At 58.8% G+C, this 57,671-nt stretch carries 42 protein-coding genes, 1 other RNA gene and 1 pseudogene (1 of these 44 running past the window's edge); 23 read left to right on the top strand and 21 right to left on the bottom strand.

Features of this window, described 5'->3' with window-relative positions:
• The 4 genes from AC781_RS10410 to AC781_RS10395 form a co-directional block, all read left to right on the top strand.
• Positions 1-894, top strand: partial view of a sialate O-acetylesterase gene (locus AC781_RS10410; protein WP_067777503.1) — the 3' portion only. It extends 624 nt beyond the left edge of the window; the window shows 894 of its 1,518 coding nt (coding positions 625-1,518); its start codon lies off the left edge, out of view; the stop codon is at positions 892-894.
• A 135-nt stretch (positions 895-1,029) separates the two neighbouring features.
• Positions 1,030-1,623 (top strand): lipocalin family protein, encoded by a 594-nt coding sequence (locus AC781_RS10405; protein ID WP_067777531.1) that lies wholly within the window; start codon positions 1,030-1,032, stop codon positions 1,621-1,623.
• Positions 1,620-1,889 carry a GNAT family N-acetyltransferase gene (locus tag AC781_RS10400; RefSeq protein WP_067777502.1) on the top strand — a complete coding sequence of 90 codons (270 nt, stop codon included), beginning with the start codon at positions 1,620-1,622 and terminating at the stop codon, positions 1,887-1,889. The genes AC781_RS10405 and AC781_RS10400 overlap by 4 nt, the downstream gene beginning before the upstream one ends.
• Before the next feature lie 94 nt (positions 1,890-1,983).
• Positions 1,984-2,577 (top strand): manganese efflux pump MntP, encoded by a 594-nt coding sequence (locus AC781_RS10395; protein WP_067777501.1) that lies wholly within the window; start codon positions 1,984-1,986, stop codon positions 2,575-2,577.
• A gap of 70 nt (positions 2,578-2,647) precedes the next feature.
• Here the strand turns inward: AC781_RS10395 and AC781_RS10390 are convergent, their stop codons facing one another.
• On the bottom strand, positions 2,648-3,157 hold the full coding sequence (locus tag AC781_RS10390; protein ID WP_141675881.1) for a PA14 domain-containing protein: 510 nt from the start codon (positions 3,155-3,157) through the stop codon (positions 2,648-2,650).
• Between the two features lie 251 nt (positions 3,158-3,408).
• Here AC781_RS10390 and nadA point away from each other — a divergent pair, with 251 nt between their 5' ends.
• From nadA to mutL, 4 genes are read left to right on the top strand one after another with little or no spacing between them, the layout of a single operon-like run.
• The gene (gene nadA, locus AC781_RS10385) at positions 3,409-4,341 is read left to right on the top strand and encodes a quinolinate synthase NadA (RefSeq protein ID WP_067777499.1); all 933 of its coding nucleotides are present in this window, start codon (positions 3,409-3,411) and stop codon (positions 4,339-4,341) included.
• A gap of 2 nt (positions 4,342-4,343) precedes the next feature.
• The gene (locus AC781_RS10380) at positions 4,344-5,354 is read left to right on the top strand and encodes an SAM-dependent methyltransferase (protein ID WP_067777498.1); all 1,011 of its coding nucleotides are present in this window, start codon (positions 4,344-4,346) and stop codon (positions 5,352-5,354) included.
• Positions 5,351-5,554, top strand: a complete 204-nt coding sequence (gene thiS / locus AC781_RS14120) for a sulfur carrier protein ThiS (protein WP_067777497.1) — start codon at positions 5,351-5,353, stop codon at positions 5,552-5,554. The genes AC781_RS10380 and thiS overlap by 4 nt, the downstream gene beginning before the upstream one ends.
• Positions 5,555-5,593: 39 nt before the next feature.
• Positions 5,594-7,438, top strand: a complete 1,845-nt coding sequence (mutL, locus tag AC781_RS10370) for a DNA mismatch repair endonuclease MutL (RefSeq protein ID WP_172801832.1) — start codon at positions 5,594-5,596, stop codon at positions 7,436-7,438.
• Positions 7,439-7,497: 59 nt separating this feature from the next.
• Here the strand turns inward: mutL and AC781_RS10365 are convergent, their stop codons facing one another.
• From AC781_RS10365 to AC781_RS10320, 10 genes are all read right to left on the bottom strand, one after another.
• Entirely contained in the window at positions 7,498-9,108 is a 1,611-nt protein-coding gene (locus AC781_RS10365; RefSeq protein WP_071133515.1) for an SGNH/GDSL hydrolase family protein, read from the bottom strand.
• 92 nt (positions 9,109-9,200) lie between these two features.
• Positions 9,201-10,013 carry a PEP-CTERM sorting domain-containing protein gene (locus AC781_RS10360; RefSeq protein ID WP_141675880.1) on the bottom strand — a complete coding sequence of 271 codons (813 nt, stop codon included), beginning with the start codon at positions 10,011-10,013 and terminating at the stop codon, positions 9,201-9,203.
• A 259-nt stretch (positions 10,014-10,272) separates the two neighbouring features.
• Complete coding sequence (locus tag AC781_RS10355) at positions 10,273-10,782, bottom strand: CinA family protein (protein WP_083076950.1); 510 nt, start codon at positions 10,780-10,782, stop codon at positions 10,273-10,275.
• A gap of 5 nt (positions 10,783-10,787) precedes the next feature.
• Positions 10,788-11,282, bottom strand: coding sequence for a 2-C-methyl-D-erythritol 2,4-cyclodiphosphate synthase (ispF, locus tag AC781_RS10350; protein WP_067777493.1), 495 nt, complete (start codon positions 11,280-11,282; stop codon positions 10,788-10,790).
• 20 nt (positions 11,283-11,302) lie between these two features.
• Positions 11,303-12,070, bottom strand: a complete 768-nt coding sequence (locus tag AC781_RS10345) for an inositol monophosphatase family protein (protein ID WP_245741043.1) — start codon at positions 12,068-12,070, stop codon at positions 11,303-11,305.
• Positions 12,067-13,821: a transglycosylase domain-containing protein gene (locus AC781_RS10340; RefSeq protein ID WP_067777492.1), complete on the bottom strand. Its 1,755-nt coding sequence runs from the start codon at positions 13,819-13,821 to the stop codon at positions 12,067-12,069. The genes AC781_RS10345 and AC781_RS10340 overlap by 4 nt, the downstream gene beginning before the upstream one ends.
• Before the next feature lie 29 nt (positions 13,822-13,850).
• Positions 13,851-16,328, bottom strand: coding sequence for a tetratricopeptide repeat protein (locus AC781_RS10335; RefSeq protein WP_067777491.1), 2,478 nt, complete (start codon positions 16,326-16,328; stop codon positions 13,851-13,853).
• A gap of 59 nt (positions 16,329-16,387) precedes the next feature.
• Positions 16,388-17,029 carry an ExbD/TolR family protein gene (locus AC781_RS10330; RefSeq protein ID WP_176712521.1) on the bottom strand — a complete coding sequence of 214 codons (642 nt, stop codon included), beginning with the start codon at positions 17,027-17,029 and terminating at the stop codon, positions 16,388-16,390.
• A 63-nt stretch (positions 17,030-17,092) separates the two neighbouring features.
• Positions 17,093-17,518, bottom strand: a complete 426-nt coding sequence (locus AC781_RS10325) for an ExbD/TolR family protein (protein WP_067777489.1) — start codon at positions 17,516-17,518, stop codon at positions 17,093-17,095.
• 21 nt (positions 17,519-17,539) lie between these two features.
• A complete protein-coding gene (locus AC781_RS10320) occupies positions 17,540-18,298 on the bottom strand; it encodes a MotA/TolQ/ExbB proton channel family protein (protein ID WP_067777488.1) in 759 nt (252 codons plus the stop codon).
• 68 nt (positions 18,299-18,366) lie between these two features.
• Between AC781_RS10320 and AC781_RS10315 the strand changes: the two genes are divergently transcribed.
• Together AC781_RS10315 and AC781_RS10310 are read left to right on the top strand one after the other, a co-directional pair.
• Complete coding sequence (locus tag AC781_RS10315; protein ID WP_245741042.1) at positions 18,367-20,019, top strand: excinuclease ABC subunit UvrC; 1,653 nt, start codon at positions 18,367-18,369, stop codon at positions 20,017-20,019.
• A 431-nt stretch (positions 20,020-20,450) separates the two neighbouring features.
• Positions 20,451-20,813 (top strand): hypothetical protein, encoded by a 363-nt coding sequence (locus tag AC781_RS10310; RefSeq protein ID WP_067777486.1) that lies wholly within the window; start codon positions 20,451-20,453, stop codon positions 20,811-20,813.
• 18 nt (positions 20,814-20,831) lie between these two features.
• Here the strand turns inward: AC781_RS10310 and uvrA are convergent, their stop codons facing one another.
• The gene (gene uvrA, locus AC781_RS10305) at positions 20,832-26,324 is read right to left on the bottom strand and encodes an excinuclease ABC subunit UvrA (protein ID WP_067777528.1); all 5,493 of its coding nucleotides are present in this window, start codon (positions 26,322-26,324) and stop codon (positions 20,832-20,834) included.
• Positions 26,325-26,516: 192 nt separating this feature from the next.
• On the opposite strand from uvrA, the gene AC781_RS10300 reads away from it, so the two are divergent.
• The 12 genes from AC781_RS10300 (at position 26,517) to AC781_RS10245 (ending at position 42,726) form a co-directional block, all read left to right on the top strand.
• Complete coding sequence (locus AC781_RS10300) at positions 26,517-27,092, top strand: hypothetical protein (protein WP_067777485.1); 576 nt, start codon at positions 26,517-26,519, stop codon at positions 27,090-27,092.
• 11 nt (positions 27,093-27,103) lie between these two features.
• Positions 27,104-28,129, top strand: a complete 1,026-nt coding sequence (locus tag AC781_RS10295; protein WP_067777484.1) for a murein hydrolase activator EnvC family protein — start codon at positions 27,104-27,106, stop codon at positions 28,127-28,129.
• Between the two features lie 22 nt (positions 28,130-28,151).
• On the top strand, positions 28,152-30,908 hold the full coding sequence (locus AC781_RS10290) for a tetratricopeptide repeat protein (protein ID WP_067777483.1): 2,757 nt from the start codon (positions 28,152-28,154) through the stop codon (positions 30,906-30,908).
• 83 nt (positions 30,909-30,991) lie between these two features.
• The gene (gene argJ / locus AC781_RS10285) at positions 30,992-32,233 is read left to right on the top strand and encodes a bifunctional glutamate N-acetyltransferase/amino-acid acetyltransferase ArgJ (protein ID WP_245741040.1); all 1,242 of its coding nucleotides are present in this window, start codon (positions 30,992-30,994) and stop codon (positions 32,231-32,233) included.
• Positions 32,234-32,416: 183 nt separating this feature from the next.
• A complete protein-coding gene (locus AC781_RS10280; RefSeq protein ID WP_172801831.1) occupies positions 32,417-33,292 on the top strand; it encodes a metal ABC transporter substrate-binding protein in 876 nt (291 codons plus the stop codon).
• A gap of 45 nt (positions 33,293-33,337) precedes the next feature.
• Positions 33,338-33,781, top strand: coding sequence for a hypothetical protein (locus tag AC781_RS10275; protein ID WP_141675879.1), 444 nt, complete (start codon positions 33,338-33,340; stop codon positions 33,779-33,781).
• On the top strand, positions 33,775-34,545 hold the full coding sequence (locus AC781_RS10270) for a metal ABC transporter ATP-binding protein (protein WP_067777479.1): 771 nt from the start codon (positions 33,775-33,777) through the stop codon (positions 34,543-34,545). Before AC781_RS10275 ends, AC781_RS10270 begins: the two co-directional genes overlap by 7 nt.
• Positions 34,542-35,384, top strand: a complete 843-nt coding sequence (locus tag AC781_RS10265; RefSeq protein WP_067777478.1) for a metal ABC transporter permease — start codon at positions 34,542-34,544, stop codon at positions 35,382-35,384. The genes AC781_RS10270 and AC781_RS10265 overlap by 4 nt, the downstream gene beginning before the upstream one ends.
• Before the next feature lie 6 nt (positions 35,385-35,390).
• Positions 35,391-37,007 carry a beta-N-acetylhexosaminidase gene (locus AC781_RS10260; protein WP_067777476.1) on the top strand — a complete coding sequence of 539 codons (1,617 nt, stop codon included), beginning with the start codon at positions 35,391-35,393 and terminating at the stop codon, positions 37,005-37,007.
• Positions 36,976-38,811, top strand: a complete 1,836-nt coding sequence (locus AC781_RS10255) for a sialidase family protein (RefSeq protein ID WP_141675878.1) — start codon at positions 36,976-36,978, stop codon at positions 38,809-38,811. Before AC781_RS10260 ends, AC781_RS10255 begins: the two co-directional genes overlap by 32 nt.
• 32 nt (positions 38,812-38,843) lie before the next feature.
• Complete coding sequence (locus AC781_RS10250; RefSeq protein ID WP_067777474.1) at positions 38,844-39,920, top strand: M28 family peptidase; 1,077 nt, start codon at positions 38,844-38,846, stop codon at positions 39,918-39,920.
• Positions 39,921-40,137: 217 nt separating this feature from the next.
• Complete coding sequence (locus AC781_RS10245) at positions 40,138-42,726, top strand: alpha-N-acetylglucosaminidase (RefSeq protein WP_067777471.1); 2,589 nt, start codon at positions 40,138-40,140, stop codon at positions 42,724-42,726.
• Between the two features lie 187 nt (positions 42,727-42,913).
• Here AC781_RS10245 and AC781_RS10240 read toward each other — a convergent pair whose 3' ends face one another.
• The 8 genes from AC781_RS10240 to rnpB form a co-directional block, all read right to left on the bottom strand.
• Positions 42,914-45,220: a cytochrome c biogenesis protein CcdA gene (locus AC781_RS10240; RefSeq protein ID WP_067777469.1), complete on the bottom strand. Its 2,307-nt coding sequence runs from the start codon at positions 45,218-45,220 to the stop codon at positions 42,914-42,916.
• Between the two features lie 148 nt (positions 45,221-45,368).
• Positions 45,369-46,424 carry an ankyrin repeat domain-containing protein gene (locus tag AC781_RS10235; protein ID WP_067777467.1) on the bottom strand — a complete coding sequence of 352 codons (1,056 nt, stop codon included), beginning with the start codon at positions 46,422-46,424 and terminating at the stop codon, positions 45,369-45,371.
• Between the two features lie 22 nt (positions 46,425-46,446).
• Entirely contained in the window at positions 46,447-47,952 is a 1,506-nt protein-coding gene (locus AC781_RS10230) for an MFS transporter (RefSeq protein WP_067777464.1), read from the bottom strand.
• Between the two features lie 106 nt (positions 47,953-48,058).
• Positions 48,059-49,726, bottom strand: coding sequence for a dihydroxy-acid dehydratase (gene ilvD / locus AC781_RS10225; RefSeq protein WP_067777462.1), 1,668 nt, complete (start codon positions 49,724-49,726; stop codon positions 48,059-48,061).
• 154 nt (positions 49,727-49,880) lie between these two features.
• The gene (locus AC781_RS10220; protein WP_067777460.1) at positions 49,881-52,004 is read right to left on the bottom strand and encodes a beta strand repeat-containing protein; all 2,124 of its coding nucleotides are present in this window, start codon (positions 52,002-52,004) and stop codon (positions 49,881-49,883) included.
• Positions 52,005-52,273: 269 nt separating this feature from the next.
• Positions 52,274-54,664 (bottom strand): transglycosylase domain-containing protein, encoded by a 2,391-nt coding sequence (locus AC781_RS10215; RefSeq protein WP_141675877.1) that lies wholly within the window; start codon positions 54,662-54,664, stop codon positions 52,274-52,276.
• The gene (locus tag AC781_RS10210; protein WP_197677904.1) at positions 54,643-55,140 is read right to left on the bottom strand and encodes a septal ring lytic transglycosylase RlpA family protein; all 498 of its coding nucleotides are present in this window, start codon (positions 55,138-55,140) and stop codon (positions 54,643-54,645) included. Before AC781_RS10210 ends, AC781_RS10215 begins: the two co-directional genes overlap by 22 nt.
• A gap of 92 nt (positions 55,141-55,232) precedes the next feature.
• Positions 55,233-55,629, bottom strand: an RNA gene (gene rnpB / locus AC781_RS10205) — RNase P RNA component class A.
• Between the two features lie 216 nt (positions 55,630-55,845).
• Between rnpB and AC781_RS10200 the strand changes: the two genes are divergently transcribed.
• A complete protein-coding gene (locus AC781_RS10200; protein ID WP_067777455.1) occupies positions 55,846-57,162 on the top strand; it encodes a sialate O-acetylesterase in 1,317 nt (438 codons plus the stop codon).
• A gap of 204 nt (positions 57,163-57,366) precedes the next feature.
• Here the strand turns inward: AC781_RS10200 and AC781_RS14115 are convergent.
• Positions 57,367-57,671: pseudogene (locus AC781_RS14115) on the bottom strand (ADP-ribosylglycohydrolase family protein); the annotation flags it as partial.

The raw sequence follows: 57,671 nt of genomic DNA, 5'->3' as shown, positions 1-57,671 counted from the left end.
GGCGGTTCGGAAATGGCTGCATGGATTCCAGATTCCATCCTGAAAAAGAAACCTTTCTATTCCTCCTGCCGGGGCAACAAATGGCTGGAAAGCCCGCTCATTTCACCTTGGGCTCGCGGCCGTGCCAAACAGAACATCGCCCAGACCCTCTCTTCCGGAGAACCCATGCACCCCTACAAGCCCGGCTTCCTGTACAGCTCCGGCATCGAATGGATCGCACCGCTCCCCGTCAACGGCATCATATGGTACCAAGGTGAAACCGATGCCGAAGCACAGGACATGAAGCAGAACGCCACCCTTCTCCGCGACCTGATCACCTCGTGGAGGCAAGCCTTCGGCAATGCGGAATTGCCGTTCGTCATGGTACAGCTTCCCCGCATCAACGACAAGAGTGCCGTCCGTGCCTATTGGCCCGAATTCCGAGCCGTTCAGGATGGAATCGCCGCCACCATGCCAAACGTCGCCAGCGTCACCACAATCGACCTCGGTTCCACCAACAGCAACGTGCATCCGCCGAGTAAAACGGAAGTGGGTACGCGCCTTGCCCATACGGCGGCAGCCCGTTTCTACGGCAAGGATCTGCCGTACTCCGGCCCCGCCATGGAACAGAAAGCCGCCGCCGGAGCATCTCTGACCATCCGGATGAAACATGCGGATGGCATGAAAACTACGGACGGGCAGGCGCCACGAGGATTCGAAATAGCCGGGAAAGACAAAAAATTCCATCCGGCTACGGCTGTGATCGAAGGGAATACCGTCAAACTGACAGCCCCGCAGGTTCAGAACCCCGTCCATGCCCGATATGCATGGGCCACCTTCCTTGAACCGAATCTGGTCAACAAGGACAATCTGCCAGCGGTGCCGTTCTCCACAGCTCTCGGCCAGCCCAAATAACGGCCTTCTCCGTTTCTCCGCACTTCATCCATGGTTCCCTCAGCCGGAACCATGGATTTTTTATTTGATATCCACTCGAAAAACAAATTCCAGGCAACAAATCGGCAGACTTTGGTGTCTCAATTCCGTAAAGCCATGAAACCCTTGACGATCACAGCTCTGCTTCCCCTGTGCGCCCTGCTCTCCATCCCGCTTCTGTCAGGATGCCGGAGCAGCAGAACCGATATAGACACCCGATCGGTCCGCAAGCTCGACATCAACAAATACATGGGCCGATGGTATGAAATCGCCCGTTTCGACCATCGCTTCGAACGCGGCCTCGTCGGAGTAACCGCAGAATACAGCCTGCTGCCGAACGGTAAAATACAGGTACTCAACAGCGGTTACGAACACTCATTCGACGGCACCCACAAAACCATCGCGGGCAAAGCGAGCCAGCCCGACCCGCTCGAACCCGGCAGGCTCAAGGTATCCTTCTTCCCTCTCGTCTCGTCCGATTATTACATTCTGGAATTGGATGAAGTACATTATTCCTTCGCCCTCATCGGCAGCAGCTCCGACCGATACCTCTGGATCCTGAGCCGCACGGCCGAGCTTCCCGAAGATACGAAGGAATACCTGCTCGACCGCGCCAAAGCGCGGGGATACGATACATCGCGCCTGTACTGGACTCCCCAGCACAAAATTCGTCCATCCGCCGAAACCCATTCACCTTCAGGCAACCCATGAATATCACCCACCATCACGCACAACACTGCTTCGACACGGTCATCGAAGGACACACGGCCTGTGTGGAATACCGGATCAGCCCCGGTACATTCGACATCATTCACACGCGCGTGCCTGCCCCTTTGGAAGGCAGAGGCATTGCCGCCGCACTGGTGCAGACTGCCTACGATTATGCCCGGAGCCGCCAACTGGCTCTCCGCGGCTCGTGCTCCTATGCGGCCGCATGGCTCAAGCGGCACCCCGACTATCTGAAACCGGCATCCTGAATACGAACCGCTTCACCATAAAACGGAGAATTCCATTGGAGACATCCATTTTGGACTTCCTATCCTCCGCCGATACCGTTACACTCGGCGTCCCATGGATTTCTCCGAGATATTCCTGATCGCGCTCGCTCTCTCCGTCGATGCTGCCGTCTTCGCCTTCTCCTACGGCCTGGTACTGCGCCACAGCCGCATGAAAAACTCGGTGATTCTGGCGATCGTTACGGGAGCATTTCAGGCGGGCATGCCGATCATCGGCTTCTTCGGCGCGGGAAAAATCCGGCCCTATGTGGAAGCATGGGATCATTGGATCGCCTTCATCGTCTTCCTTCTGCTCGGCCTCTCCATCCTGCGCAACACATGGCTCGGCCAAGGAGAAGATGAAGATCCTTCCCTGCGGGATGCATCCCTTTCCGCCCGTTCGCTTTTCATCGTGGGACTGGCCACCAGCATTGATGCCCTCGCTATCGGCGCCTGCATCGCCTGCATGGTCAACCCGGCCGAAGGCTACCACTACCAGACCATTCTTCCTCCAGCCGGCATCATCGGCCTGACCACCTTCTTCTGCACCGTCATCGCCTTCCATCTTTCCCACTCCGTCCGGCACCTGCCGACCAAATGGCTGGAAACGGCAGCCGGCCTCACCCTCATAGGGCTGGGTATCAACACCCTGTGCCAACACATCGGATAAAGGAAAACGGTATCCGCCATGCGACGGATACCGTTGACCATTCATGCACAGAGTTTACTCTGCGCCTCCGTTATACCTTGGGTACAGCTTCGGAAATCAGAAGAAACACGGCTGCCGGAGAGGGGGAGAACTTACGGTTATCCGTACCGCCCGCACTGTAATCGCCAGGCAGCGGCTGTTCTTCGCCGGGACCGGTCATGCTCGTCTTGAGAGCGGAAGCATTCATGGAAACGGGGTTGTAATAGGCATTGGAGTATTCCACCTGCACCTTGTAGAAACCTGCCGCCATATCCGGCAGAGTAAGGATGGGGGAAGCGCTCAGTCTGCCGGCGGATACCATGCAGGCACCCTTGCCGAAAATCCTGAATGTCGCCGCATCATCGGCTTCGACCATAAAGTGATACTTGCCGGGCTCCGCAATCTTGATATAGCCGTTGTATTCGGTATCATAACCGTCGACACCCATGCGAATGGGAATAAACGGCTGGTCGGGATGCGTCTCGATCACGAAACCGGGATCGTTCTGGAATTCGAGGGGATAATAATTTTCTCCAAGATGATAATTGATTTCAGTACTCATTGTTTTCTTGTTTTGTTCGATTTGTAACAATGCACAACGTTGTGCATGCCACGAGAGTAGCAAAACATAAAATATTTTCAACATATTCAATATGAATGGATATTAATGCCTGAACGGGCATCTTTTTCCTACCGTCGATGAATGCCTCACACCCTGAATGCTCAGGAGCGGGCTCCATGTTCATTTTCACGGCCGGGCGAAGCCGTGAGTCGTCCTTGACCCTGAAAGGCCGCTCTGCTACTCTTTGGCGCATGGGAACACTCGACCTCCGGGAGGAAATTCTCCGGTTGAAAAAGGAACGGAACGCCGTCATACTGGCACATAGCTACCAGCGCCCGGAAATCCAGGATCTGGCCGACTTCGTCGGCGATTCCCTCGCACTGGCCCGCAAGGCGCAGGAAACGGATTGCGACGTCATTGCCTTCTGCGGCGTCCATTTCATGGCCGAAACCGCCTGCATCCTAAACCCGACGAAAACCGTCATCCTGCCCGATGCGGATGCCGCCTGCTCCCTCGAAGCCTCGTGCCCCGCCGGCGAACTCGAAAGCTTCCTGAAGGAACATGCGGACAGGAACTACTACGTCGTCGCCTACGTCAACTGCTCCATTGGCGTCAAAGCCCTCGCGGATGTCATCGTCACCTCCGGCAATGCCAAAACCATCATCGAAAAAGCCCCGAAAGACAGGCCCATCCTCTTCGTCCCCGATCAGAACCTCGGCGCATGGACGAGCCGCCAGACCGGCCGTGAAATGACCTTGTGGAACGGAGCCTGCCACGTCCACCTCGAATTCACCCGCCAGCAGATACTCGACCTCAAAGCCGCCCATCCCGGCGCTCTCGTCGTCTGCCATCCCGAATGCACGGAACCCGTCCGCCTGCTCGCAGACCACATCTGCTCCACCGAAAAAATGATCCCATTCTGCAGGGAAAGCGATGCCGCCCGCTTCATCATCGTCACCGAAACGGGCATCCTCCACCGCCTTCGCAAACTCGTCCCTGACAAGGAATTCATCCCTGCTTCCACGCCGCAATGCTCCTGCGGGGAATGCGTGTACATGAAAATGAACACACTCGAAAAATTGCGCGACGCCCTCGCCAGCCTCAGTCCCCGCATCGAAATCCCCGAGGAACTCCGCCTCCGCGCCCACGCCCCCCTCCAGCGCATGCTCGACCTCTCCCTCTGACCGTGAAAATCGTCCGACACATCGCCGCCAACGGCGGATGGCTGCCCATCGACCGTTACATGGAACTCGCTCTCTACGACCCGCAGGAAGGGTACTACAGCGAATCCATCCAGAACATCGGCGCCCGCGGCGACTTCTCCACCTCGGCCACCCTCTCCCCCCTGCTCGCGCGCACCCTCGTCGCCCACTGGCGCAAAACCTGCAAACGCCTCGGCAAAAACATCCCCCTCATTGAAATCGGCGGCGGCAACGGCGACCTCGCCAATGCCATCTCCCGCGAACTCGGCTTCTGGGAACGCATCCGCACGCGCTACTACATCGTCGACCGCTCGCCGACCCTGCGCGCGCTCCAAAGCCTCGCCGTCGGCAACTTCGCCCGCATCCACCCCACCATCGAAAAAGCCTTGTCCAAAGCCGGAGGCACTGCCTTCATCTTCTGCAACGAACTCGCCGATGCCTTCCCGGCGCGCCGCTTCGTCTTCCAACAAGGAGAATGGATGGAACTGGGCCTCTCCGTACAAGACGGCGCCATCGTCGAAACGCCCAAGCCCTGCGCCAGCCTGCCGGAATCCACCACTCTCGACCTGTGGCGCATCGAAGGCCAGCGCGTCGAAGTCAACGAAGCCTACCATATCTGGCTCAAGCAATGGATCCACAACCTGCAGGCATGGAAAGCAGGCACCTTTGTCACCATCGACTACGGCGACTGCGTCGAAGAACTCTACTACCGCAAACCGCAGGGCACCCTGCGCGGCTACCGCGCCCACCAGCTCCTCACGGGCGACGAACTCTTCCGCCACTCCGGCAAATGCGACATCACCTGCGACGTCAACTTCACCGACCTCCGCCGCATCGCAGACTCCTGCCTCGACGACGGCATCACCGCCATGTCGCAGCGCGACTACCTGCTGCCGCAGGCGGACAAGCAAAACCCTGCCGATTGCTACCTCGTCAGCGAGCCGGGACCCGGCGACCACTTCCACGTCATCATCCAGGAAAGAGACCCCGAATGAACACCATCACCGTCAACGGCATCGAACACAACCTTGCAGACGAAACCACATTGAGCGACCTCCTCGTCCGCCTCGGACTGGCAGGCCGCCCCGTCGTCGCGGAACTCAACGGCTCCGCCGTCCTCCCCCGCACCTTCGGCGAAACCATCATCCGCCCCGGCGACAAGCTCGAACTCATCGCCATCTGCGCCGGAGGCTGAAAGCCCATTCTTTCCTTCCCGATGAGCCGCATCCACATCATGTCCGACACTCTCGCCAGCCAGGTGGCGGCGGGAGAAGTGGTGGATCGCCCGGCATCCGTCATCAAGGAACTCGTTGAAAACAGCCTCGATGCAGGGGCAAAAACCGTTCGCGTCGAAATACGCCGGGGAGGCATCTCCCTGATGAAAGTCACGGACGACGGCTGCGGCATGAGCCGTGAAGACGCCTCCCTCGCCCTCCTCCGGCATGCCACCAGCAAACTCGCCTGCACCGAAGACCTCTTCCACATCACCCAGCTCGGCTTCCGGGGCGAAGCCCTCCCCAGCATCGCCTCCATCTCCCGGCTTCGCCTCGCCACCCGTCGGCACGAGGAAGTGGAAGGCACGGAAATCCTCTGCGAAGGCGGCGACCAAACCCCGCCGCGAGATGCGGGCACCGCGCCGGGCACCACCATCGAAATCTCCGACCTCTTCTACAACACACCTGCCCGCCGCAAATTCCTGAAAAGCGAAGAAACGGAAGCAGGCCACATCGAACACCAGTTCAAACTCCACGCTCTCGCCTTCCCCGGCGTACGCTTCATGTTCACCCGCGACGGGCAAACCGTATACGACGCCGTCGCCACTACGGACATGCGCCAGCGCATCGCCGACTTCGCAGGCCGCACGCAAGCCGACCGCCTCATCGCCATCCTCCCCGCCGAAGGCCCCGGCATCAGCATCACCGGCTACCTCCTCCCCCTCAGCGAAGCGCGGCGCAACCGCAGGCAGCAGTACATCTTCCTGAACCGCCGCCCCATCGACGACAAACTCGTCACCCGCGCCATCCGCGACGGCTTCGGCGGCTTCCCCACGGGACTTCACCCTGCCCTCTACCTCTACATCGAAATGGATCCGGCTCTGGTAGACGTCAACGTCCATCCCGCCAAGCGCGAAGTACGCTTCCGCCGCCCCGGCGACCTCGTCGCCGCCATCATCGAAGCTGTCGGCAACACCCTCTCCGCGCATGCCCGCGCGGAAACGGCGCCTTCCCCCCTTCCGAACCAGCCAGCACTCCCGCAGCCCCCAGCCTCTACCTCACAACATCCGGCAACCGCACAGCCCACAAAAGAACCGCCTTCTCCCGCAAGCCCCCGGCCAACCATTCCCCTTCCGTCCAAAACAACGGCTCCGGCCATCCGCCCCATTCTGCCCGCCACTCCGGCGGCTCCCGTACTGCCTCCCACCCAACGGGAACTGAACATCCCTGTCCGCCATCCTGCGCCTGCTCCTCCTCCCGCGGCCACACCTCAGTTGCCGAAACACACGCCTCATTTCAGACTCCTCGGCATCCTCAAGGAACAATACGCCCTCTTTGAAAATGCGGAAGGGCTCGTCCTCCTCTCGCCCCGCGCCGCAAGGGAACGCATCCTGTTCGAGCAATTCATCGCCGCTCACAAGAAACCCGTCGCTTCGCAGCTTCTGCTTTCCCCCGTCCTGCTGGACATGGACACCCGCGACCTCGCCGCCGTCACCCAGCTGCTACCCCACTTCGAACAGGCCGGATTCCGCATCGCCTCCTTCGGCCATAAAACCCTGCGCATCGAAGCCATACCCGCACCGCTCCAGCTCGACCGCATCGAAGATTTCGTGGCCGACCTTATCCATAGCCTCACACGGGGAGACACGCGCATCCAGCGCCACCGCAACCCCTACGAACCCTTCGCCATTCAAATGGCCCGCCAATACGCACGCCGCGAAGACATCTCACCCCTTCTCGCTGATCCTTCCCGGCTGCTCTCCTATCTTCTGGCCTGCGAAATCCCCTATTGCACCCCTTCGGGCAAACCGACGCTCATCCCCTACGCCATGAGCGAAATCACGCGCAAATTCCAGGCAAACTGACAAAACAAAACAGCCATTCCCCAATCAGGGAATGGCCGTAGAATCCGTCAACAAACCCATCACGCCACGCGGCGGCGGCGCAGACAGAACACGAAGCAACCCGCCAGCCCGAGAACGGCGGTAGCCGGTTCCGGAATGGGCGCATAGGCGTGCAGCGTATCGAACGACACGAATGCCATTTCCCCGTAACAGGCCTGCCCGCTGGTAAATGCCCCGAGCAAAAGGCGATTGGTCTTACCGGAAACACCACCGGTGGTCTTGGCTTCACCGATGAGTTGATCGCCCAGCCAGACATAATATCCGGCCGCCGCACCCGACGAACCGTCGAGATAGGAAATGGTCAGATTGCTGAAATCGGTCGTCATATCGGCAACATAGAGAACCGTTGACCCTGTATAGCCCCATTCGATGCGGTCTTCATAAACTTTCAGGAAACCGTCATTGGCAACCCCGTTGCCCAACCACACCGTAAAATAGTTGTTCAGATCGCCCTTGGCCGCCATCTTCAAACTCAACGAAACGGTAAACTGCGTTCCGGCCTGCCACATCGATGAAATGCTCGATGCGGCCGCAGCGTTGGCCTTGGCAAACACAAGTCCCGTACCCGATGCGGACACACTGTATGCCGCCGGATTATTGGCAGTAAACACGGCCGAGGAAATGCTGCCGTCCGGCTTCGTCGTCGTAATCACCGGAGTCTTGGTCGTCAGATTCACCTGCGAGGCAAGTTGGCCCGCCTCCTTGCGCTCAAGCCCGGCCGTCCTCTGGGTCAAGCCCATGGCCTTGGCCAGATTTCCGGCAATGATCAGATTGCCCTGTTCGTTGGGATGAACCTTGTCGGCAAGGCACATGCCCGTATGAAGGTAACCGGTCGATGTCGTAATCCCTTTGTTGATATCTGCATACGACACGTTCGAATTGCCCGAGGCATCCTGCAATTCACCAAGGCGGGACTGCACATAACTGTTGTATTCCGGCGTCACCACATTTCCCGTCTCCGTACCGGCCTTGGAAGCGATACTGGGCATCGACAAAATCACGAAATTGGCATTCGGATTGGCCTGTCTACCGGCCTCAACGATATTTTTCAGGGAATTGAAGGTCGTTTCATAGCCGTTCTTCAGCAGACCGTCGGAATACATATCATTCGTCCCCAGCATGATGAAGAACGTATCGGGAGTATCGTTCCCCGTCATCGTCTTGCCCGTATAATTGGTCACGGCGCCGCTGCCGTTGAGGTATTGTCCCTGGGACAAGGTACCGCCCGGCACCTTGTCATACGTGCGGGAATCGGAAATGCCCAGCCAGTTATTGATATAGCCGCCGGCAGGCAGCGTATTCGGCCCCATGCCGTTCTTGTGGCCGTTGTTCATGTAATCGCCGCTCGTCTGGTAGGTGCGCCAGCTGGAGCCTGCGGAATGAACGTTATTGAATGTTTGCCCTTTGTACGTCAATGAGCCGCTAAAGTTGTAATTGCCAGAATTCACACCGACGAAACGGTGATCCGTTCCGTTGTCGGCCAGAATCTTCCAGAAATCGAACCGGTAACTACCGTTCTGTACGCCGTGCGTGATGGAATCGCCGATGAAAGCGACATTGCCGAGATCGGCCGCATGCGACACAGCCGCACAACAGGCCAGCAGAGAGAGAGCAAATAACGAATATTTCATAATTCTTTTGGTAAGATATCACATTTTCAGGAGAAAAATCAACGCGAAAGAGGGTATTTACGCCCATATTGAAATATGGACGGAAATCTCCCTCATGCTTGCCGCCTCCGGCGGCGAAGCATCAGCCCGGACAGGCCGAACAGGGCCAATGCCGCCGTCGATGCTTCGGGCACCGGTTTGTCAGCCAGCTTCTGTTTTTCCGCCAGGGTCAGATTCTGATCATACCCTTTCAGGAAATCGAGCGTGAAATTCCCCCGCACGATGGTACCGATATTTCCGCCTGATGTATTGTTGGAAGCCCATGTACCGTTGCCGGATGCATCGCGGTTGCCAAGCATAATCTGCGACACATAGGTATTGCCGAAACGGAAACTGCCGCTGAAGGTCATCCCGGTATTCTGCACTTCTCCACCGTCGACCGAATAAAAGAACCCCTTGGTCGCACCAACGGCCGTCTTGTAATCAAAGAAGAAAGTCAATGAGGATGTCGATGAAAAATCGTTGATGGCAAAAGATTTCCACCCTTCGCTGAATCCCCCGGCATACAAAGTCAAGGTCGTACCCGTGTAATTGTAAGCGAAACCGAACAGATTGGTATACGAGTTTGATCCGCCGACATTGAAAAAGGCCATACCCTGCTTGTCGGTGGCATTGGCGCTCTGCGCAATATTGCTGATACCGAGGGCAATCGAAGAATCGCGGCCCATCGTTGCTCCGGATGTATTCGAGCCGATGGAGACATAAGTACCGGTTGCGCCTGCCATAGGCGCCGTAATTGTCTGGGTAGCTGAAGAAATCGACGAGGAATCAACCTTGCCCTGATCGATGACGAGTGTTGCCGCTCCGGCAGAAGTCGCCAAAAAGGCCGTACAACAGGCTATATGGAAAAACAAGTGAGGTTTCATATCAATAAAAGTGAACCTCTTAATGCTATCGGATTAACAATCCGCTGTCAATTGGAAAAGCCAAGCATCCTTTTTATCAGGATATTAAGACCACGAGACGATTCCCATCCACATGCAAATGTGTTTGCATATTTTCATTTTTTGCATCATAATTATATGAAATACAATTAATTATTACATTCAATCAATGAATGCGGATTGTTAATCTGCTGTATGCAAAAAACAAAATACAGGACCAGTACTTTTCTACCGGATCGGTCTATACATCAAGAAAAGGCGACATCAACGCATACGAGGCCACCATGGCACGGAACTCCTGCCGGGGCAGCGGATGCAACAATCTTTCAGCATGCACGGAACCGTCGCGGCGCACCCATGCAATCCATACCGTGCCAACTGGTTTTCCCGGAGAACCTCCATCGGGGCCGGCAATGCCGCTCACCGCAACGGCAAAATCGGCATCGGCCCTCAACCTCGCACCGGAAGCCATGGCACAAACAGTCTGTTCGCTGACGGCTCCGAATTCATTCAAAATATCCCACGGCACGCCCAGAAGGTCGTGCTTGGCTTCATTGGCGTACGTCACCCAGCCATACCCGAACACGGATGATGAACCGGGAATGCGCGTGAGGCTTTCCGCAATCAATCCTCCTGTACAACTCTCCGCCGTGGCGATCGTCCTGCCCTGCCCGGCCAGTCGCCGCACAAGAAATCCGGCGGCTTCTTCGGGAGAAGGCAGATGATCCAGAGAACGGGAGGAGCAGGCCATGGAATTTATTCGGGCATCAGGACGGACGCAACCGCCATGGCTGCGATACCTTCGCGGCGGCCCAGAGCACCCAGTTTTTCATTCGTCGTCGCTTTGATGCCCACGCGCCTGCCGGACACATGGAGCACGGCGGACAAGGCATCCTTCATGGCGGGCACATGCGGCATGATCTTCGGAGCTTCGGCGATCAGAGAAGCATCCACATTGATCACTCGACCACCCTGTTCCTCAACCAGCTCAACGGCCCTGGCCACAATCAGCAGAGAAGAAATACCCGCACACCCGGCATCGCCGGGAGGAAACCAGTAGCCGATATCCGGCAATCCCGCCGCACCGAGTACGGCATCCGCAATGGCGTGGCACAGCACATCCGCATCCGAATGCCCGTCAAGCCCGTTCGTCTCCGAAATGCGGACGCCCCCCAGATACAGCGGGCGAGGTTCCACCGAGAAGCGGTGAATATCATAGCCGAAGCCGCACAATGTCACGCAATCGCTCATGCCGTCACATGTATCGAAAATTAATCGCCGAGAGATTCGACAATGGGTATGGCGTTGTTCCACGCGATGATGGAACCCTGCTCTCCGCCTTCGGTGAAAGGCTCGAAATCCACACGGCCTCCGGCACACTCGACGATGAGCTTGCCTGCCGCCAGATCCCAGATGGAAACCATGCTTTCCACATAGGCGTCGAAACGTGCGGAAGCGATGTAGGCAAGAGCCAGCGCGGCGGTGCCGATAATGCGAACCTTCCGTACCTGGCCCGAAACGTGGGCGAAGCGGCGCAGGCCTTTTTCCTTGGAACCGTCCGTCTTGCCGTGGCCGATGAACACAATGGCTTCCGACATCTGCGTGCGGCGGGAAACATGCTGGACTTTGCCGTTCAGATAGGCGGGGCCTCCCTTCTCCGCATACCAGCATTCGTCGAGATTCGGATCGTAGATCACACCGACGATCAGCTCGCCCCTGCAGCGCAGGGCGATGGAAACGCAGTAGAGCGGGATGCCGTAATAGTAGTTGACCGTACCGTCGATGGGATCGACGATCCATTCGTAATCGGAAGAGGGATCGCCTTCCTTGCCTTCTTCACCGAGAATGGCATGGTCCGGGAATGCCGCCAGCAGCCGCTCGGTAATCAGGGCCTGGGACATTTTGTCCAGCTCCAGCTTGATGTCGTGCTGAGAGGCTTCATCCACATGCTTATCGTCATGGAAATGCTGCTTCAGGAATGCGCCTGCGGCCTTGGCCGTATCGATGGCAACGGTGAGTGCTTGCTGTGGAATCATCATTTTTTCTTGGTGTTAAGCGTATTTTTGGCTTCCGTATAGATCTGTTCCGCCAGATTGGCAGCCGTCTCGGAAAGAAGCTTTTTGAAACCCTTGCGGTCGTACATTTCGGGAGTTGCCTCATCGAAGCCCAGCCACAGGAAAACGGTCACGCTGCGCCCGGCCATGGAAACCCACTGGCCGTCCTGTCCGGGAAGGGTAATGTTCATATTCATCGTGCGGTTCGTCTCATCCGTCCGGAAAGGCCGGCACGATGCCACATTGCGAGCCGCTTCGCGCGGCACCACTTCCTTGGCGTCGAGCTGCTGCGTATTGACGTACAGAGGCGTATCGCCAAAGCTCGAAACCTGTTGAATCAATTGCAGAGGAAAATACTTGCCTCGGTTCTGGATGCAATACAGGCTGCGGGCAAGATCGATCAGCGGCAAGGAGAATTCCCCCAGATACAGCTCGTCGCTCTCGGGCAGATTGCCCGGCAGGTGAAGCCGTGCGCACGCATCCAGCACGGACTTGTGGCCAAGGGCGCGCCCCGTCTGCAACGGAGCATCGGCAATGATGTTGATTTGTTTCTCACTTGCGCGGCAGTTGACGACGGGCGCGAAAGCCATGCCCGGTTTCACCTCCTTGAGCCAGCGCGTCTGCCCGTCCTGCGGCGAACGGCCGCCGATCACGGCCAACACGTTGCCCGTCCGCGTCTCCACGCACATGGCGGCAACCTGCACGCAGCGGTCAAGATGTCCCTTGCTCCTCCTGGGCAGACCCTCCCAGATTTTATTCTTTTCGAGCGACTGAAGCGTTTCTTCGCATTTGCGCTCCATGAATTGCTGCAGGGGAAGGTTCAGGCTGGTATGCACGCGAATGCCGGAACTCTCCGTACCCACTTCGCCGCAGAGGCTTTCAAGCTCGTCAATCACCCACATGACGATATACGAGCAGTAAGAACCCTTGTCGAGGCGGTGAACGACGATCGGTTCCTTTTTCGTCTTCTCGTAGAGGGCTTCGGAAATCTTGCCCGTCTCATACATGCGCTTCAGGGTAGCATCGCGTTCGCGGGTCGCCGCCTTGAGATTGCGGATGGGATTGAAGTAGGAAGGCCCTCGGACAAGCCCGGCCAGCGTGGCGCATTCCGACAGGTTGAGCGAACCGACGTTTTTCCCGAAATACGTGCGCGCCGCCTGAGCGACGCCGTAGCAGTCCTGCCCGAAATAGATGCGGTTCAAATAGGCTGCCAGAATGGTTTTCTTGTCGTACGCCTCTTCGATGCGCTTGGTAATGGCGATCTCAAGCAGCTTGCGGTCGATGGTCTTGGCACGCAGGTCGAACACGTTGCGTGCCAACTGCATGGTGATGGTCGAAGCTCCCTGCTCGTAGGAGAAGGAAGAAATGTTCTTGAGAATGGAACGCAGAACGGAGGTATAGACGATACCCCCATGCTCCATGAACCGTTCGTCTTCGCGGGCGATAAAGGCATCCACCAGATATTGGGGCGCATCGGCAAGAGCGATATTGACCCTTTCGTTATCGTCCAGAGCGGAAATGCAGCGGCCTTCCGCATCGTAGATGGCGCTGTTCATCGGAGCGTCCAGCACGTGCGCCAGATCGTACTGGCTCGCGCGCCACGAGAAAACGATCACTACCGCAAAAAACAGGACGAGCAGGATGCCCAGCGGAATCAGGGCATACTTGATCCAATGCGGTACGCTGCTGAAGACATCGTACCACCGCTTGCGCCGATTGGATGAACTGGGCAACATGGCTTAATACGCGACCGTACCTCCTCCGGTCATTTCATGAAAGCTTCCGTTTTGGCATCCGGACGCCAGCCGGGGAACTCTTCTTCGAGAATGGTGGTAAACCTCTTTGCCTCTTCGGGACGGTTGTCCTTCATCAGGGCGCGGACAGCCTTATACAATGCCTTCGGCTTCAATTCCTTGTCCGATACGAACAATTCTGCCGTGGTGCCGTAGAACTTGGCAGCATCGCCATACTTCTTTTCGGCAAAGGAAGCATCCCCGAGAGCCAGCCGGAGCGAAGCCTTCAGGGGGCCTTCCACACCCATGGCAATGGCTTCTTCCGCCACCTTGCGGGCTTCGGCCGTCTTGCCGAGGCCGAGAAGGATCGCAGAACGGTCCAGCATGGCATCCGCACGGGAATAAGGTTTCGTCTCCATGCCGAGATACTGGTCCACAGCCTTCAACGCGTCATGATACTTGCCCAGAGCAAGTCGGGCTTTCGCCAGCGTCTTCCATACGACGGGCTCGGCCTTCTGAACGTCCGCCGGTTTGGCCGTGGCATCTGGCCGCTGAACGGCGATGGTCAAATACTTGTCCGCCGCTTCATAGTCTCCGGTCTGGTAGCACTTCCAGCCGAGCCAACGGTGAATGGCCAGAGGAAGCGTCTGGAAGGTGGAACTGTTCTCCTGCTCCAGCGCCTCCATGGCATCAAGCAACTTGTCGGAATCCTGAAGCTTGTAATAGCACAGGGCGAGGTACATGCCCACCTGGGAACCGTATTTCTCGCCGTTGATGGTGCGGGCTTCCTGGAAATGAGGCACGGCTTCAGCCGCCCTGTCCTTTTCGTACAGGGCCTGAGCCACGGCAAAATGGGCTTCGCTGGTCGCGGCGGGCTTGATCTGGGGGAAATTCTCCAGCAGCCCCTGATAATAGCGGATCATCTTGTCGGGATCCTTGCGGGCGCAAATCTGGGCAGCGCGCTGCCATGCCGTCGCGGCGGCCATCGTCTTGCCGTAGCTGTTGATGACTTTCTCGAAATCGGCCAGAGCCAGGTCTTCCTTGCCCGACTTGTAATACAGCTCGCCACGGTACAGGTAAGCCTGCGCCGCGCGTTTGTCCTTGCCGTACTTGTTGATGAAATCGCTCAGTTCGACAGCGGCCTTTTCGGCATCCGCCGGGTCCTTCGACTGGCTCATGGCCCACGCCTTTTTCAAGGCGACATCGGGCCGCGCATTTTCGGGAAGGTTATCCACATTGACCAGCCCATACTGGCGGACGGCCTCGGGGGCATTCACCGGAAGCAGACGGTCGGCATACATGAATCGCACCACATCGTTCGTCGGATTCCCGGCAAAAGCAGCCGAGGCGGCGTACTGCTGCAAATAATGCTCGGCCAGAGGCAGGAAGTCGAAGCTGTTGGACTCCTGCGCGCAGACGAGCCTTCTGTAGGCGGCATCAAGCGCGCTTTCCGTCTGGGGGGCAGCCTGTTCGACCATGCCGAAATACTCCATCGCGGGCGCATACTGCTTCTGATGCATGAATGCCTGCCCGATGATGAGGCACCGGCGGGCTTCCAGCCTGGGATCGCCGAGCGGCTGCATGCCGGCCTGCGCCCGGCGGACGATTTCGGCATAATTCTTGTCGCGGTACAGGGCGACGAGCCCTTCCATCGAGCCTTCGGAAACGTAGCCGGACATGCCGGGTATCGACGCCAGACGGGCATACAATTGCTGGGAATCGGCCGTTTTGCCGAGCTGGGAGGCAAGGCGGGCTGCCTGCAGCGTCGCCGCGCCGCGCCGCTTGTCGTCCAGCCCGGATTGGCCGCACAGGCGCACATAGCAGTCGTAGGCCTCCTGCAAACGGTTGGTCGCCACATAGATCGGCCCCAGAGAAGACAAGGCGGCCGTCACGAGCTGGGAAGACACTCCCGGCGTCGCCAGCAAGTTCCTGAACATGGTTTCGGCGCGGTTCTGGTCGCCCATCTCCGTGTAGGTGCGGCCGAGGCGGAACAGAATGTCTGCCTTCAGTTCGGGTTTCGTCGTGTTCTGCAAGGCAATAGTGTAGTACCGTTCGGCCTTGCTCCAGTTCTTTTCGTCCGCACTTTGCGAGGCGAGCTTGTAGGCGGCGGCCGATGCGAATTCATCGTTCCGGCCCTGATACCTGGTCGCGATTTCAGCCAGCGCCAGATTGGCCTGCGGTACGTCGCCGATCTCCATCAGACAGGCGGCCTGATAATACAAGGCCTTGGAACGCTGCGAAGATTGCGGATACCGGGCGGCGAAATCGGCAAACAGCGAAGCGGCCCTTCTCAGCAGGTCGCCGCGCTCAACGGGGCGGTCGCGCAACTCCGCCGTCTGGCTCTGGGCATACATCTGCTCGGCTATCGCCATGCTGTCGGCCTCCCGGTTGGCGACAAGAGGAGTCTGTTCATCCTCCACGGCCTCGGCGACGGGCGACGCATACTGCGCCCATGCCGGAAGCCCGGCGGCGGTGGCGGCAACGCTGGAAATCAGGAAACGGTACTTCATGGCGTGATGCAAGGGCTGAAAGGTATATGAATCATTCCGTATGGACAGAAGGAGGCGATTTACGAAGGTTCGTCGAACTTGGGTAATTGGACTGACTTGATTCCGGCTTTGATCAGATCCTCCATCAAGGTCATCATATGGGCATGGCGGACATCCGGCGCTGATGTGATACGGAAAGACGCATGGCTGTTCTCCTCATGGAGAGCCTTCAACTTGCCGACCAGTTCTTCCCGGCTGGCGGGGCGTTCGCCGTCCACCAGCACGGAGCCGTCGCGCAGCAATTCCAGCGTCACGAGTACCGGCGCAGGAACGGCCTTTCTCGTCGAGAACGATACATTCCAGAACCCGGCCTTCGTGCAGGCATCCAGCACGTCCACCATCTTCTGGTATTCCGTCTTTGCCTCGCCTCGGATACGGATTGTCTGATCTTGGTCCTGCATGGCTCTTTCGCGCAAGTGGGCGTAGAGCCGGTCCTTGTCCTTGAAGCGCTCGCCGTCGATCGTCACCGAGCCGTCTTCATGCACATTGAGGGTGATTTCGGAAGCTTCGGCACGGCCGCTGCAGGAATCTCTGTACACCTGAGCGGGCACACTCTTCGCCGTCACCGTGCGGGGAGCCTTGCCCTTGATGGTCACAACAACCGTATCGGGTTCCGTCTTTGAATCGGCTGCATGCAAACCCTGGCAGGAAAGCAGTGCCATGCAGCAGGAGAAAAGGAAAGAAGCTTGTTGTTTCATGATATCCGGGTTGGGGTCAATGTTGTGTTATGGAGCCGGAACAGCTCTTTTCGTCGAGAACGATACGTTCCAGAACCCGGCCTTCGTGCAGGCATCCAGCACGTCCACCATCTTCTGGTATTCCGTCTTCGCATCGCCTCGGATACGGATGGTCTGGTCCTTGTCCAGCAGTGCGCTGTTATACAGCTTGGCGTAGAGCTGATCCTTGTCCTTGAAATGCTCGCGGTTAATGGTCACCGTGCCGTCCTCGCGCACATTGATGATGATCTCGTTCGGATTATGGCGCGCCGTTTCCGTCGCCTGCTCCGCCGAAGGCACCTTCACCTTCAGATCCGGTTCATACAGACTGAAGGTCTGCGTCACCACGAAGAAAATCAGCAGCAGGAACACGATGTCCAGCATGGGGGCCAGCTGGAAACCGATGGGTTCGGGAACTCGTGCTCGAAATTTCATGAACGGAAAGGAGGCTGGGGATTAAATATCGTCGTCATCCAGAGATTCCACATGAGGCGATGCGAGGGTCGCCACGCCGAGGCGCTGTTCGCGGTCCATCTGCATGGAAATGACGGAAAGCAGGTGAGTCATCGCCACTTCCATATCCGTGATGCGCTTCTGGATGCGGCTGCGGAAGAACACATAAGCCAGCATGCAGGGAATGCCCAGCACAAGGCCGCCCGCCGTCGTAATCAACGCTTCGGACATGCCTCCGGCCAGCAGCTGCTGCAGCCCCTGCTCTGCGGACTGGAGCCCGGCCCCGACTTCGCGGTTGGAAAGCTCGATAAAGGTCTTCATCATGCCGATCACGGTACCGAGCAGGCCGAGCATCGGAGAAATCGCACCGATGTCGGAAAGCCACGAGATAACGCGCGTCAGGATGTTCACCTGGCGGGAACCTTCGGCATTCGCCACTTCGCGCACTTCATCGATGCTGGCGCGCGGATTGCGCTGCAGGAACATGACGACGAGCTGAAGCGTGCGTGAAATACTGGAATCGTTATACTTGCAAAGGGCGAGCGTACCGGCGTAATCCTTCTTGCGAAGGTAAAGCTCCGCCTCGCTGACGAAACGGTGCGGCAGCACGGCTCCGCTGCGCGTATTCCAGAGGCAGAAGAAGAAAATGATCGTGGCAATGAAAGACAATGCCAGCAACGGATACATGATAAACCCACCCTTGTCAAAGAGTTGGTGCAGATCCCAGGTAATGGTGTCGGCTAGTACGGGGACGGATGTCATGGCGTGTTCGGTTAGTATAGCGTAAGTTCCGCAGGAATCAAGAGCGATACCTGTCTGTATGGTACGATTTGCCGGCGACCGTTCTTACAGGGAAATCCGCCATCCGCGCCGTATGCCCCGAAGAGGGCTTTGCCCGCCGGAATTCCCTGTGGTATAATCAACCCCGGATGACCAAGGCCGAACTCAAGGAACGATGGCGCGCGACGCCCCACCGCCCCGGCGTGTACCTGATGAAGGACGGCGCGGGCGGCATCATCTACGTCGGCAAGGCCAAGGATCTCAAGCGCCGGCTCGCCAATTACTTCTCGCCCTCCCGCAAAACGCTGGAGCATCACAAGACCCGCGCCCTGATCGCCTCCATTGCATCCTTCGACTACTACGAGACGCGCAGCGATCAGGAAGCCCTGCTTCTGGAACAGAAATTCATCAAGGACTACCGCCCCCACTACAATATCCAGTTCCGGGACGACAAACGCTTTTACCTGCTCAAGGCCGCCCGCCACGAGCGCATTCCCCGTTTCACGCTCGTGCGCCAGAAAAAGGACGACAAGGCCCGCTACTTCGGTCCATTCGCCCATGCTACGGCCCTGAAGGAAACGCTGGAATGGATCAACCGCCATTACCGCCTCCGCACCTGCACCGCCCGCCATCCCGGAGAAAAGGAATACCAGCATTGCCATGCCGATGTGATCCGGCAATGCTCCGCCCCCTGCATCAACCGCATTTCTCCGGAAGAATACCAAGCCAATTTCCAGGCCGCCATGGATCTGCTCGAAGGGCGCGGCCGCAAGGACGTACTGGACGGCATCCGGGACGAGATGATGGAGGCCGCCGACAAGCTCGATTTCGAAAAGGCAGCCGTCCTCCGGGATATCCACGAGAACCTTGTCAAAACCTTCGAACCGGCGCGGAGATTCACGAAAGGCTCACCCGACCTGCCCGGCACCGTGCGCCCGGATCACGACCTCGCCGAGCTGGGAGCAGCCCTCGGCATGAGCGAACCGCCCGCCATCATGGAATGCTTCGACATTTCCAACCTTTCCTCGAACCACATCGTCGCGTCGATGGTGCGCTTCACCAACGGACGGCCGGATAACCAGGCCTACCGCCGCTACCGCATCCGCAGTGTAGACGGGCAGAACGACTTCGCCTCCATGATCGAGGTCATCCGCCGCCGGTACTCGCGCATTCTCCGCGAGAGCGCCGCCATCCATGAAAAACCGGAAGGCATGTCCGCCTATGCGTGGCTGAAGCAGCTGAGCGCGGAAGGCAAGGCTCCCATCAAGGTTCCCGATCTCGTGATCGTGGACGGCGGCAAAGGGCAACTCAGCGCCGCCATGGAAGAGCTGGAAAGCGTCGGCCTCTCCGACATGCCCGTCATCGGCCTCGCCAAGCAGCACGAAGAAATCTTCTTTCCCGGAGAAAGCGCCCCCCTGCGGCTCGACCATGAAACGGGCGCGCTCAAACTGATGCAGCGCATTCGCGACGAAGCCCACCGCTTCGCCAACAACTACAACGAGCTTCTCGTCCGCCGACGCGTCAAGGAAAGCCGTCTCGACGCCTTCCCCGGCATGAGTCAGAAGCGGAAGGAACTACTGCTTTCACGCTTCAAATCCGTTTCCAACCTCCGCAGCAGGACGCCGGACGAAGTTGCCTCCCTGCCCGGCATTTCCCGCGCATGGGCGGAAAAATTGCTGGTTTGGCTGGGTGATTCCGCCTGAAACAGGAAATCACCTGTCAGTATGACACGGATTCGCTCGCAACAAATCTATCACCCCGCTCTTTTTATAACAAAATCTAATCACTTAAAATGAAAGAATTGCAAGAAAAATAAACCAAAACAAAGAATCTTTCACAGACATTATATATATAGCCAGATTAAAACTGCACACAGTTGTGCAAAATTGTGAAATTTCAGTTGACGCAACCGCCAAACTCTACTATAACAGCACCCGTTCGGCAGTTTTCCATCAAAAAACAGACACCGAACACTCTCTATATTGTAACTTGAATGAAAGCGATTCTGATCTTCTGCGGTCTAGTCCTTCTGGTAGCACCCATGATGGCCCCCGGGTTTTTACGGCTGAGGCCGGTCACAGCCTTTCTGGCCCGGACACTGGGTATCGGCATATTGGTTCTTTACAGCTATGTCATGCTGTATCCGACAGTACTTTTCCGGTACATCGACGATAAAACGGACTATTGCTGTCTCATCCACAGCCTTCAGGAAGATTCCTTTCTTGAAGGCCGCATTGACGATCTGACTGTCGGCAAAACATGGGAACAGCTCACCTATCTCGGCGCACCTCAAAACACCGACCATCAGGACAAAATCTGGGTCTGGGTTGAAGGGGGCAAGCCTGCGCCTCTGGCCGATCTGGTCGCCAGCGGAAAACGCGGCGTGCATATCCAATTCGACCAGCAGGGCGTCAGCTTCAATCTCGATACCTGCCATATGCAAATGAGCAAGAAGGTATCCCATCTTGTCGACACCGATACGCCCGATTCCAAGTAATCGGGCGCACCTCCCTTTTCATCCCTCCAGTTCCTGCCTGAGGAACGGAGCAGTTACGCTCTTCCTGCTGCGGGCCACCGCTTTCACGGAACCTTCCGCCACGATGGTTCCGCCTTCGCTGCCGGCTCCGGGGCCTACGTCGATCACGTAATCGGCCTCGGCGACCAGCTCGAGATTGTGCTCGATCACGACCACCGTATTACCCAGTTCGACGAGGCGTTGCAGCACATCGATCAACAGCCGGACATCCTTCGGATGCAGGCCGATCGTCGGCTCCTCGATGAGGTACAGATCCTGCGGCAGCTCACGCCCCTTCTTCACGGCCTGAATGGCTGCCCGGCGACCCTTGATCAGCTCGGAAACGAGTTTGATGCGCTGCGCCTCCCCGCCCGACAGGGTGTTCGACGCCTGCCCGAGTGTCAGGTAGCTCAACCCCGTCTCGCACAGCAGGCGGAGAGGTTCGGCCAGCCGGGGCTGGGAATCGAAAAATTCGGCGGCTTCCTCCATGCTCATATCAAGCACTTCGGCGATATTCTTTCCCTTGTACCGCACTTGCAGCGTACGTGAATTGTAGCGGCTGCCGCGGCACGTCTCGCACGGGATGGAACAGGGCGGCAGAAAATCCATCTCCTGCTTTTCCATGCCCGTACCCTTGCAGGCCTCGCAATTGCCGGACGACGTGTTGAACGAGAACCGCCCCGCATCGAATCCGAGCCGCTTGGCATCGGCGGACATGGCAAAGAGCTTGCGGATCTCGTCGAACAGGCCGACGTAAGTGGCCGGAGTCGAACGCGGCGTCTTCCCAATCGGGCTTTGATCCACCTGATACACGGCACGCACCGTATTCAGATTTTTCGTACTTTTCCACGTTGCCCGCTCTTCCTTCGTCGCCTTCTGTCCCGCTGCATCGCGTGCGGCCACGGCGAGCGTCCCCGTCACCAGAGAAGTCTTGCCTGCGCCGGACACCCCCGTCAGCACCGTCAGGCGGCCACGGGGAACGCGCAGATCCACCGATTTGAGGTTGTGCAGCGTACATCCCTTCACTTCGAGGAAGGGAACATCCTTCACCCCGCGCCATGCGCCCCGGTAGGGATGCCTGGGCTTATCGCGAAGGGCCAGACCCGTCACGGAATCTTCCATCGCCTCCAGCTCGCGGAACGTACCCTGAGCCACGACTTCGCCGCCATGCACTCCCGCGCCGGGGCCAAGGTCGATCAAATGGTCGGCACGCTTCATCGTCTCCTCATCATGCTCGACCACGAGCAGAGTATTTCCTCTCTGCTTCAATTCGTCGAGCGTGGAAAGCAGGCGGTCGTTATCGCGCGGATGCAGACCGATCGTCGGCTCGTCCAGCACATACAGCACCCCGCGCAACTCCGACCCGAGCTGGGCAGCCAGACGGATGCGCTGCGTCTCCCCGCCGGAAAGCGTCGTCGCACTGCGGTCGAGCGACAGATACCCGAGGCCTACCCGCTGCAGGAAATCGAGGCGTTGCGAAATCTCCGCCACCACATTGCGGGCAATCTCTCCGTCGCGCCCATCGAATGACCATGAGCGGACGAGATCCAGAGCCTCCACCGCGCTCAACTTGCCCACATCCGCAATTCCCTGGCCTTGCAGCATCACACCGAGAGCCCACGGACTCAGACGCAGGCCGCGGCAATCGGGGCAGGTGCGCACGGATGTGTCCTTGCCTGCCGCGCGTTCGACATCGCGGTCGAAGCGCAATTCGGCTTCCAGCTCCGAATTCGCCTTATCGCTGTCGAAACGCGCTTCGGAAATGCGCCCGTGCCCCCGGCAGGTCGGGCACCAGCCGCGCGGTGAATTGAACGAGAAGGTCGAAGGCTCCGGTTCCGGGAAACTCTCGCCGCAGCAGGGGCATGCCAGCTTCGTTCCCAGCAGCTCCTCCCTTTTGCCTGCCAGCAGGCGAACGAAACCGTCTCCCAGCTCCAGCGCATGCGCCACGGCGCGGCGCACATCGTCACCCTCGCCGAGCAACGCGGTCACAATATCCACATCATGATTGGAATAGCGGTCGAGCGGCACGAACTCGGAAGGCTTCACCAGCCTGCCGTCCGCCCGGAGATAAGGATACTTCTTGCCCTCCGCCCAGCGGGCCAGATCGGCGTAATGGCCCTTGCGGTTGCGTACCACGGGGGCGGCCAGCATCAGGCTTCCGTTCTGCGCCAGCCTCTGTTCCACCATCGCCAGCAGCTCCTCTTCGCCGCGCTTGCCTACCGGAACCTTGCAAGACGGGCAATGGGGCGTGCCGAGCTTGGCATACAGAAGGCGCATGAACTGCCAAACCTCCGTCACCGTACCCACGGTGGACTTCGTACCGCCGCGCGAACGGTTCTGCTCGATGGCAACGGTAGGCGGCAGCCCCGTCAGGCGGTCGATATCCGGCACTTCGAGCTGTTCGGTGAACTGGCGGGCATAGGGAGACATCACATCGAGGAAACGCCTCTGCCCCTCGGCGAAAACGATATCGAAAGCCAGCGTGGACTTACCGGAGCCAGACAGCCCGGTAATCACCGTCATCTCTCCGCGCGGAATATCCACATCGATATTCTTGAGCTGGTGGTGGCGCGCGCCGCGCAGGGCGATCACCCCCTCCGGCACATCCTCCTCATGATCAACCGCTTCCGGCTCCGCCGCCAGCAGATCGCCGGACTCCATCCCCAGCATGGGCCGCAGATATGCGCCCGTAAAACCTGCACCCGCTTCCGCCACCTGCTCCGGCGTACCCTGCGCCACGATGCGGCCTCCTCCCGCCCCGCCTTCGGGGCCGAGATCGATCACATGGTCGGCGCACTTGATCAGCTCCAGGTTATGCTCGATGACCAGCAGGGAATGCCCGCTCTCCACCATCCTGTAAAAAACCTGAAGCAGCACTTCCAGATCGGAGAAATGAAGCCCCGTTCCCGGTTCGTCCAGAACAAGCAGCTTGCCCTTCTTCGACTCCTGCCCGAACGTATCCACCAGAATCTTGGCCAGCTTCAGCCGCTGGTTTTCGCCGCCCGACAGCGTATTGAGCGGCTGCCCGAGGCCGAGATGGCCCAGCCCCACGCTCAGAAGAATATCCAGCTTCCGGCACACCCGCACCGCACGGGCATTCTTCACCCTGCCGAACACCTCCCGCGCACTCCGGATATCCAGAGCCAGCACCTCGGACATATTCATGCCGTTCCACTTCAGCCCGAGAGCCTCCTCCCTGTACCGCGTGCCGCCGCACAAAGCGCAGGGCACGAAAATATCGGAAAGGAACTGCATCTCCACCTTCTCCTGACCGAGGCCGGAACAGCGCGGGCAGCGGCCATCCCCGCTGTTGAAAGAAAAATAGCCCGCAGTCAGCCCGCGCGCCTTGGCGGCAGGCTCCAGAGCGAACAGCGCGCGAATCTCCTCGAACATGCCCACATAAACCGCAGGCGTGGAACGGGGAGTACGCACGATTGGGCTCTGGTCCACCAGCACCACCTCCTCCACATGCTCGAAACCCTTGACGGAAGCCACCTTCCCCGCAGCCTCCTCGGAAGCCGTGCCGAAATGGACGCAGGCATGGGCATACAGAATCTCGCGTGCCAGCGTACTCTTGCCCGAACCGCTCACGCCCGTGAGGCAGGTATAGACTCCGAGCGGAATATCCACATCCAGCCCGTGCAGATTGTGGCACTCCGCCCCCCGAATGGAAAGCTGCTTCTTCGCCTTGCGCCGCTTCTTCGGCACGGCGATGGAACGGCTTCCGGAAAGGAAATGCCCTGTGGCAGACTCCTCCAGCGACAGAATACCCTCGGGCTGCCCCGCATACACCACCCTGCCCCCGCCTGAGCCGGACGCGGGCCCCATATCCACCAGATAATCGGCGGCACGCATCACCGCCTCCTCATGCTCGACCACAACCAGCGTATTCCCGCGCTTCCGCAGCCGCTGCATGGCGGAAATCAGGCGGCTCGTATCGCGCGGATGCAGCCCCACCGTCGGCTCGTCCAGCACGAACAGCGTATCCGTCAACGCAGCGCCGAGGCAGGTCGTCAGACTCACGCGCTCGATCTCGCCGCCCGACAGCGTACGAGTCAAACGATCCGCCGTGATATAGCCGAGGCCAACCTCGTTCAGATACGCCACGCGGCTCCGCAGCTCGCGCGCCACCTGCAGCAAAGCCTTGTCCGTATCCGCAGCGGGCATGATATGCACATCGATCCAGCCCAGCAGCTCATCCATCGGCATTGCCAGCACCTCCGGCACCGTCTTTCCGCCCACGGTAAACCGCAGAGCCTCCGGCCTCAGCCTGCCGCCTCCGCAAGCCGTACACTCGCTGTAAATCCGGTAATGGCTCAGGAACACGCGAATGGGCATCTTGTGCGTATAACGCTCCATCTCGATGAAAAACCCCTTGATACCGTACCACAAATCACCTGCCGTCGCCTTCTCGATATCGTGTTCTTCGCCTTCGACCACCCACTCCTTCTCCGCCTCCGTCAGCTCGCTCCACGGCACATCCACACGCACCTTCTTCGTGCGGCGCCCGATCCTCACGAGATCTTCGCGGCACTCCTGCATGCGTTCGGACTCGAACACCTTCACCGCTCCCTGCCGGATACTCAGCTCGGGCCGCAGCCCCTTGAGATAATCGTACACGATCATGCGCCCGTACCCCTTGCACTCGGGACACGCGCCCAGCGGCGAATTCCCGGAAAACAGGCCGGGCCTCGGCTCGAGAAGCGGGAACCAGTCCCCCCGGAACGACTCAATCGCCCCCCAGCCGTCCTCCGTCCGGGGGAACACATGAACCACATCTCCGCCGAGGCGCATCGCCGTCTCCACCGCCTCCATCAACCGCTGCAAATCTCCGTTGCCCTGCAGGCGCACGCGATCCTGCACCACCAGCCATCGGCCATCGGCATCGAACTCCGGCAGCCCCGTGGCCGCTTCGTCCTCCTGCATCTCGTCCAGCCTCGACACACCGTCCTTCGTTCGCAGGCGCACATACCCCTGCCCCATCAACGCCTGCCGCATCTCGTCGAACGTCCCAACCACCGGCACGGAAAAACAGACCAAAACATCCGCCTCGCTCCCGTACTCCTCCGCCAGCCGGGTCGCCACGGAAAGAGGAGTCTCCGGGCGCACCAGCCGCCCGTTCTCGTCATGCCCCACGGCAATCCGGGAAAAAATCAGCTTCCAATACTCGTTCATCGCCGTCATCGTACCGACCGTCGAACGGGAATTTTTGACGGAATTGCGCTGTTCCAGCGCAATCGCCGGAAGAATATTCTCCACGGCATCCACATCCGGCCTGTCCATACGATCCATGAACTGCCGCACATACGGCGAAAACGTCTCCATATAACGCCGCTGCCCCTCGGCATACAGCGTATGCATCGCCAGACTCGTCTTGCCGGAGCCGGAAGGCCCCGTCACCACCGTAATCCCGCCGAGCGGCAACTCGACATCGACATTCTGCAAATTATGCACCCGCGCTCCGCGAATGCGAATATGGCGTTCGTTCTCCATCATCGTTTCGAGAATTATTCTTAAATAAAAAGGTGGAAAAGTGAAGTCGAACGCGCGGCAGCATCGATATTTTCGCGGCACGCACATACGCCGCGTCCGGACCGGCATTCAGACTCCCCGCACCTCCGGGACAGCCGCTATTATCCGAAATTTGGCTTCACAAAACGTTATCCCTCGTGTAAAATCCATCCCATGAAAAGCTTGAGCCTGCTGATGAGCGCAGCTGCATTGGGTATCTGCGCCCTCGTATCCTGTGAAAGCCGCCCCTACCCCGTGGGATTCCACCTTGAGGCTGACGGCGGCGAAGGCGGCTCCAACTTCGTCGTCAAACACAAGGGACGGTTCTACGACAGGTCGCCGTTCCTTTCGCTCGTCCATTTCCAGAAATTCGCCTCCTTCCTGAATCCCGACGGTTCCTACTGCGTCGTACTTGAAGCCAAGCCTGAAATGCAAATGCGGCTCAATACCATGACGCAAGCCAGCATCGGCAAGCATATTCTACCCACCGTCGCCGGGCTGAGCTTTGAACCTCTTGTCATCAAGGAACCCAATACGGACGGCAAGCTCGTCATCTGGAACGGGCTGAACGGCTACGACCTCTACATGATCAGCAAGCACGTCGAACCCGCCCAGCCCGAGATCGAGGAAAAACGCTACCTGAAGGAAGACCCGCGCCCGCCGCGCCCCAAACCTCAGGCGCAGCCCGCCAAGCCCTCCTCCCCGCTGACGAGACCGGATATCGAAGAAATCGAATCGCCCCAGGGATAACTCCTTCCGCCATGAACGGACTGCTCCGCCTGCTACTGGGTGCCGCCTGCATCCTCCCAGCCTTTTCCCAGACCGTCTTCCGCCTGCCGACGGAAAACGACGCCCTCTTCCGCAACGATCCGGAAGGATTCTTCATGTATGTGGACCGCAACTTCGAAGGCGTCAAATCCAAACCCTGGCAGGGAGGCTCCTACGGCTTCACCCGCACCATCGTCCGCACGCCTGCCGGAGGCCCCGTCGCCACCCACTTCCATGAAGGCATCGACATCAAACCCGTGAAGAGGGATGCGCAGGGCGAACCGCTGGACATCGTCCGCCCCGTCGCAGCGGGCACCGTCGTCCATGCTTCAAGCAATCCGCGAGACAGCAACTACGGCCGCTACGTCGTCATCGAACACCGCCTTCCCGAAGGCAGCATCTACAGCCTGTACGCCCACCTTGCCGACGTCACCTGCAAGGCGGGCGATGCCGTCGGCACGGGGAACACCATCGGCATACTCGGCCACAGCGGCGTGGGGCTCAACCGCGAACGCTCCCACCTCCACCTAGAGTTCGCCCTGCTCCTCAACAGCAACTTCCAGAACTATTACGACAGCCTCAAACTTGCCACGCCGAACAAACACGGCAGGTACAACGGCATGAACCTCGCAGGCTTCGACCCCGTACCCGTCCTTCAAGCCTGCCGCAACGGCCAGCCGCTCGACCTCAAAAAACTCTTCGCATCCATGGAAGAACAGTACCGCGTCCGCATCCCGTGGACCGGCACGCCCGACCTCCTCAAACGCTACCCCTTCCTGTGGCACAACCCGAACGGCGTCCGCACCCCTGCTTCCATCGACATCTCCTTCACCGGCGGCGGCGTACCCATCCGCGTCGAACCCCGGCCGGAAACCGTCGACAAACCTTCCGTCGTCAAAGCTCTCTCCCACCCATTCTCCCAGCTCTACCGCACCGTCAACCGCGTCCAGGGTTCCAGCAAAGAGCCTGTCCTCACGGCCTCCGGGCAACGCTACATCCGGCTGCTGACGCAACAATAAGCACTATTTTTCTTCCCCCTCCATGCTCCGCTTCACCACGCTCGCCCTTCCGGCCTTCTGTTCGCTGATCCCTTTACTCCCGGCAGCCGAAACTCCGCCAGCCCCTGCCCCGGCTCAGGCTGCCCCGGCTCCGGAGGATGCCGCAGCCACACAGGAAGAACTGAAAAAGAACCGCTCCTACCAGTCGGGCCTCGCATCCTTGCAGAAAAACCTCGCCTCCCAGGCCGTCATCCACTTCGACAAAGCGCTCAAAACAAAAGACCTGAGCGATGCGGCACGCGAACAAATCATCCTGCGCCTTGCGGAAGCATACGTCCGCAACGACAAAGCGGCCGAAGCCATCGCCCTGTATGCCGCTCTGCCTGACGGCAAATCCCCTGCGTACTGGTCGGGGCTCGCCTTCGCCAAGGCCGGACGCTATGTTGAGGCCGAGCCTCTTCTGGCTTCCATCCCGGCGGAAGACCCTCTTTACGGAGCCGCCTTGCAGGCTCTTGCCTACGTCTCGCGGCAGGCCGGAGATCAGGACGTCCTCGCCGACACGTTGCAACGCATGATCGCGCTGGATGACAAAGAACTCAAAACCAAGGCTCAGCTTGCCCTCGCCGAGCAAAAGCTGGACAACGGCGACCTCAAGGATGTCCAGCCCCTGCTCGATGCCGTCCTGAAAGCCGAAGAAACCGACAAACTGGCCGCCAGCCTGCGCCCCGTCGCCACCCTGCTGGACATCCGCAAGGAAACCGCCCTCAAAAACTACGACCGTGCCGAAAAACTCTGCAACGAGCTCATCGACACCAAAGGCAACACCGACTTCATCAAGGACAGCGCCAAACTCGAAAAAGCCTGCATCCGCATCAGCCGGGCGAAAAACCAGCCTGCCCCATCGGCCGCAGCAGACGATGCCGACATCAGCGACAACAACGGAGCCGGGGAACAAACCATCCGCCAGTTCATCGACTCCACCCCCAACTCCACCCTCCTGCCGGAAGCCTTCGCCATCCTCAAGGCCAACGACGCCTTCGCTCTCGATCCCACCATGATGGCCAAACTGCACGAATGGGAAAAAAGCAAGAACGCCAACCTCGGCCCCATAGCCCGCCTCCATCTGGCAGAACAGAACTATCTCCGCAACAACAGGGAGGATGCCCTTGCCCTCGTTCGGAAAGGCATCGAGGCCGCGCCGCGCCACGCAGCCACGCAAAACCTCCTGCTCATGGGAGTCCAGTGGCTGATCTACGACGGCAAGGTGGACGAAGCCAAAAAACTCATGGACAAATCGTCCATGAACACCGCACGCGCCCTCTTCCAGCGCGGATACATCGCCTACCGGGAAGGCCGGTATGCCGAAGCCGAAGCCGCATTCTCCGAAGCGCGGAGCCTCGCCAACGACAGCCAGATGGCTGCCACCACCATGAACACCGCCCTCGCGGCGCTGATGGACGGACACACGACCCAGGCGGACGCCCTCGCCAAAGCCGAAAAAAACGATCCCGAACTCTATGCCCGGCTGCAATACCAGCGCGCCCACTTCCTCTCCCACTACAAACAGGAAGATGCCCGCAAGGCACTCGAAAGCTTCATCAAAACCTACGACACTCAGCCCGCGCCATCCGGCACGAACGGAAGTGCAACACCTGAAGTCAAACCGCCGTCGCCCTCCATACGGCATGATGTCGCCCGCGCACACATGGACCTCGTCCAGCAGCTTCGCTCCTCCAGCCCCCGCCGCGCCCGCACCTACATGGAACGGCTGGACGGCATGGACACCTCGGACTGGGATAAAAACCTCATCCGCCGCCGCGCCCTGCTCCGCATTGCGCTGGAAGAAGCCCAGACCCAGTACCCCGAAGCCATCGCCGCCACCCGCAAAGCCCTGCAGGAAATCAACGATCCCGAAGCGGCGGCGGCGCTGCACCTGAAACTCGGAGACCTCCTCTACCGCAGCGAACGCTACGGCGACGCCCTCCAATCCCTCACCACCTTCATGGAAAGCTACCCGGAATCGCCCCTGCGCGATGCCGCCACCTTCCTCGCCGGCAAAGCCGCCGCCAAGGTCAACACCTCCTCCAGCCTCGCCGCCGCCGCCGACCTCTTCCGCGAATGCGTCGCTCGGCGCGGAAACTACGCACCCGCCGCCGCCATCGAACGCGCCTCCATCTTCAAACGCATGGGCAAAATTCAGGAAGCCCTCAACGAACTCAGCGACGAATTCATCGCCACCCTCAAACCGGGTGACAAAGCCCTCGCCCTCTCCACCAAGGCGGACGCATGGCAAACTCTCGCCGAAAAAGACCCGGCAGCTCTCACCAAGGCACGCGACCTCTGCACGCAACTCCTCGAATTGACCGACCTCCCACTCGCCTGGACCTTCCGGGGACTCGCACAACGCGCCCAGTATGCCGAAAAAGCCGGAGACACCGAATCCGCCCTTGCCGACTACCAGCAAATCATGGCGCACGACCCCTCCGCCCTCGAAAGCGCCCCGCGCCAGCACTGGTACTGGTACTACCTCTCCGGATTCTCCTCCATCCACCTCCTTGAGCAGCAGGGCAACCATATCGCCGCACTCGCCATCGCCAATGCCCTGGCCAACACCAGCGGCCCCCGCGCGCAGGATGCGGCCAACCTCGCCCGCCGCATCCGGCTTGAAAACTTCATCTGGGACGACTCTCGCACCCTCTTGAAAGAACGCCCCGCCACTGAGGAGAAGCAGCCTGCCGCCAACCCGGAAACAAACGGGGAAACTCCCATTGCCGAACCCGTTCCAGACGGACAGCCGTAAAACCCGCATTTTCGCCTTGCACAGCCATACCCCTTGTGGCACATTTCTTCCGCACAACATCCATCATCATGCCGAACAACAACATGAAAACCATCGAGGGCGGAGTCACCGCACCGCAGGGATTCGTCGCCAACGCCCTGAGCTGCGGCATCAAAAAACCGACTGCCACCCGCCTCGACCTCGCCCTTCTCTACTCCACCCTTCCGACCACCTCCGCCGGAACATTCACCACCAACAAAGTACGCGCCGCCTGCGTCCGCGTCAGCCAGTCCCACATCCGCCGCAACGACATCCGCGCCATCATCGCCAACAGCGGCAATGCCAACGCCTGCACCGGTGTTGAGGGCATCAATGTAGCCCGCCGCGAATGCCGCATCGTCGCCAAGGAACTCGGCATCAGGCAGGGTGAAATCGCCGTATGCTCCACGGGCGTCATCGGCCTGCCCATGCCCATGCAGCGCATCGAACCCCGCCTCCCCGAACTCGCAGCCGGACTCGCCCCCGACAAAGGCCACGACGTCGCCTCCGCCATCATCACCTCCGACACGCGCGAAAAGGAAATTGCCGTTGAAATCACCCTTCAGGGCAAACCCGTCCGCCTCGGCGCATGCTGCAAAGGCGCCGGCATGATCTGCCCGAACATGGCCACCATGTTCTGCTTCCTCACCACCGATGCCGCCGTCGCCCGCCCCGATCTCGAAAAACTCACCTGCGACGCCGTTGAAACCTCCTTCAACCGCATCACTATCGACGGCGACATGAGCACCAACGACACCGTCCTCGTCATGGCCAACGGAGCATCCGGTGTCACCGTCCGCCCCGGCACGCCGGACTGGAAAACCTTCAGCGACGCCGTCCACCACGTCATGCTCGAAATGGCCCTCCACATCGTACAGGATGGTGAACGCGTCACCAAATTCGTCACCGTCGAAGTCGAAGGAGCCCGCACCTTCGCCGATGCCCGCAAAGTCGCCGAAGCCGTCGCCAAATCCTCGCTTGTCAAAAGCTCATGGAACGGCAACGACCCGAACTGGGGCCGCATCGTCCATGCCGTCGGCTATTCGCGCGCCAATGTCCGGGAAGAACTCATCGACGTCGACATCGCCGGACTCCCCGCCTGCCGCGGCGGCCTTCAAACGGACACCCCGTCCGACAACCTCCGGGAAGCCGTGCTGGCCCAAGCCTTCACCGTTCGCATCGACCTCAACATGGGCGACGCCGGATACACCGTCTACACCACCGACCTCTCCCCGGAATACGTCGACTTCAACCGCTCCGAATACGCCTACTGGAACCAGGCCAAACGCGACGGCCTCACCAAATAGGCGGACACACCACCCCCCCTCACCGAAACGCCGGAAGTCTCCCCAGACCTCCGGCGTTTTTACGTATGCACTCGCACTGCCGACTCTCATTGATGCGCTATGACCTCTTCCTTGCTTGCACAAACCCGAAAGTTGGCATATCATTTCAACGTGAAATATTTGTCATGTCTTGCGGCTTATTTGGTGAGTGCTTTTGTTCTCGTGGCGGCTGAGGTCAAGGTAGCGGCTTTGCACCCTTTGCTCGGCGATATGGCGAGAAAAATCGGCGGCGAACAGGTCGAAGTAGTCGATCTGCTGAAACCGGCGGGAAATCTTCACGCATTCGAACCGACGACCCGCGAGATGGCGGCGGCTTCCGGCGCCCGGCTGGTACTGGCCTCCGGCAAGCAGCTTGAGCCCTACCTCGGCCGACTGAAGGATTCCCTGCCCGCAACGACTCGCATTCTCGATCTCGGCGCCTCCGTGCCGGATGTGCCCGTGCAGGACGGCGGATCGCATGCCGAGCACGAACACGACGACGATTGCTGCAACCACGGTCCCAACGATCCCCACTGGTGGCACACACCCGGCAATATGAAACGCGCCGCACGCTCCCTAGCGGCCGAGTTGTCGAAGCTTGATCCCGAACACGCCGCCTCCTACAAGGAGAACCTCAAACAATGGAACCGCGAGATGGACGAGCTGAACGCATGGGCGCGCAGTACCGTCACTGCGATTCCCGCCGAAAACCGGGTTCTCGTCACGGGACACGCCGCGATGGGCCATTTCTGCAAGGAGTACGGTTTCCGCATGATTCCCATTCAGGGCATTTCACGCGAAGACGAAGGCAATACGGCGCGCCTTGCCTCCATTCTCGCCCGGTTGAGGGAGCAGAAGATACCGGCCATTTTCACCGAGGTGAACGCCAGCCCGAAGATGCTTGATACCATCGCCCGGCAGCTCGGCGTGCCGACAGCTCCCCTGATTACGGACGGCCTGTCAGCTGACCGTCACGATTTTCCCACCATGTTCCGGTACAACGTGGAAACGATGCAAAAACTCCTTCAAAACAAGAAATAACCGCTTGTTTCTCCATTCTGTCCTCCTGCATTCCCTCGCTCTGCCATGCACTCGTCCCCAAGGTTCCATTTTCTGCTGGCATTGATCGGCATGGTGCTGCTGGGCCTGCCGCTGTGGAACATGCTGCACCCGTCCGCCCCCGCCCAGCCGGCAAACACCCCGGCATCGCATGTCGAGCAGGAAACGGCGCCCGCCGTCCTGACCGTCCGCTTTACGGGAAAACCGGCTACGCTCCGCATTACCGACCGGAGCAGGACGATAGCCGTTCTGCCGCCCGGAGAATCCTCCCCCTGGGAAACGGATGTCGATCTCCCACAGGATCGACACACTGTCGAATGGACAGTGGAAGCAGAATGGCCCGGCCAGGCAGATCCGAACGCCAACGAAGCCGTCACTCTGGAGCTGGAACCGCCCGCCGCCGAAACCCGTGCCGCCACGCGCTGGACGACAGGGAGCAAACTTCACGATACTTTTTCCTTCACATGGTAGCACACGACCATATTTGCTGGGGAGGCGGCCATGAACACGCCGATGCCCACAGGCTCAGCGTCGAAGGCGTGACGGCCCGCTACGGGCAGGTCGTCGCTCTGGACGACATCACGTTCAGCACGGTCTGCGGCCACACGCTCGCCCTCGTCGGCCCGAACGGAGCAGGCAAATCCACCCTGCTCCGCCTGATGGCCGGGTTGATGCCGCTCACTCGAGGAAGCATCACGTGGAACGGGCAGCCGCTGCAATCCTGCCCGCATGAAATCGCCTACCTGCCCCAGCGCTCCGATGTGGACTGGAGCTTCCCCCTCACCGTACGGGATCTGGTGGAGATGGGCCGCTACCCTTCCATCGGCATTTGGGGCAAATTCAGCAGGCACGACCGCGAGATCGTGGACAAGGCCATCGACTCCCTGAATCTGAACGAACTCCGCAACCGGCAGATCGGCGCTCTCTCCGGCGGCCAGCAGCAGCGCGCCTTCCTCGCCCGCGCCATCGCACAGGAAGCCCATCTCCTGCTTCTCGACGAACCTTTCACCGGGCTCGACCTGCCAAGCACCGAGACCCTCGGCGGCCTGCTGCGATCCCTCGCAGCGGAAGGCCGCCTCATCATCGCATCCCATCACGATTTGAACTCCGCTCCGCTCATTTTCGACCAGACTCTCCTGTTGAACAGGCAGGTCATTGCCTTCGAAGACACCCGGCAGGTGCTCACTCCCGCCCATATCTCCCGCGCCTTCCACAAGGAGGATTCCACGCCATGAACGATTTCCTCCAATTCCTGAACGAACCCATCGCCCAGCGCTCCGTCTGGGCCTGCGCCACCATCGGCTTCGCCAACGGATTCGTCAGCGCGCTCGTCGTGCTGAAGCGCTCCTCCCTGCAAATCGGCACCCTCTCCTGCGCCCTGCTGCCGGGCATCGCCTTGGCTATTCTGCTCTTCGGTTTCATGCAAATGAGCATCCTGATCGGCGCCGTCATGGCGGCCATGCTCATCGGCCTCGGTTCCCTGTTCGTCTCCCGCACCTCCCGGCTGGATCACGATACTGCGCTCTCCATCCTCCATACGACGGCCTTCGCCGCAGGCTACATCATTCTCGTGCGACTCGGCCTCCAGCAGAAAATCGACGACTGGCTCTTCGGCAGCATCATGAGCATGTCGGATACGGACCTCATCACGGCCTACGTCATCAGCGCGGTGGCCGTCCTCTCCATCACGGCATTGAAGCGTCCCCTGCTCATCTACCTTTTCGACTCCCAGGTAGCTTCCACCCTCGGCATCCCGTCACGGCTGTTCAGCTATGGCATCTTCGCCCTGATCATCCTCGTCCTTGTTTCTTCGCTGCAAGCTGTCGGCGCCTTCCTCACGCTCGGACTTCTCGTCGCTCCGGCAGCCACCGTGTATCTGCTGACGGACAAGGCTTCATGGCTTTTCTGGGGCGGAGGGCTCATCGGCGGCCTCGGTTCCCTTCTGGCCTTCTGCATCTCCTTCCCCCTCGGCTGGCATCTCGGAGCCACGATCATCCTCGTACTCGGAGCCTGCTTTATCCTTGCCTACATCTTTTCGCCGAAATACGGCCTTCTGAAACGCCTGATCCACTGAACAACCATGTCTCTCCCTGCTTTCATTCTCTCCCTGCTCCTGTTCTTCGCCTGCAGCCTTGCCGAAGCTGTCGTCCCCCAGCCGGCCAAAATGGAGGTCTCCTCCGCGCCCCCGCTCCATTTTCCGCTGTCCATGCAAGCCTCCGGCGATGAAGAGGGCATGAGGGAACTCCGGACCGCATCCGCCATGGGCTTCTGCCCGCCTCTGGACAAGGGAGCCCCCTGCATCTCCCTGCTGTACTATAACCCGTGGGTGTACAAAGGCACATCGGGCGACCTGCCGGAAGGAGGCTACAGGCTCCTCGTCTTTGCAGACAACAACGGCATGCCACGCATCCAGCTGCGTGCCAGCTCGCCGAGCGGTTTCTTCTACGGCATCCAGACGCTGACCGCCCTGCTTGAAGAATACAAGACGGACAAGGGCTACCTCATTCCCCCTCTGTTTATCGACGATGCGCCGAAATACGCATGGCGAGGACTCCATCTCGACGTCTCCCGCCATTTCTTCCCGAAGGAGGATGTCGAGGAACTGATCGATGCGATGGCTCTCGCCAAACTCAACAACCTGCATCTCCACTTGACGGACGGCCCCGGCTGGCGGCTGGAAATCAAGAAATATCCCCGCCTGACGGACATCTCCGCATGGCGCAGGGATGCCCGCAAGGAAGAATGGAACTGGCGCAACACCTTGCTGGGGCCAGACCAACAGGAAGGAGAAGTCTATGGAGGTTTTTATACGCAGGATGATCTCCGGCAACTCATTGCGTATGCAGCCCTGCGCCATATTCGCATCGTTCCGGAAATTGACCTTCCGGGGCATTCCTACGCGGCCCTGTTCGCATACCCGGCCCTCGGCTGCTCGGATTTCGACCCGCAGGACAACGGACTTCGCGGCCACGACAATCTCTGCATGGGCAATGCCGAATCCCTCACCTTCGTCAAAGACATCCTGACCGAACTGATGGATATTTTCCCTCCCGGCACGCCGATCCATATCGGCGGTGACGAGGTCATGCCCGGGTGCGGGCAGAACTGCGGCCTCTGCCGGGCGCGCATGAGCGCCCTCGGCATCTCGACCACGCCGGAGTTGCAGGCAGGGTTCATGAAAGACATCGTCCTGTTCCTGAAAGACAACGGGCGGGAATCCATCGCATGGGACGAAGCCTTCGAGGCCGGCCTCAAAGGCCCCATCATGATGCTCTGGAGAGAGGAACAAAAAGGCGTGCAGGCATCGCAGGGCGGAACGCCCGTCATCCTCACCCCGTCATCCCACTTCTATTTCGACTACTATCAAGGCGATCCGGCCAAAGAACCGAAGGCCATCGGAGGCCACATCACGCTTGAACGCGTCTTCGATTATACGCCGTTGCCGGACATCGCGAACATACTCGGCATACAGGGCAACCTCTGGACGGAATACATCCAGAATAAACGCCAACTCGAATACATGGCATGGCCCCGCGGCTTCGCTCTCGCGGAAAAGGCATGGGGAAGCCCTTCGACCTCGTTCTCCGATTTCCGGCAACGCCTCGCCCCTTACTTGAAACTTTTCGATAAACGCAACATCAATTACAGAACCCTTGACCCAAACCATGACGACCATGCACAACCAGTTCAACCGTAACGTACCGTTCAGCCTTCTTCTGGCAAGCCTCGCCGCTGTTGCCTCCCTTCCTGCTGCATGGGCGGCAGCGCCGGAACCCGCTGTCGTCGCGACGCCCCCCTCGGACGGCAGCCGCGGCCTCATCCGCATCGGCCCGAAAGAAATCCGCCATTACTCGGGCGACCGTGGCAACGGCCCTCTGAACATGCTCGTCAGCCGCGACAACGGCCAAACATGGCAGAAAACGAAAACGCCGCAAGCCTATCCTCCCAATTTCGGCGGCATTCCCATTGAATCCCCGGCCATCACATGGCTTCCGAAACAGAAAATGTTCATCCGGGTCCAGCCGATCAACGGCTTTGTCTTCATGTCCAAAAAAATTGATGGCCCTTGGTCCGCCGTCACCAAAGACGGAAAACTCGAACCCAAATGGGAGGACAAGGAAAAGCAGAAAAACTTCGTCAAGCTCGGCGGCATCATGCGCAATCCTCTTGCCGTAGACAAAGGGCGCCGCATCATCATCCCTGCACACGACAAGAGCAAAGGCACATGGTTTCACATCTCGGACGACGGAGGCCTGACATGGCGCACGTCCAAAGGACGCATCACCGTCGGCAAATACACGCCTTCCTCACGCGACAAGGGTGCACGCTGGCATAACGGAGGCGTAGAAGCCACTGTCGTTGAACTCAAGGATGGCAGGCTCTGGGCTCTCGTCCGCACAGCCCATGACCAGCACTGGCAATCATACTCCAAAGACAAGGGAGAAACATGGTCCGATCCCGAACCTTCCCGCTTCTTCGGCACCCTCACCATGATTACTGTCGGCAGGCTCGAAAACGGCAAACTGTACGCCACATGGACAAACACCGCAGCCCTGCCCGAAGTCAACCACGGACGCAACGACGCTTGGGAAGATGTCTTCACCAACCGCGACTCCCATCACATCGCCCTGTCGGACGACGACGGCAAAACATGGTACGGATTCCGTGAAATCTACCTGAATTCCCACCGTAACGATGCCAACTACGGCGACATGCCGGGCACGGACCGCGGCAGCCATCAGAGCGAAGTCGTCGATCTCGGCAAAGGAAAAATCCTCGTCAGCCTCGGCCAGCACCCCGAACACCGCCGCATGGTCATCGTCGATGAAAACTGGATCTCGGAAAACACCCGAAACAGCAACATCACCAAAACGGGACTGGACGAATGGACAGCCCACACGTACCTCCCCGTCATCAAAAAACACTGCGCCTACAACCGCAAACCCTCCGCCACCGTCGAACGCCATCCCGACAAGGGCGGAGCCAAGGTCATCTCCCTCCGCTTCATGGATGACGACACCCTCGTCAATCAGCAGACCGGAGCAGACTACCGCGCGGGCGGAGCCACATGGAACATCCCCAACCTCGGTTTCGCAGGCCGGGCCGCTACCCGCATCCGTTTCCCGAAAGACAGCGGAGGAGTCCACCTTTCCCTGTGCGACCGCCTGTTCAACGCATGCGACACCACGACGCCGGAACAGGCGCTCTTCACCGTCAAACTGGCCCCGGGCGATAAAATCGGCAATATCACCCTGAAACCCGACACATGGTACACGGTCGAATTCAACTGGAACATCGACAACGAAACAAAAAGTGCGAAAAAACAGGGTACCTGCACACTCAGTATCGATGGAGCAAAAGCCGAAACGTTGAAGCAACTGAACCCTTCGCCCAACGGAATCAGCTACATCCACTACATCTCGGCGGCCCCCGCACCGGATAGCGGCGTACTCATCGAAGGAGTCGGCTGCAAACCTGCCGGAGCAGACTCCAAACAATAGCCATCCCCGCCGCCCCCAGCCATCGAACCAAGATGAAACGCAATCTCCTGACTGCCGGGTTCTCCACCCTGCTCGCCGTCCTGCCCATCGCCTGCACACAGCTCTTCCAGCCCTGCGGTTCAGGACACATTCCCGATACGCAAGCCTTGCAGAAAAACCTGAAAGGGCATATCTACACGCTGGCGGACACCATCGGCGAACGCAACCTGTACCACGAAGAAGCCAACCGACAGGCCATCGACTACATATGCAACGAATTCCGCAGCATGGGGTATGAACCGGAGCAGCAGGCCTTCACCGTCGGCAAGGAGGACAGGTTCGGCCCGGCCTCCGGGAAAACGGCCGTCAACATCGAAGTCCGCAGGCCCGGCACCGATCCGAAGGCTCCGTGGCTCATCATCGGCGCGCACTACGACACCCGTGCCGGCATGAAAAACTGGCACGACACGAACGGCCTCATTCCCGGCAAAACGGGCACCCCCGGAGCCAACGACAACGGCTCGGGCATTGCCGCCGTGCTGGAGTTGGCCCGCATCTTCCGCCACCTGCCCACGCGGAGCGGCATCGTCTTCGTCTGCTACGCCAACGAAGAACCGCCCTTCTTCCAGACGGAAGCCATGGGTTCCCTCGTCCATGCCGGCCGAATCGTCAAGGAACTGGGCAAAAACAACATCATGGGCATGTACACGCCGGAAACACTCGGATGCTACTCTCCTCGCGTCAACAAAAAACGGAAAACGGCCATGGTCGCCGGCATGGCCGGACTGCCCGACCGCTGTGACTATGTCGCCTTCATGTCCACCAACACCGGGCGGGACTTCTCGCGCCGATGCGCGTCCCTCTTCACGGAACAATGCCGTTTCCCGGTGCGCTCCGCTGCTTTCCCATACTATACGAAAGGCGTTGCATGGTCGGACGACTGGTCATACATGAAATACGGCATCCCCTCCTTCGCTGTCACGGACACAGCCTACCTGCGCAGCGACGATTACCATGAAACGAGCGATACCCCTGAAAAAATCGACTACCGGGAGTATGCCGAAGTCGTGCAGGGCCTCGCCAAAATGACTCGGAAACTTCTCGAAGCTGTACCGACTACCAAAGACTGAACGGAAAGTTCCGAACCTGGACACTATTCGGAGGAAAAGGCCCGAAAAGAACGACGGACACCAGCATCGACGCATCTCCCGATTGTCCAACAAGTCAGCCATCGGGAGATTTTGGCTGCAATGGTCAAAAAATTCTCACTGTCATAACATATATTGTAAACAAAAATGATAAAACGATATTTTGACACCGTATTAGGTAAAAGCGATTTTGCTCATTATGAAATCAGTATTTCTCTATAGCCTTGCAACCGGTATTGCCGTTCTGCCTCTCGGCAGCCTCACTTCCTGCCACGATTCTTCCAACCAGGCCGGAAAAACCAAACAGGCCGTTTCCGATCCCGCCGTCAAATCCGCCGAGGATCTCGTCGCCCGCATCACCCCGTCCGCCAAGGGGCTCGTCCAATTCAAGCTGAACGCAGCACAGAAGGATACGACCGTTGCCGGAACCGGAAAAGGCATCATCATCACCGCGCCTTCCATCCGCGAATGCATCCGGGGCTATGGCCGCTATCTTCGCGACATCGCCGGAGTCCACCTCTCGTGGAACGGCGACCGCATCAAGCTTCCCGAAACGCTGCCCCAACCCAAAGGCACCGTCCACTTCGACAAGGAATGGCCCGTATGCCATGCCTACAATTACTGTACTCTCTCCTACACCTACCCATTCAACAGCTGGCAGCAGTGGGAACGCGAGCTCGACTTCCTTGCTCTGAACGGCTTCTCGCAGGTACTCGTCACCGCCGGGCTGGAAAAAACATGGCAACAGTTCCTGACAGGCCTCGGCTATCCGCAAGACAAGGCCCTTGCCTTCATCCCGAACCCGGCTTTCGCCGCATGGTGGAACATGGGCAATCTCGAAGGCCACGGCGGCCCGATCTCGCAAGGCGTCATCGACCGTGAAGCCGAACTGGGACGCAACATCGTCTCCCGCCTGAAGGAAATGGGCATGACCCCCGTACTGCAAGGCTACGTAGGCTTCCTCCCCGACGATTTCGGCAAAACGGTAGCCGACAAGGAAATGAACATCGTGCCTCAGGGCGGATGGTGCAGCTTCAACCGTCCGGCCGTTCTCGATCCTACCTGCGCCGCCTTCCCGCGCATTGCCGAAGCCTGGTACAAGGCGCTGCACAAAACCTACGGAACCACGACGACAGCCTACGGCGGCGACCTGTTCCACGAAGGCGGACGCAGCGGCAACATCAACGTAACCAATGCGGCCAAAGCCGTACAGGCAGCCATGACGAAAGCCTCCCCGGATTCGACATGGGTCATCCAGGCATGGGGCGGCAACCCGTCCGGCGCACTGCTCGACGGCACGGACCCCGGCAAAACGCAGGTTCTCGCCCTTACGCTCAACATGACTCCGGCCGACAAGGCGACGCGCAACTTCAAAGGCCGACCCTACGTGTGGTGCGAACTCGCCAACTTCGGCGGAAACACGGGCCTCTACGGTGGCCTTCCCCTGCTCTCCGGCATGGATAAATCCCTGAACGACGCGAAAAAAACGGGACTCATCGGCATGGGCATCCTCTCGGAAGGCGTAGCGACCAACCCGCTCCACTACGACATGTTCTTCGAGCGCATCGGCCGCACCGACCATATTGACATTCCCGCCTTCCTGAAAGGCTACGCCGAACGCCGCTACGGCAGCGCACCGCAGGAAATTCTGGAAGGCCTCCAGCTGCTGGCAGACTCCATCTACGCGCCCAACCGTGCACAGGAAGGCTGCACGGAATCGATCATCTGCGGCCGCCCCTTCTGGGGAATCCGCAAGGCCTCCACCTGGTCCTCCGCCGGACGCTCCTACGACTTCCGCAAAGTGCTTGCCGCCGCCCGCGCCTACATGAAAGCCGTCGAACTGCATCCCGAGCTGATGAAGGAACCTACCTTCCGCTACGACTTCGTAGACCTCATGCGCCAGATCCTGACGGATTCCGCCTATGAACAGCTCCAGATCGTCAGGGAAGCGTTCGACAGCAAGGATGTGGAAGCCTATAAGAAGGAATCCGCGAAATTCCTCCAATTGATGGAAGATGCGGACGACATTCTCGCCACCGAACCCCAGTTCCTGCTCGGTCGCTGGATTCAGGATGCCCGGAACAAAGGAAAAACACCGGAAGAAAAAGACAACATGGAGCGCGCCGCGAAAATGCTCATCTCGACATGGAGCAATAGCATCAGCGGCCTGAACGACTACTCGAACAGGCAATGGGCCGGATTCATCCGCGACTTCTACCTCCCGCGCTGGCAGCTCTTCTTCGACAGCCAGCTCCGCATCCTGCAAGGTACCGACGCCGGAAAGGCAAACAAGGATTACCAGGATGCCGTACACAAGCACGAGCTGGGCTTCTCCGGTGAGCGCAAAGCCTACCCCGTCACCCCGAAGGGCGACGCGGCAGCGCTTGCGGCCAAGGCATTCGTCCACCACGATGCACTGTTCAAGAGCATCGAAATGTCCAGCGGCAATGTGGAAGGTTTGCCGTGGAATCTGGAATCGGGTTCTCCGCTCAGCTTCAACGTCACCGAATACATCAAGAAACCCGGCACCTACACCGCCCGTTTCACATGGAACAAGGGACAAAGCGCGCTGAAAATCCACTCCGTAGCCCTCTATGAAGGCGACAAGCTCGTCGCTGAAGACAAGCACGAAGGCTGGACGGGACAGGACAACCGGGACAACGTTTACACGCTGAAACTGCCGTCCTACCGCACCAATCTCGACGCCTACACCCTGAAAGCCGAAGTCAGCGGCGCATCGGGTACGCAATCGCAGGGCACCATGAGCATCCGGTTCACCGGTAAATAAGATACCGCACCGCACGGATTTCAAGAGCGTTTCCTCCCTGGGGAAACGCTCTTTTCATGGAGGCAATCCGGCCATTCGCCCTGTGTCGGAAAACCAAGGCATGATACTGCTTCCCACCCGTCCGGTACGGCTATCAAAAAGGCGCAGGATAACCCTGCACCTTGAAAAACCGTCTTCAGAAAATCCGCTATTCGGCACTCTGCACCGCGGATTCCTCCTCGCCGAAAATGCGCTTGTCCGGCATCGAGCCCCAGATGCCAATGCCCACGAGCGCAAGCGCGATAATCGCGCCCGTGAGGCGCGTCGCCTTCGGACGATAGATGGGGCACCAGCGGCCATACACCCAAAGTCCCGCGGCAAACACGACGAAGAAGATATAGACCACCTGCAAATCGAAACTGTCGATGAAGAAAGCATTGTACGTGCCGATGAAATAAGCGGCAGCCCCCAGCAGGAGGAAGGACATGCCCTGCTTGAGGGATTCCATCCATGCACCGGGCTTGGGCAGGGATTTCACCAGCGCCGGGAACGCACCCATCAGCAGATACGGCAGGGCGAGGCCCAGTCCCATGCACGTCATCGACAGGAACATCATGCCGGCATCAAACGCCATCACGCTGGCCATCACGGGCCCGAGGAACGGAGCGCTGCACGGGGTAGCCACCACCGTAGCCAACAAACCGGAAAAGAACGAGCCGATGTAGCCCTTTCTGCTTTGCAGGGAACTGCCTGCACCCGTCGCTCCGACACCGATTTCAAACAGGCCGAACATGCTCAAGCCCATCGTCAGGAAAATCAGAATGATCCCGTAAATGACCCACGGATTCTGCAGCCATGCGCCCCACGACTGCGCTTCTCCTCCGGCCTGCGCACGCAGGTAGAAAATTACCAGCGTCAGCAACCAGAAAGAAAGCAATACCCCGAAGGAAAACGACATCGAATGGGCAAACACCTTCTTGCGGTCGCCTCCGCCCATCTCGACGAAACCGAGAATCTTCAACCCGATCACAGGGAAAACGCAAGGCATCAGATTCAGAATCAGGCCGCCGAGAAACAGGGAACCGAGAATCACCCAGATGCTGGATACCTTTTCAGGTTCCTCAACCATCGCGGAAACATCGCCTTCGCCGAACAGGTGGGCCTTGAGGAATGAAGCCAGATAATCGGGCGTCAGGATTTCACGCGTAATGGCGGGCTCCTTGCCGGGCATGTACAGCACATTCACCGGAATGGAACTGCGGTTCAGGGAACGCATCTCGGCATCGATGGCCGGATTGGGCTTCGTCTTATCCGCGCGCAGCATCAGCACATTGCCTTTACGCATCAGATCCTTGACTTCGGATGAATACGCAACCTTCTTATTGGCAATGCACGTAGCGCACCATTGAGCCGTAAAATCCACATACACGGGCCTGCCTTCGGCAAGGGCCTTGTCCATCACATCCTTACTCCAGGGCTCCCACTTGTAGCGCCATGCGGCGGTTTCGGCGGCCGTAGCCTTCACCGCCGTTTCCTTAGGCTGTTTGGCAGGCATGGCGGCAGCAGAAGCGGAGGCTCCTTGCTGAGCAGGCAGTTCGAGATCCACTCCCATGCCATCCGCCACGAGCAATCCCTTCAAGGACGTCAACGGCTTCAGCACAGGTTCATCGGAATCCTCTTCCCCAGCTTCATCGCCGGATGCCAGAGGGTACAGCATATCGGAACCGTCGTTCATCGTCATCGACAGCTCATACATGCCGGGTTCCTTCTCCGTCAGCTTCTGGGGAGCGGTCGGCAGCACGGAATTGTCCCATGAGAAGAACTGCACCTTGGCGGGATCAAGCTTCACGCCCGCAGGCGTGTACCATGTCAACGTCACCGTTTTGGCAGCCAGATCCTGCGCCCAAAACGGCTTGCGGGATTCATCAAGCCACGCGGGCTTCTCCAGTCCGGTCACGGCATCCTCGTATTTGCCCCATACGGGAGCCGCCGCCCCGTCGCCCTTCGACAGGGAAACCGCCACTTCCTTCTGTTCCGGATTGGCGCACTGCCCTTCGCGGCAGACCTGCCAGCTCACTTCGACCTTGAAATCCGCCTGTGCAGGCGCATTCGCCTGAGGCACGACCTTCCACACCATCGTCACCTTGCCTTCATACGCATAGGCCACACCCAGATCGGAAACCTCACGCATCGGCAGCGACCAGTAAGGCCCCGAAACCGTAAAACCGGGCACTTCCTGCAACTTCGCCTCCATCGGGATGCCCACCGTGCCGGGATTCCGGTAATAGGCATGCCACGGGTGGGGAAGATCGGCCTGCACGGCCACATAGAACGGCTTGCCTTCCGCATAGGACGCGACGGAGGCACCCTGCATCCTGACAGCCACCTGGGGAGCCCCCGCATCGGCTGCCCCCGGCATGACCGAAGCATCCCATGCCCTGGCCTGCGCCAGAGCGGAACCGGACAAACAGCATCCCGCCATCAAGGGAATGAAAAAACGATGAAACGAATTCATGGAGCAAATATAAGCAAATCACACAGCCAAAACAAGCCATAAACGGCATGGTGACTCACTCCGGCCCGAAACGGGAACCTACCGCCGGAAGAATATACAAAAAAAGCGCATCCCGTAAGGAATGCGCCCATTTTGAAAAGTGTCGCGGTTATTTGGCAACCGGTTCCATGACAAACCATTTCGGCAGGACCTTTTTCCGGATAGCTTCCGTGATCAGTTTGGCCTTGAGGGCGACTTCCCTGCGCGCCTGTTCGGAAAAGTAGGACTCCAATTGTTCGGGAGACATCTGCAGGAGCTTGATCGTCGCTTCATACGCCAGCATGCGCACATCCACATCCTTGGCATCCTTTCCGGCGGCAGCTACCGCACCATTCAACGCCTTGGAAACGATATCGAGCGATACCGTACCGTCCGAGCTGTTGCGCTCCACTTTGCTGCGAGCCTTATCCAGAGCCTTATAGACATCGTCCACATTCACCTTGCTGACGTGCGTTTTGGTGGAATCGAAATCCGCCTTGTACGCCGCCATACCCGCACGGGCGAGCTGAAGGGCCGTTTTGCCGTCCCTGTTCTTGAGATTCCTGTCCGCGCCGCGATACAGCAGCATCACCACAGCCCGATCGTTGCCGCGCATGGCAGCCAGCATCAGCGGCGTATAGCCGTTGCCTTCCTTATTGTCGATCTTGGCCTTGCTGTCGAGCAGGCGTTCCACGACGCGGTCGAGCCCGCTCCAAGAAGCCCAATGCAGAGCTGTCCACCCGTCTTCATCCTGCTGGTCGACCTTCACTCCCTTTTGGGCGAGAATGCGCTTCACATAATGCAGGCGATACATCTTTTTGGATTTTTCCTTCTTGGAAGCGGCTTTGGCAGCAGCTTCATCTTCCTCCTCCTCGTTATCGAGGGATTCCTGCAAGCGTTCCGTCGTTTCGATATTGTTGTTGTTCGCGTAGGCAGCCCACATAAGCGGGGTGCGCTTCTTGAAATCAACGAGGTTGATGAAATTGCCATCCTTGTCAAGCCCGGCTTTCAACGCCTCCTCAAAGGCGATGGAATCGTCCTTCTTGATGGCGGATACGAGGTCGGCAGCCGGATTGTCCTCTACCTTGAAAAACTTGGTCACAACGAGGCTGACGGCAGCCAGTATCAGGCTCAAGCCGATGAGTATGAGGCTGTCCTTGAAGATATTTTTGCCTTGTTCAGTCATAATGTTCGGTTTGTTGGATGGTTCAGGACTTTGCTTCTTCGGAGACGACGGCCGCAGAAACGACTTCATCTTCGCTCAACGCCTTTTTGGCTTCGGCTTCCTTCAGGGCATCCTCTTCAGGATGCTCGGAGGTGATGGAATTCTTCATCTTGATGATGGCGAGCGGGCTGACCACGGCCAGAATCAGGTAGATCATCCACATCAATTCGGGGGAATCCCAGAAGCCGATATGGTTCGTATCAATCTTCGCAGCAATGCCGTCGTAGCAGAAATAGCTGACGAGAAGACCGCCGATAATGCCGTTGATCGGCTTGGCGATGAACATCGGCAAGGCGGAAATGGACATGTACGAAGCGACCTTGTCCTTGGGAGCCACGCGGGCGACGTATTCCGAGAAACGGGGGGAGAACAGCAGCTCCCCGAAGGCGAAGACGAGAATCTGCGTCACGATGGCTACCAGATAGGCCTGCGAACGCGTTTCGATACCCGGTACATAGTAATACCAGTCGATAGGCACGGCCATGAATACGAGGGAGAATGCCGAGATGGACATGCCGACGATCATCAATTTCACCGTCGAGAAGCGGTTGAGCACGGGAATCAAGGCAATGAGGCCGACGACGATGATCGTCGGATTCAGCGCATTGACGAGGCCGATGGAGAAATCTTCATACAGCGTGCGGACGTAATACTGGGGCATCACGATGAATTGCAGCGTGAAGACGATGCGCACGCCCAGAGTCAGCACGAGAAACAGGATGAGCTTGCGGAAGGCGCTTTCCTTCCAGACTTCCTTGAAAAGCTGGAGGGGCCTGCGCTGCGTGTTCGTCTGCATGCGCTCCGAAGGCTCGGCATAATTGTTTTCATTGATGAGGCGCGTGGCGAGGAAGGCGCAGCAGCACATCGCCGTGCCGAAGTTCACCACCCAGAAACCACCGTCCACCGAGCCGTATGCATCACGGAAGCCCTGCACGACGAAGGCGCTGGCGACAACGGCCGAAATATTCATCAACAGGTAGTACACATTGAATCCCGTCGCACGGGCCGTGAACGTGGTGAATCGCCGAATCGACGTCTGAATGACGGGCGACATGAACGCCGTACCGAACGACATGATGAAGATGCCAGCCATCACTCCGATGCGGGCGCAGTCGGCATCCAGTCCGATGGACGCTCCCAGAGAAGACGAGCAGATATCGGGGGAGAGCCCCATTACCAGACGCCCGAACAGCAACAGGCAGAACCCGATTGCATACGACCGCTTCAGGCCGATGATGTCGCAGATGGAGCCTACTGCGAAAACGAATGCGGAAATGAACAGTGTGTAGAAGCCTACCCAGAGCGAAGCGTTCGCATCGTCGAAACCGCAGTAGTCCGACAGGTAGAGCACGAAAATGGCGATCAGGGAGAAATAGGCGATGCCATCGAAAAACTGAATGAGGTTCGTTAGCCAGAAATCCTTCGAGACGGTTTTAAGAATCTTGAATTCGGAAAAATACTGGACAATAGGATTCTGTTTGTTACTCATGTACGTAAATGGGAGATGGCAGCAAGAAAAATGCGCCGTATTTTCTATTAAAAACGGCGCACTTTCAAGCCATAAATTCCAAGATGGGGAATTTGGGAACGCGAGGTTACTTCAAAACGGCTCCGGAGCTTGCATTCCCGGCAAGCCTCTGGTAACGGCGCAACCACGAAGAATCGATTTCCTTGTGAACGGGTTTCCAGTTTTTACGGCGCTCGGCGATCTCTTCTTCGCTCAAATGGGCTTCGAGCCTGCGCTCGGGAATGGAATATTCGATGATATCCCCATTGCGCAGCAGGCCGATCAGGCCGCCTTCCGCCGCTTCCGGCGAAATATGGCCGATGCACGCGCCGTGCGTGGCGCCGGAAAAGCGGCCGTCCGTAATCAGGGCCACCTTCGCGCCGAGTCCCTGCCCCATGATGTACGAGGTGGGAGCCAGCATTTCCTGCATGCCCGGGCCGCCTTTCGGCCCCTCGTTGCGGATGACGACCACATCCCCCGCCTTCACCTTGCCCGCAAGGATGCCTTCGCAGGCTTCTTCCTGGGATTCGAAAATAACGGCAGGCCCCTTGTGCGCCATCATATCGGGATGCACGCCCGCCTTCTTGACGATGGAACCTTCGGCAGCGAGGTTGCCGAAGAGGACGGCAAGGCCGCCATCCGGCGAATACGCCTGGTCGAGGGGATGGATCACCGTGGGGTCCAGAATTTCGCAACCGTCCGTCAGTTCGGCCAGCGTCTTGCCGCTCACCGTCCGGCATTCCATATGCAAAGCGCCGGGTACCTTGGAAATTTCATGAATGATCGCACTGATGCCGCCGGCCCTCTGTACATCTTCCATATGGAAGCGGGATGAAGGGGCCACCTTGCAGATATTCGGCGTACGCCGGGAAATCTCGTTGATGCGGTTCATGTCGTAAGGCACGCCCGCTTCATGGGCGATGGCCAGCGTATGCAGCACGGTGTTCGAGCTGCCGCCCATCGCCATATCGATGGCAAAGGCATTGTCGATGGCATCCTGCGTCACGAGATCGCGGGGGCGCGGGCCTTCGGCCTTCGCCATTTCCACGGCGCGGCGGGCCGTCTCCTTCCAGAACTCCTTGCGCTCCTCGGAGGTAGCCAGCAGGGAACCGTTGCCCGGCAGGGAAAGTCCGATCACCTCCGTCAGGCAGTTCATCGAATTCGCCGTAAACATGCCCGAGCAGGAACCTGCTCCGGGACATGCCGCACACTCGATTTCGCGAAGCTCTCCGCCGGAAATCTTTCCGGCCTTGTAACGGGCCACGGCTTCAAATACGCTGTTCAAGTCAAGCACCGTACCGTCGGCCAGACGCCCGGCCGCCATCGGGCCGCCGCTGGAGAAAATAGTCGGCACATTGCAGCGCAAGGCACCCATGATCATGCCGGGAACGATTTTGTCGCAGTTCGGGATGCAGATCATCGCATCGAACGCGTGGGCGCTGAGCATCGTTTCCACGCTGTCTGCAATCAGTTCGCGGCTCGGCAGGGAGAACTTCATCCCCTTGTGAGCCATCGCGATGCCGTCGCAAACGCCCGGAAGATTGAACTCGACCGGCGTGCCGCCGGCCTTGCGTACTTCTTCCTTGATGAGCTTGGCGACTTCATGCAGATGCACATGCCCCGGAATCACCTCGTTGAAAGAATTGCAAATCGCGATGAACGGACGCTCGATATCTTCATCCGTCATCCCTGTCGCACGCATCAGGCTACGATGCGGCGCGCGTTCAAAGCCAGCCTTGGTTCTGTCGCTTAACATAGCGGAGCGAGTGTAGCATACGCGGCACCCGCTGTGAAGCACAATCGCGGAAGGAACAGGAATATCCGGCCCCCTTCCGGCAGGTCGGGCGCCGTATAAAAAAGAACACCACCCCGGAAGGATGGTGTTCCCGCTCAGAATAAAACGCACATTTTCAGGCGCACCTGCGGCGGCGCAAGGCGAGACTCGCCAAACCGAGCAGGCACAGCGTCGCCGAGGCGGGTTCGGGCACGAGCACATACACCGTGCCGCCATTCGTACGCCAGTCGGCATCACCGATACCTTCGATCGTGCCCGAGGCAATGGCCCAGCTGCTGTCGCTGTTGATCAGATTCACATCGAAGTTCTGATCGAAAGTCGTCGTATTATCGAACAACCGAACGACGAGATACTGGTAGGAATCATCCGGCGTGTAGATGTAGTACTTCAAATCGAGATTCAGCGAACCCGTCATGAGTACATTGCCGAAAGCGGCATTCATATCCACCGTTCGCACATTGCCGTTGACCAGGTCTGTAATCTGGGCACCGGCCAGCACGAATGCCGTATTGGAGCAGGAAACGGTTTCGGTACCGTTTGTGCCGGAGAACGAGGTTGTCCGACCGTTCACGGTCACATCGGCCAGAGTCAAAGTCGCGGCCTGCTGAATCGTCACCACGGTATTCGACAACGATAGGTTTCTGAGACCGTATGCGGATGTCACGGTCAACCCCATATTCGAGGAAGAACCGCGCACGGACGAACTCGTTCCGGTCAGGCCCGTTGCCGAAACGGCAATCCCCGTCAGGGAAGCGTTTCCACTGCCGGCTAAGGCCGTTATGGATGCCTTCGTACCAGAATTGAGTGTCGCGCCCTCCTTCACGGTCACATTGCGGCGTCCCATATCGCCGGAAACGGTCAGCGTACCTTCGTTCACCGCCATATTGCCGGACCAGTCGCTCGTACTGCTCGAATAATTGAAATTCACCATCCCGGAACCGACCTTCGTCACATTGCCGCTGCCGTTCAACAGAGCACGCGCGCCGGTATCCGGGGCCAGATTGATCGTCCCGGCTCCGCCGATATTCAGATTGCCGTTCAAAATGAAAGCATTGCTGTTGGGACTCCCGGAAAGCGTCAGAGCAGAACCGGCGACCCCAGGATTATACAGGAAACTACCACCCTTGGAGGAAACCGTCGTACCCTGCCCCGCACTGTGTGAAGTCCCTACCACCTCGATCGTCCCTCCGTCCAGCAGGCGGTTGGCGGCATAGTCGGCAATATTGGAAAGGGAACCGGCGTATCCGTACGTGGCAAGGCGAAGCGTACCCTGCACGGTCACCATATTGGTCGAATTCGTGTAACCCGACGTCCTCAACGTACCGGACGTAATATCAAGCGTCGCCCCGTTGGCCACGACGATTTTCGCATTGGCGTCGGAAATCGTACTCGTACCCGTAATAAACACCGTACCGTTACCGGCAATGGTCGTCCCGCACTGAATCGGCGTACCCGCTCCGCTGTAATTGAACGTACTGGCACCCGATATCCTCAATTCGGCGTTATTTGCCACTGTAATCGTTCCGACAAAGGAATTCGTACCGCTCATGGTCAACTTGCCGCCGTTCACATTCAAAGCCGAGGCAGCATCGTAAACCTGCATCGTCAGGTTGCGTGACCACACCGTTGGAGTGCTTGTACCGAGATTGTTCACATTCAGCCTGGCGCCATTGGTCAAGGAGATATTGCCTCCAGTCATCGTACCTCCGTTCAGATTGAGCGCATTGTACTGGGCTATCGTGAACGCACCCGTATATCCCGAAGCATCGCCGTTGAGGGTCACGGAATTGGCTCCGGACATACCCGCAATATTGCCGGAACCGGTCAAGGAACCGTCGATCACGATCGCGTTGCCGTCCCTCCACCCCGTATCGTGCCCCCATGTCTGATTGCCGTTCACCACGACATTGGCGCCGATCCTGACTGTGGAAACGCCTCCGGTCGTGCGGATACCGCTCGCACCGATCGTCAGCGTCTTCTTACTGTCGGCACCTTCCCCCGTTTTATCGTAGCCGATCACCAGAGTCTTGGCGCCGGACAGGGAAATACCGCCCCATGAGGCATCCGCACCCAGATTCAAGGGTGCATCGACCGTACCGTACGCGGAATTATTGTCCCACACAGCCACATCCGAAGATGTCGGCACTACGCCACCGCTCCATGCCCCTGTCTGATTCAGCGATAATGTACCGTCATTATTTTTGCCGACATTGGCTGCCATCGCAGCTGTCATGGACATACCCAGCGACAATACGAATGTGATAAACAAAGTCCTTTTCATAGCGAGAATGATAATTTACCGTATCAATATAACAAACTGCTCTTTTAGTGTCAATATGATTACTATATGTTAGAGTAATAGAAAAATATCGCACTTTACGCCAATGAAATATCAACATAAAATATTTTATACAACACATGATGATCACACAAAACGGCAAGATGCCGTTGCAGCAGCAAGACACCGGTCCATCCTCATCGCAGGCATCTTGCGACGATCGTAAACAACTATAGTGAACCGACCTGAATCGTATGCGCTGTACACTTGCCCGTCGAAGGGTGAACCAGACGAATCACATGCACTCCCGGTTGCAATTCCGCCACGGGCTGGCCGTCCCTCATCTCGATCTTCAACGTATCGCATGCCCACCGGGCATCATCCAGATTCGACTTCAACATTACATGCCTGCCCTGATTCGGCATATCGGGATCAAGCATGTAGCGCGCATTCTGAGGCGGCACGAGAATGCGTGGACTCTCCGCCAACGCATCCGCCCCAGCCAGCACGAACCTTCCGGCACCCAAAGCCCCCGGAAGATCCAGCCACCCCGCATACCGGTGATCAAGCCTCACCCGCCCGTCATCTGCATAATCGCAGGCCTCCGCCGCTCCCGGCTTGCGTGAACGTACGCACCACTCCCGGCGCACATACTCGGCAGGCACCCCGGCAGCCGGTTGCCGCCCCGTACGGCCGTCCACATCCACCTGCACCAGAGAACCCGGAGGTTCGGGAAAACCGGGCAAAGGAAACAACGCATCCTTTCCTTCATACACGGCTCGCATCACACGATGAAAAATAGGCCCGGCACCATCCACGCCGCCAAGATTCAACATCGCACGCCCGTCGTAATTCCCCACCCAGACCGCCACCGTCACCTCCTTCGTCACGCCGACGCACCAGTTATCCCGGTAATTGGACGATGTACCCGTCTTCACCGCGCAGCGGAACGGCAGGCGCAGCGGAGAACGCAGGCCGAATGTCGCCGCCCGCGCCCGCACATCCGCCAGCACATCCAGCAGAATGAAACACGTCTCCCGCGAAAGCACGGGTTCACCCGGTTGCGGCACCGACTCATGCAGGCGGGGAAAATCGCCCGGCCGCATCGGCGGCACGGGAAGCGGAGAACCCAGCCGCGCCAGCACCGCATAGGCTCTGGCCAGTTCATACAGAGTCACATTGCCCGTTCCGATCGCCAGCCCCAGACCGTACTCGTCCGCTTTCCGATCCAATGTCGAAAAACCGAGCCTGCGCAGCAACTCCAGCAAATCCTCCACACCTCCGAACGCACGCCCTCCCCCCAGCTCGTTCAGCACGCGCATCACCGGAATATTCAGAGAACTGCCCAGCGCATCGCGCATCGGTACCGGGCCCCGGAACCTCCCGTCGTAATTCCCCGGAGCGTCGATCCCGTCCGGCTGCCGGAAAAACGTCGGTACATCGGGAATCACCTCACAGGCCAAATGGCCTCTCTCCAAAGCGAGCGCATACACAAAAGGCTTCAACACCGACCCGGACGACCTCGCCACGCTGAACACTCCATCCAGCAAACCGCCAGCATCCGGCCCGCGATCCACGGAACCCAGCCAGGCAAGAGGCTCCCCTGTCGCATTATCCAGCACCACCACAGCCGCCTGCGACACACGGTGCCCGGCCAGCTTCCCCACCTCCTCCCGGGCAATACGCTCCACCTGCCTCTGCAGGCGCACATCGAGAGAACACCGCAAACTTCCTGCATCATGCCCTCGCTGCACACGCGAAACCACATGGGGAGCCACAACCTCCCCCCACGGCCTGCGCCGGTGTGCACTGCAGTCCACCGGCTCCTCCAGCGCACGGGCCACAGCCTCCCGGGAATACCCACGCTCGGATTCCAGACGCCTCAAAATCCAATCCCGCCGAGCCTTCGCCCGCTCCGGATACTTCAGGGGATTCAGCCGCGAAGGGGCATTCGGCAAAGCGGCAAGCAACGCGCACTGCGCCAGCGACAACTCCCGCAACCCCTTCCCGAAATAGAAAAACGAAGCCGCCTCCGGCCCGAAACACTGATTCCCATACCCCAGCCTCGCAAAATACTTCACCAGCACCTCCTCCCTGCTCCAGCACATCGCCATACGCCTCGCCTGCAGCAGCTCCCGCACCTTATTCCCCCAGGTCCTTCGTTCGGGAGACGAAGAACCTTCCATCAACTTAGCCAACTGCCCGTGAATCGTCGATGCACCGGATGCCCGCCCAGCCAGACCGACCCGGCTCGCCGCCGCACGCACCACAGCCAGTACATCCACCCCGCCATGCTCCTCGAAACGGCGATCCTCCGCCACCAGCACCGCATCGACCAACGCTTGCGGAAGCTCCTCGAACCTCACCACGCTCCGCACATCCCCGCCCCTGTCGGGCAAAAAAGCCAGAGGCCTGCCGTTCCTGTCAAACAACGTCAGCGGCGCGGAAGCCTCATCCTGCGGCAAAGGAACCAGCCACGGCAACGCGAACCAAACCAGCAGAAACAGAACAGCCACTGCAACAGCCGGCCACAGCGCCCGGCGCATGGCACGGCACAGCCTTCCCCGCCTGCCGCCGCATGGAACATCGGCCTTCACCGTCATCCCCTCCTTCGCTCCCACTTGCCATCTCCTACCGACAGCACCTCGACATACACCTTATCCAGCCCTCGCTCGCGGAAACCCAGCTTCTTCGCCGCCGCAGAACTGATATCCAGCAGCCTGCCCTTCACAAAAGGCCCCCGATCATTCACACGAAGCACGATACTCCTGCCTGTGCGGCAGGAAGTCACGCGAATCTTGCACGGCAAAGGAAGAGTCCTGTGCGCCGCATGCTCGTGATAACTCTTCACATCCTCTCCAAGCGCCGTCTTGCCGGAACACAACCCGAAAAACGACGTCTCATCATAATGGGAACAAATCCCGACCGCCTTGTAATGCAGGGCCTGATCCACCGTCATCGGCACAATACGCTGCCCCTTCACCGTATAGGGAGCCATCTTGTAGCCGGGATAATCCCGCTCCTTCGGATTCACCGACTGGAAACACGAAACCAGCGGCAGCATACAGGCGAACAACAGGCAGACTCTCACGCACATCCCTTGCATTATGGCGAAACCCGCCGCATGTGTCAACAGAAAGCCCCACCCCTGCCCAAGGAAAACTGCGCCTCATTCATGGATGCAAAAAGAGTCGTTCGGACCCTGTAAGCCAGATTCTGTCCATCCCCTTGCAGGGACTGTGTGATCATTTTTCTCACGGAGCGAACTCCGTGCCGCGCCTTCTCAGGGGCGCGGTGCGACTAATACCCGGGGATCCGACGAGCAGGCAACCCTTCCCCTGTTTGTCTTGCATCGCGTGGGGTTTACCCTGCCTCCCTCGTTGCCTTGGGAGCGGTGAGCTCTTACCTCCCCGTTTCGCCCTTGCCTGTACTCCGAAGAGCCATCGGCGGTTTATTTTCTGTGGCACTTTCCGTCCGGCGGGCCTTGGGAACCCGCCGTCTCCCGCTTTCACGGGACACGCTGCCTTGCGATGTCCGGACTTTCCTCTACGAACGCAAGGCCCGCAGCGATCACCCGGATCCGAACGACGCCCACAGAGTACCTCACCAGCGCCCCGCTGTCCAGAGCAAAACCGAACCATCACCGCCGGAATCGCCATTTACCCGTCTTTTCTCAAGGCAAAACAACAGCCATCCTTCATGCAATCATCCGGTCCGGACAGGCAAATCGGCCCGGCTCATCAACTTTCGGATAGACATCCCATCTAGGAAAGCCTAAAATAAGTCAACTTATATTCGTTCCATGAACCTGACACATACCACCTTCCTCCGAACCGCCTATATTGCCGGCGTAATCACGGCCACAGCTCTCCCCGGCCATGCAGCCCCCTCCAAACCCCCACTCACCGACTGGAACTACCTGCCCTCGCACGGCCAATCCCTCTCCGTCGGATGGACGGCAAACCCGGTCATCACCACCGATAAAAACAACGAAAACCAACTCATGTTCAAAAGCGGTGTCCGTGCCTACGAAAACGGCAACGACCGCAGCGCCGTCGTACCCTTGGCCGAAGGCACCAACGGCCCCCGTGGAGAAACCCCGGTCTCGGGCGCGGCCTGCCGACTGATACAACTCGGCAAAAAACAGAACCCCTCCCTGGCGAAAACCCAATTCATCTGCTCGGCAACGGGAGTCGGAGGAGCCAGCATCGACGCCGTGGACAAAGGCACGGACGCATACAACCGCATCATCGCCGACTTGAAAGCAGGCAAAGAACTGGCCGACAAAGAGAAAAAAACATACTCCATGCCCGCCTTCATCTGGACGCAGGGCGAAACCGACCACCAGAACAAAAAAAGCAAGGAATGGTACAAAGAGAAAATGCGCCAGCTCATCGCGGACATCGACGCGGACGCCAAAGCCATCACCGGACAGAAAAACGACGTCCTTTGCTTCGGCTATCAGGTCGGTTCCCACCTCAACTATTACCAGTTCAACCCTTCTGACCATCCGCTCATAGCCCTTGCCCAGCTGGAAATGGCCTTGGACAAAGACAGCCGCTACATCATGACCACGCCCATGTACCAATTCGAATACAGCGACGGCGTACACCTCACCGCACCCATGTCCCGGCTCTACGGCGAATATGTCGGCTACGTCATGAAACGGGTCATGATCGACGGCGTAGACTGGAAACCCGTCCATCCTCTCCAGCACAGAATCAAAAAAACAGGCAACGAATGGACCGTCGATATCCAATTCTATGCCCCGGTTCCTCCCATGGTATTGGACACCAAAGCCGTCGACGACCCCGGAAACTATGGATTCACCCTCGTCACGCCGGAAGGAGAAAAACTCCCGATCAAATCGGTCAAAATCATGGGCAAAGACGTCGTCAGACTCGTCACGACCGCAGACCCGAGCAAAAGCAGCCTGCGCTATGGAATGACATTCAACGAACACCGTAAATCAGGCCCCAAAACAGGCCCTCGCGGTTGCCTCCGCGACTCTCAGGGAAACAAACTCAAAGCAAAAATTGCCGACAAGGAATACCGCATGGACAACTGGTGCCCCTTCTTCGACTACTCCCTCGCGGCCACACCGGACAACGGCAAATAAACCTTCCGCCACCCCACCTTCAACACCATACGGGATGCCTGACCGCAGGCATCCCGTTTTTTATCGTGGCAACAATACGCACACGCCATCATCACCCCGCCAAACACACGCAAACCGTCTACCGGAACCTGCTCCTCCGGCAAACGGCAACCTCAAACCACCGCCATCCTGCGCCAAACGCCCCTCTCCTGCTCGTTGCAATCTTCAGAAAGGCACAATCCGCCGAAAACAATGCACGAACACCACAACCAAAAACAAGGCATTTCGGAACGGAACGGCAAACCAGGGAAAACGGCGAGGCATCACCGCCTCGCCCGATGCGGCAGCCTGAGCCAAACCTCGGGCAAGCTCCTCCAGAAAAGCGATGGACACGGGGAAATCCTTGATACCCTTCACCCACTCATCCGGAACCTCCCCCCTCATACCGGCCAGCGCACCGTAAATCGCCCCCGTCGTATCCGTATCCCCGCCGAGATACAGAACCTGTCTCTTATACACATCTCCGAGCC

This window comes from Neoakkermansia glycaniphila (assembly GCF_001683795.1).
In the GTDB taxonomy this organism is placed as follows: domain Bacteria; phylum Verrucomicrobiota; class Verrucomicrobiia; order Verrucomicrobiales; family Akkermansiaceae; genus Akkermansia; species Akkermansia glycaniphila.
This window is presented reverse-complemented; position numbering and strand designations above follow the sequence as displayed.

Excerpts from the sequence above, each read along its gene's own strand:
- mutL (WP_172801832.1), top strand. The coding sequence starts at position 5,594 with ATGTCCGACACTCTCGCCAGCCAGGTGGCGGCGGGAGAAGTGGTGGAT.
- AC781_RS10260 (WP_067777476.1), top strand. The coding sequence starts at position 35,391 with ATGTCTCTCCCTGCTTTCATTCTCTCCCTGCTCCTGTTCTTCGCCTGC.
- AC781_RS10330 (WP_176712521.1), bottom strand. The coding sequence starts at position 17,029 with ATGGCACTGCTTTCCTGCCAGGGTTTGCATGCAGCCGATTCAAAGACG.
- ilvD (WP_067777462.1), bottom strand. The coding sequence starts at position 49,726 with ATGTTAAGCGACAGAACCAAGGCTGGCTTTGAACGCGCGCCGCATCGT.
- AC781_RS10295 (WP_067777484.1), top strand. The coding sequence starts at position 27,104 with ATGAACGGACTGCTCCGCCTGCTACTGGGTGCCGCCTGCATCCTCCCA.
- AC781_RS10335 (WP_067777491.1), bottom strand. The coding sequence starts at position 16,328 with ATGAAGTACCGTTTCCTGATTTCCAGCGTTGCCGCCACCGCCGCCGGG.
- AC781_RS10275 (WP_141675879.1), top strand. The coding sequence starts at position 33,338 with ATGCACTCGTCCCCAAGGTTCCATTTTCTGCTGGCATTGATCGGCATG.
- AC781_RS10240 (WP_067777469.1), bottom strand. The coding sequence starts at position 45,220 with ATGAATTCGTTTCATCGTTTTTTCATTCCCTTGATGGCGGGATGCTGT.
- AC781_RS10360 (WP_141675880.1), bottom strand. The coding sequence starts at position 10,013 with ATGAAACCTCACTTGTTTTTCCATATAGCCTGTTGTACGGCCTTTTTG.
- AC781_RS10300 (WP_067777485.1), top strand. The coding sequence starts at position 26,517 with ATGAAAAGCTTGAGCCTGCTGATGAGCGCAGCTGCATTGGGTATCTGC.
- AC781_RS10405 (WP_067777531.1), top strand. The coding sequence starts at position 1,030 with ATGAAACCCTTGACGATCACAGCTCTGCTTCCCCTGTGCGCCCTGCTC.
- AC781_RS10290 (WP_067777483.1), top strand. The coding sequence starts at position 28,152 with ATGCTCCGCTTCACCACGCTCGCCCTTCCGGCCTTCTGTTCGCTGATC.
- AC781_RS10395 (WP_067777501.1), top strand. The coding sequence starts at position 1,984 with ATGGATTTCTCCGAGATATTCCTGATCGCGCTCGCTCTCTCCGTCGAT.
- ispF (WP_067777493.1), bottom strand. The coding sequence starts at position 11,282 with ATGAGCGATTGCGTGACATTGTGCGGCTTCGGCTATGATATTCACCGC.
- uvrA (WP_067777528.1), bottom strand. The coding sequence starts at position 26,324 with ATGGAGAACGAACGCCATATTCGCATTCGCGGAGCGCGGGTGCATAAT.
- AC781_RS10230 (WP_067777464.1), bottom strand. The coding sequence starts at position 47,952 with ATGAGTAACAAACAGAATCCTATTGTCCAGTATTTTTCCGAATTCAAG.
- AC781_RS10310 (WP_067777486.1), top strand. The coding sequence starts at position 20,451 with ATGCTGTATCCGACAGTACTTTTCCGGTACATCGACGATAAAACGGAC.
- AC781_RS10200 (WP_067777455.1), top strand. The coding sequence starts at position 55,846 with ATGAACCTGACACATACCACCTTCCTCCGAACCGCCTATATTGCCGGC.
- AC781_RS10340 (WP_067777492.1), bottom strand. The coding sequence starts at position 13,821 with ATGTTGCCCAGTTCATCCAATCGGCGCAAGCGGTGGTACGATGTCTTC.
- AC781_RS10320 (WP_067777488.1), bottom strand. The coding sequence starts at position 18,298 with ATGACATCCGTCCCCGTACTAGCCGACACCATTACCTGGGATCTGCAC.
- AC781_RS10345 (WP_245741043.1), bottom strand. The coding sequence starts at position 12,070 with ATGATGATTCCACAGCAAGCACTCACCGTTGCCATCGATACGGCCAAG.
- AC781_RS10210 (WP_197677904.1), bottom strand. The coding sequence starts at position 55,140 with ATGTGCGTGAGAGTCTGCCTGTTGTTCGCCTGTATGCTGCCGCTGGTT.
- AC781_RS10250 (WP_067777474.1), top strand. The coding sequence starts at position 38,844 with ATGAAACGCAATCTCCTGACTGCCGGGTTCTCCACCCTGCTCGCCGTC.
- AC781_RS10390 (WP_141675881.1), bottom strand. The coding sequence starts at position 3,157 with ATGAGTACTGAAATCAATTATCATCTTGGAGAAAATTATTATCCCCTC.
- AC781_RS10220 (WP_067777460.1), bottom strand. The coding sequence starts at position 52,004 with ATGTCCATGACAGCTGCGATGGCAGCCAATGTCGGCAAAAATAATGAC.
- AC781_RS10235 (WP_067777467.1), bottom strand. The coding sequence starts at position 46,424 with ATGACTGAACAAGGCAAAAATATCTTCAAGGACAGCCTCATACTCATC.
- AC781_RS10365 (WP_071133515.1), bottom strand. The coding sequence starts at position 9,108 with ATGAAATATTCGTTATTTGCTCTCTCTCTGCTGGCCTGTTGTGCGGCT.
- AC781_RS10255 (WP_141675878.1), top strand. The coding sequence starts at position 36,976 with ATGACGACCATGCACAACCAGTTCAACCGTAACGTACCGTTCAGCCTT.
- argJ (WP_245741040.1), top strand. The coding sequence starts at position 30,992 with ATGAAAACCATCGAGGGCGGAGTCACCGCACCGCAGGGATTCGTCGCC.
- AC781_RS10400 (WP_067777502.1), top strand. The coding sequence starts at position 1,620 with ATGAATATCACCCACCATCACGCACAACACTGCTTCGACACGGTCATC.
- nadA (WP_067777499.1), top strand. The coding sequence starts at position 3,409 with ATGGGAACACTCGACCTCCGGGAGGAAATTCTCCGGTTGAAAAAGGAA.
- AC781_RS10265 (WP_067777478.1), top strand. The coding sequence starts at position 34,542 with ATGAACGATTTCCTCCAATTCCTGAACGAACCCATCGCCCAGCGCTCC.
- thiS (WP_067777497.1), top strand. The coding sequence starts at position 5,351 with ATGAACACCATCACCGTCAACGGCATCGAACACAACCTTGCAGACGAA.
- AC781_RS10355 (WP_083076950.1), bottom strand. The coding sequence starts at position 10,782 with ATGGCCTGCTCCTCCCGTTCTCTGGATCATCTGCCTTCTCCCGAAGAA.
- AC781_RS10245 (WP_067777471.1), top strand. The coding sequence starts at position 40,138 with ATGAAATCAGTATTTCTCTATAGCCTTGCAACCGGTATTGCCGTTCTG.
- AC781_RS10325 (WP_067777489.1), bottom strand. The coding sequence starts at position 17,518 with ATGAAATTTCGAGCACGAGTTCCCGAACCCATCGGTTTCCAGCTGGCC.
- AC781_RS10270 (WP_067777479.1), top strand. The coding sequence starts at position 33,775 with ATGGTAGCACACGACCATATTTGCTGGGGAGGCGGCCATGAACACGCC.